Below are 48,747 nucleotides of genomic sequence, written 5' to 3'. Positions count from 1 at the left end.
AAAACAGTTAAATAAATTGACTGATGATGATCAGTTAAGCTAATTTAAAAACGGCTCTACAAAATGATAAATCAGGTGATCAAAGCTGATGAGAATCGGTGATCAAAGTCATGAGAATACGCAGGGATAAACTATGGCTACACATTTGGTTTCAGAAGTGCAGCATCTTGATAGAAACCCACCAGAAATTCACTACCTAATGTTGGAAGAAAGTGATAATAAATATTATTTTCGAGCAGGTGAAGTCATTGGCAGAGGTGTCGCAAGTGGAGGAGGAGAAGCTAAATTCGATATAAGCTCACTTTTGAAAATGAATGGTTATGAAACGTTTTTAAGAGATACTGATTGCGAATGGATGCACGAAATTCTAATAAACGAAAACACAACAGAAAACGAAAAATACTTAAAAGTATTAAATCGGTGCAAATTGAAAAATATTAATATTTAACAAATTGCTCCACTCCAAAAATGCAGCTGAGCAAGGCGTTGAGGCTTTTTGAGAACGATATGACATCCACTGCATTCAAAAAATTAGATGATTTCCTTAACAAGAGCGATCACGAATCAATGGATTGGTGTGATGGCGGGGAGTCCGAAATGGCTGAAAAGCTTATCGAAAAATTTGACGAGCAAGATTGGAAAACACTTAGCGAAGTATCGCAAAACAGAAGTCTTCAATGGCAGGGCTGCTTGGTCAGTATTTTATGTCCTCAGTACGGAGCAGTTGCTCAATATATTCTCGTTAAAATGACAGGTAGCAAAAATCCCGACATTGCGTTTGCAGCGATGTATGCGATCTCATTTTACTGCGGTATAAACGCAAATTCTGCAGGGCCTTTTATAGATGACTGTATTGTACATGAAGAGTTTAGAGCCAAGCTTAGATTGAACTCAGAGTTTTTGGCATCCATTCCCCAAGTAGGTAATTTGGTGGGGCGTAATTATGAACTGTTACAAAGCATTCTACGCGGCAAGCCATAACAAAGAGCTGCTAACAAGGCGTATGAGGTAGCATCTTGCTTTTTGCTACTTTTTGTTTGAATGACCGAAATGACGCATATGCGACTGTCAGATTTGATTGAATCCCACTAACCAAATCTGACAGTTCAAGGTAAGGTTTATTCATATAACGATTTTGAACATTACCTCTTAAACCCCAGCTGTGGTTTAAATTTGCTGGTTTATACACTCTCTAATTTCATTCAAGGTGGTTTCTTTTACTAATTTACCGTCTTGAAAAACAACCTCTAGCAGTCCTTGTGCTTCTTCTTGCTCGGTTACGTCATCAAACAAGGTGAGCTCGCCATTGACTCGCTCTATTTTTAAGAGCCCTTTTGCTGATTTTTTCTTTGCATCAGTTTTAGGATCTTTAAAAATAGCTAAGCGTTCACCAGCTTTGACTACGCTCGTTGCTTTTACTGCTGAGCCATGTGTATCGCGAGTCACATATTGGTAGCTGTAAGAGCCAATACCTAATACGACTTTTGATGCAAAGCCTTTATCCATCAGCCTTTGTAAAATTTGGCGTTGACGGGTTAGCGTTATAGCATCACCATAAATAGCGCCAATGTGTTCATCAAGTAGCTTGTAGCCTTTTGGTGTTGTGGTGCCACCAAATATATCCCATAAACATTCGATGAGCCCTTTTACTTCACATTCCATCAGTTCAATGGTGTTGTTATCTTCAAAGCCAAAATATTGGCCATTAAAACGGTATGCTTCAAAACCTTTTTGTAAGACTTCTTTTTCAGCTTCATCTTGAGTGGTGAATAGTTCACTGTAATCAGATACCGGTGAAACAGTATAGCCTGTGAGTACTTTAACCGGATCACCTGAGTCCGGGCGTATAACTAATGTGCCGTCGCGAGCCATTATTTCGTTTTTTAATTGTGGTAAGTAATCAGTTACTAACGTCCAAAAGTCCCAAGTATCTGATACAACGCTTAAAATTCCTTTTGGTGACTGCTCTTTCATTAAGTATTTGAAAAACTCAATTTCACCTTCCATGATCCATGAGCACGTAACCGAATGTTCTGTTGCATCAACAGAGCAACCTACAAGCTCGTTATCTACATTAGCGCCGTAATATTTTTCGGCAAATAAAACAGCAGGAATGGTGTCTGTGCCTACCAGTCCTGATGCTAAATGACCAAAACCACTCATAGCGGCAGCATGTTTGCCGAACATCCCTCTAAAGCTAAAGTCATGCCCTTGGAAAGGTACAAACTCCATAGGCATTGCTGTTTTTTTTGCAAATTCTTTAAATACTTTTAAATAGGCAACAGAGGTTGTGGTACTTGTTTGGATTGGCCAGTTTTCGCAGCTTAGTACCGTTTCAATCATATTGGTTAACCATTGAAAACCGGCTTTAGTATTGACGATTGTCATAGGCGGAACTAAATAAGGGACTAGCGTTCCCTCTGGTAATGCTTTTATTTTCAATGGTAAATAACCTAAGTCATGTAAGTCTTCTAAATACTTTACATCAACAGTATAACCAAGCATTGAGCTCATAATACGTTTGTGATTAGCAACTGCTGTTGCCTTATCCACTTTGAAAAACTCATTCCATTCTTCTAAAAGGTAGCTTTTAATAAAGTACTGTAGACCAACAAACGCCACTTTATCGTTATTTTCTATGTTACTAAGCTTTCCGCTTCTTGATGTGAAGTTTGCATATACTTCACTTACGTCAGGGTGATAGGCGCGGCTATGGAATTCTTTATAAACATCTTTTTGCATACTTGCAGCTATAATAGTCATGGTGTTTTCCTTACATCTCAATAATTTCTAAATTAATGTTGTTACTATGTTTAAATTCATTAGCTGGTTTAAACGAGTCAGTCGTGTAAATTTTGTCTATTAGTCCTTCAAAAACATCAAGCCCTTTTGAAAAAATACCGTGGGTAATAAAAAGAGAAACTTCAACTGCACCATTATTTTTTAGAACCTTCGCAAGCTCAATAAATGTTCTGCCACCATCGCAAATATCATCGGCAATCAGCACGCTTTTACCTTTAACATCGCCAATAATTTCTGTTTTGATTATTTCGCCTGTTTTTAAGTTTCTGACTTTTTGTGCTTGAATAACCTCAGGTACACCATTGAACTTTTCTGAAATTTTAATGGTCTTTTTGCTTGCGCCCGCATCAGGAGAAATAAGGGTCAGCTCTCCTTGTGACAAACGTTGGCTTAGCTCTTCGCAGCGGGCGAGTAGCGAAATTTGTTCAATATTGGTCACTTTATTTATTAAAGCTGGAGATACATCGCTATGGGCATCCCAAATAGTAACTTTTGAAAAGTTTAAGTTATTAATAAACTTTGCCATAACAGCAGCACCTAAAGCTTCTCCTTCAACGCATACTCTATCTTGGCGTGCATAAGGAAAGTAAGGAATAACAAGTTCAATAGGTGTGCTTTCATTTGTTAATCTTTTTAACGCATCGACAGCAATCATTAATCTAACCATGTTTGAAGAGTTGGTTAGCCGTTCAAAAATCTCTATTTTTTTAGAGTCTGAAAAATTAGCGGTATTAAATCTGACATGTTCTTCACCACCAGAAAAAGTGAAATTATCATAATCGATTAACGATTTACTTCCTGCTGAGTCATAGCTAAATACTTTCATTTTTTTGTCCTTTGAATGTTTGTGTCCTAACGACACAAATAAGTTATCAAATGTACTCATTACATTCAAGCTATTTTTTAAACTAAATTACTGAACTTATGATAGGTGTATGATTGTACTATAGGTTGAAATTGAGAAGTGTTTGATTTATTGTGTCATTAAGACATTAACTTAGCGTGAGCATATTGTGGCTAATCATTACGATATTACTGAATATAAAAACCCTTTATTTACAGTCGACAGTGTACTGTTCACAGTTAAAGAGGGCGCTTTAAAGGTTTTAATGGTAAAGCGTGCAAGCGAGCCTTTTGCTGGTAGATGGGGTCTCCCTGGCGGATTTGTAAATGTTGATATTGATGACAATGTTGGCATGACTGCGCTGCGTAAACTTAAAGAAAAAACCAGTGTTGCCCCTCAGTATTTAGAGCAATTACAAACGTATTCAGGAGTTAACCGAGATCCTAGAGGTTTTAGTGTTACTTTGGTTTATTTTGCATTAATTGCAGAGGCGCAAGTATCAACTCATATAGCAACTGTTGATGATGCAAAATGGATAGATCTAAATAAACTAACTGAATTACCTGTCGCTTTTGATCATAAGTTTATAATTGAACAAGCAAAAGAGCGGTTAAAACAGAAAGCGCTTTATTCAATGATCCCCGTATATTGTTTACCAGAGCACTTTACTGTTGGACAGTTTAAGTTAGTCATTGAAACTATTCTTGGTAAACCAGTACAGCGAAAGAGTATTATTAGGCGTATTGAAGCAGCTGATATGTTTGAAAAAGTCGATGAAAAAGTGAAGTCTGGTGGTCGCTTAGCGCAGCTATATAAAGTAAAACCTGATGTAGATATTGTGAACTTTGAACGTAACTTGAGTGTTTAATGTATAAGGTGAAGCGCTCCTAGACTCATTTATAAGAGCGCTAGTTTATTCCTGCTTATATGAGTATGTACTAGCTCAGACTAGATTATATTGAAGTATTTTAAAATCGAGTTAGACTGCACAACCATCTTGGCTATCAGTCCCCCCCGAAGAGTTTAAAACTAGGTATAAATCGGCAAGCTAGGTGTCTTGAGTTTCAAGGGAAGATCATTTACCTGATTTAATAGTGTAGTAAATCAAAGTCTTTCAGACAACATTGAAAGGTTATTCAATTCGGAGAAATAAAATGACAATGAAATTTAATATAGAGCATATAGCTTCTTACTACAAGTACCTTCAAGAAAGCAGTAACTATCCGAAGGATAGTCTTTATGAGCTTTTTCTAATTGGTAAACTCTACAGAGATAAAGACGTTGTAAAAGAAATTTCAGAAATCTTAGAAAAATACGCGGGTAAAGCTCAGTTAAAAGCTTTTAAAACCCGTAATAAGCTTCCTGAAAAATTAGATGATACCGGAAAACTCATCAGTACGCTTGTGCATTTTGCAGCTATAGATCCAGGTTTTCCTATTGGCAAGCTATATAATATGCTGGGGTATACACGTTTCTTTTTAAGTGAAGAAAGCGTTGCTAAAAAAATAAGTAAAGATCCTTCTATTATTTTACGACTCCAAGGCATAACGGGTTTGAACATAACGAATGTATTTGCAAGTGGTATTCCAGAAGAATTTGGAACACTAAGTGGGGTAAATACGCTTTACATTAAAGGGCCGTATACAGTACTCCCAGATTCTTTTAGTAACTTTAAGAATTTAGAAGTCATATCGCTAAAAACCCCTTGTTTACAAAAGGTGCCAGAATATTTTAGCCAATTAAAGCAACTTAAGGAGCTCACTATTGATCAGGCTAAAGGGGGCGAAACGGTAACCTTAGAAATGCCTACAGATTTGCAGCAACTTAGTAATCTTGAAACTTTAAAATTAAAAGGCTTAACCACTAAAAATATTGATCAATTAAAACTTCCGACTTCTATAAGAATATTGGAATTAGAAAATTTAGAAAATTTAAAAACCTTACCGGACCTTTCTTCCTTGAAAATATTAGAAGAAATAAAAGTTTTTGATTGCCCTAGTCTTACCAAAATTCCAGATAACATCCATCAATTAAAAACACTAAAAAAAGTACGGTTTAAGCGTCTGCCAAAAGTTAAAGAGATTGATGATACTTTAGTCTTTATGCCAGATATAGGTGTTATACAATTAGATGACTCGATAGACATTATAAATACTAATACTACTCTACAGGTTTCTAAATTGACGCTTTATCGGGAAGATTTCCTAGCTTATATGATAAAAAACCCTGAAAGCTTTCCGAATTTAAAGGAATTAGAAATCTACAGTATTAAGGAATTACCACAACTTGCTTCCGGTTTAGAAAGTTTACCAGCATTAGAAACTATTGCTTGTTTTGGGATGAATGATTGTGATTTTTTATTCGCCAATCTAGGAGCATGCCGTAAATTATCTACCCTCAAACTATGGAACTCTGAAATAGAAAAGCTATCTGAAACGCTAAAAAATATAGACCTGCTTGACTCTTTAGAAATTCAACGATGTCCTAATTTAGTCATTGAAAGTGATGTGCTTCCTCAAAAAATTAACAATCTCGACCTTTTAAACATTAAAGAGTTTATTCCAGGAGAAAGGTTAATACAAACTGAAAAAGCGTCTTTTCAATCGCTAAGCATCTCCAATATGAAGAATTTTTTTAGTAAAATCGTAGCCAAAAGCTTAAGTCTATATTTTCCTAAAGCAACGGCAGATCCTGAGATTGACTATTCTGCTTATTTTCCAAAGCCAGAATACTTAAAAAAACTACAGGTTATTTGGTCAACAGCGGCTATAAAAGATGTTTTAAAACACTGTCCGCAATTAGAAAAACTGTTTATAGAAAATCAAAACGAAAGCGAAGCTGCACTTAATGTGCACCCTGCTACTCAATTAAAAGGATTAAAATTAGACTATTATAAAGCGCAAAATGTAAAAGAATTGCTTCAGCAGATGCCTAATTTACAAGCGCTCTCAATAGAAAATAACCAAATTATAAAAGATTTCCCTGCTGTACAGCTTCCTCATTTAGAAAAGCTTGCCCTATCGCGTACAGAGCTATCGTCTTTAGCAGCTTTAGAGGCTCCCAAACTAAACGATCTAGAGATAACGTTATGCTACGCTTTTGATAAAAAGGCTTATGCTGGGCTTAATCAATTTACAGCTTTACAGCGCCTTCACTTAATGGGCGTAGGCGACGATATTAAAACCATACCAGAAAGTTTAACCAGCTTGGATCTTATTGATTTTAACCCGCATCATAAAATTGAGAAACTTCCGGATTACGTTAAAGAGTTTTCAAATTTGGAAACGCTCTATTTCGACGGTATACATTTTATCGATTTCCCTAAATGGGTTGCTGATTTACAACATCTACAGTATTTAGGGATTAATAATTGTACGTTTGAAAATGCTATTCCTGAATATTTTCAGAAACTAAAATTGAAAGAGGTGAAATACTTCATTTCTAAATTTAGTGGTAATAACATACCCTCTAAAACCTATCAAAATTTGATAACACCCAATTACACGAAACTCAAAAAAAAATTCAGTCATGAAAAGCTTTCATTCCTTTTTAGTGCCGACGACTACTAAGATAAGATGCAAAAAGAATTAACTTACTTAATATGCACAGCGTAACCGTCCGGTAATAGCCAAATTTAAAAACTGACGTTGCTACTGCGTGGTGTTCTTTTTCTAAGGAGAACACCAGAGCACAAAAGTGACACCCATCTTAACGCTTTGCGCATCTTTAGCTGCTTTATTTTCTTGCATTTATAAATCGTTTTTTTCAACAATGCGCGGGGGTATTTCTTGTATTTTACAACAACAAAAAACAACAAATATAAATCTCTTGATTTACATTTAGATACAGAGTTAGACTGAAAGTATCAAAAAAATCAAAGGGTTTTCTGTCTGCAACTCGCGGGTTTAGATCCTTTTAATAAGTTGTTATGTTCTTGGGGGACATTGATGATCATCAGGAAGGTGGAAGAGAAGGACCTTGAAGCTGTAAGTGCAATTTGCATGGACTCTTTTTTGCAGTCTGTTGCAAGCACATTGTCTGATGAGGGGATTACAACCTTTTCGAATATCGCTGCGCGCGATGCATTCCTCGATAGGATGAGAGGCGATAACTTGATGCTGGTTGCTGAGAACAACGAAAATGTCGAGGGCGTCATTGAGCTTAAGGAAGGTCGCCATGTTGCGATGCTTTTTATTCGGCCGGAATCACAGAAAAGTGGTATTGGAAGAAAGCTGCTTATATCCGCCTTGAATCATGCGAAGGTTGAAACTGTTACCGTTAGCGCGTCGCTATCTTCAGTGACCGCTTATGAAAATTATGGGTTTGAGCGTAGTGGCGAAATCGGCGAATCGGCAGGCTTGGTTTATCAGCCTATGGAGCTCAAACTTAACAAGCCAATGCACGCGTGATTGCGACGTTATGTGACGATAGGGCTCTATGGAAACTGAAGCAATGAAAGATAACATGGAAAAGGTTTTAACACACCTTGAAAGTTTTCTGTGTGACTCAGAAGAATCAATGTTCAGTAGTAAAACACCTGAAGAGCTACTTGTTGTCGTTTCAGCAAACCTTGCCTCTGTTAAGTCTACTGGGTATCTTTCTAGCCCAGAGCAAATGGTCAACATGTTCTTACCTACTGCCTCCTTGCAAGAAATTGCAATGGATAATGGCTGGGGTAGCCAATACGTTGAGCTAGCAGATCATTTCGAGCAGGCTCTAGAATCGTGCAGTTAAAAGCACATAACAGCTTAGATTATGGCTGTGCAATCGAAAAGGCTTAACAAAACGTTGCAATTGACTTCGTATTGTCACGAAATGTAGTTTCCAACACGTTAAGACCAAATTTATCTTAATTATCTCGATGCTTACGGTATTAAAAAGTAATATCTTCTAAATGGAATAAAATTTTGAGTAGTAAAAATGTACTTTCGTATTACCGCGATTGCTATAAAGAAGATAGCGCGGATTTAAACCTATGGGATTTGAGTAAATTAAAAAAACAAGACTGCTTTGTGCTTGAAGGAAGGGATGATGTAGGCTCAGGTTTTTTACCGCGAATGCCTATTCCTCAAGAGTTTGCTGAGCCAATAATAAAGCGTGTTGAGGTATATCAACGTGAACGTGTTTTGTTGTATGTGCGTTTTATATTAGTCGGCAAGCTTGAGATAAAAGGTGAGATAAAACAAGTTGTTTCACCTATCTTATTTAATGAAGCCGTGATAGAAAAAGATGATGATTATTACTTTTCGGTTATCGACTCTCAACCTGAAATTAATGAATCGCTCACCCAACTGTTAATGCCAGAAGCAGAACCTCTTGATGAAACTGCCGATATTCAATCAGCTTATTTTTGGACTTCATTATTAAAACAAAGCCCATTAGCGCTAAACGTATTTGAACTTTTAAATTATCCTGAGCTTGTTAATTATGCCAAAATAAAAAAAGCCTTAAAAAGTAAAAATTTGACACTTTTACCTGCCTCTATGCTGGTGTTTGTTGAACGTTCAAGCAGCAGTCGAGGGGTGATCCATGAGCTCGAAGAAATAATAGCCTCAAAGATGCTTTCGCCCCCTATAGATGCTTTAATTTCAAATGATTTGCCGCCGAACACGGCTAAGTCGTTAAAGTATGACTACTTACCAGGCTTATTGTCAGCACCACAAAAGAAAGTTATTTCGATTGCTGCTAATGCGCATTTAGGCTGTGTGTCAGGGCCGCCAGGTACAGGGAAAAGTTATACCATTGCCGCAGTTGCTGCAGAGCACATGGCGCGAGGTGAGTCAGTACTTATTGTCGCGAATAATGACCCGGCACTTGATGTGATTGCCGATAAATTGAATGAGAATTTTGCGTTAAGTGAAGTATCAATCAGGGCTGGGCAAAAAGAGTTTTTAAAAAATCTAAAAGCGTATATTGCAGACTTATTGTCTGGTTATTTAGCGGATGAGCAGGAAAAAGCCCCTGCTATTTTTGAATCAGAGCTAAAAGCACAAAATGTGTTACTTAATGATTTAGAGCAACGGTTTGATAAGTTTTGTCGCAAAGCGATAATCCGAGGTCAACGCCTTAAAAGGCTTGAAGATAAAGACATTCAATGGTTAAGCAATTTATATCTCAAGTGGGCTCAGCGCAGTATTAAAAAGCTTGCAAAACAGTGGTCTGCTTTAGATGAAATTAACGATCAACAAACAAAAAGAGAGCTGCTGGCTAGTCGTTATTTAACCGTGTTAAAGAATACTAATTTGCGAACGTTAGTTAACACTCAGCGTAAATCGCTGCAGGCGTTTAATCAGGCTATTCGCAGTCGTACTTCTAAAAGGCAGTTTGAGCTGTTTGATAATATAGAATACTCATCATTGCTAGCGGCGTTTCCTGTGTGGTTAGTGAGTTTGAATTCGCTGTATAGGGTATTACCCTTAAAGCCGCAAATGTTTGATTTAGTTATTATCGATGAAGCAACACAGTGCAATATTAGCAGTTGTTTACCAGCACTTTATCGTGCAAAACGAGCGCTTGTAGTTGGCGATACAAAGCAATTAAGGCATTACTCTTTTTTAGCAAAATCAAAAGAGGCTCAGCTTCGCACTAAGAATCAACTATCACTCTCGAGTGAGGGGGTTGTTAGTTATCGTGATAATTCAATTTTAGATTTGACATTAAATACACTCAATAGCGATCAGCAATTAGCCTTTTTAGATGAGCATTTTAGAAGTAAACCTGAGTTAATTCATTTTAGTAACCGCTATTTTTATCAATCAAAATTAAAAGTAATGCAGCATCGCCCTTGTACAAGCAGTGGGCATTTATTTATCCATCGCGTTAATGGTGAAAGAGATAAAAATGGCGTTAATCAGCTCGAAGCCAACGCTGTAATCGCGAGCATAAAACAGCAAATGAGTGATGATCGAGAAGCGGGTGTTTATCACAGTATCGGAATTGTTTCGCCATTTCGAAGCCAAGCAGATTTTATAGCAAAGCAAATAGACGCTAATTTTAGTGACGCTGAAATAATTAAACATAAGCTCAGAGCCGCCACTCCTTTTGGTTTTCAGGGGGAGGAACGCGATGTTATGTTGATCTCTTTTGCCGTCGATAATGATGCAAAACGTGCGGCAGTATATTTAAATAAAGCAGATGTTTTTAACGTGACTATAACGCGGGCAAGACAAGCACAGCATTTATTTTTATCCATTGATGAAACACAGTTACCAGAACATTATTTATTAAGACGTTACTTAGGCTCGGTAAGTGAGTTTGCAGCCGCTCATACGTGTTTGTCTGATGTCGATGATTTTCAACGCGATGTAATACAAGAGCTGATGAAATTGCAGATAGAAACATGGCCTGGGTATGCTGTTGCGGGGACCGAGGTTGATATTTTATGCCGCTATCATGGCCGCTACTTAGCTGTCGATCTGATTGGTTACCCTGGACCTTGGGCTGATTTCTTTGAACTGGATACCTATAAGCTATTTAGTCGTGCCAATATTGAAATGCTACCCATAAGCTATGGCTTATGGGTTGTCGATAGAGATACCTGTATGCAAGCAATTGTTAGTCGGTTGAAGATGAGTAACAACAAGACTTAATATTTATTTAGGCTTGTTGTGTACTGGCATCTTTAACTTCTTTAGTTTCGAACAAGTTTACTTCGGCACTTGATTGGCTGACGCTGTTTTTTTGTAAGGCAATATAGAGATCTGAATGCACGTAGATGCCGTCTTTACCGGATGTCATACCAGCAATTTCAAACCATGATAGTAATTGCCGCTTTCTGCCAGCAAGTTCTAATCGAATACCACGTTTTTTAAATATCACGTCTAAATCGGCGAGCATGGCCATGACACTTAAATCTAAATGGGTGAAGCAGGGGACTGCGTCGATAATAACGCATTGCGTGTCGTCTTTTTGCCGCGCATATTGTTCTAGCAAACGCCGTTTAAAGTAACCGGCATTAAAGTAAGTTAAAGGAGAATTAAAACGATAAATAAAGACTCCTTGTACTGACTTTGCTTTATCTGTGGCATCAAGGCTCCTAACAACGCCCTTAATATCAACACCTAATATATTGTCGGTAGGGCGCATTACGGTGCGAATAAACTGGAATAACCCCAATAGTACAGCGAGAGTGATGCCTGGTATTACGCCAATAAATAACACTGCGAATAAGGTGGCTAGCGCAAGGTAAAATGCTTGTTTGTCTTTACGCTTTAATAGCCAAATGGCTTTTAAGTCTAATAAATGGATTGAAGCAATAATAAGCACAACACCTAATGCTGCACTGGGAATAAATTCTAGGGGAGCGGTTAAAAATAGGGCGATAACAGCAATAATTCCCGCTGCGATAATCGACACTAATTGCGTTTTACCACCGGAATCATCGTTAACAGCTGTACGAGAGTCTGCACCACTGACAGCAAAACCTTGTGATAAAGCAGAGCCAATGTTCGCAATACCTAACGCTCTAAACTCTTTGTCAGCATCTATGTCGTAACCATTTTTAGCTGCAAAACTGCGAGCGGTTAGCATCATACTGACAAAGCTAACTATTGCTAAGTTAAGTGCAGGCACGACAAGTTCACGAATAATACCAATATCATAAATAGGGGTGTTAAACACTGGAAGGCCACCGGTTACAGTGCCAATTGTGTTGATATCAAACTGCTTTAAATTAAAAACCCACACTAATAGGGCACCAAATGCGATAGCAAACATAGATGCTGGCCAAGTCGGTTTTAGTCGCTTCATGGCAAAAAAAACACCGAGGGTAAACAGGGCCATTAATAGAGTAGGAATGTGGGTTTGTGATAAATAAGTAGGCACACCTCCTAATCGTTCAAGTAAATATCTGTCATCGAAGGTAAAACCGAATACTTTAGAAAATTGGCTGACAATAATCGTAATTGCAACACCGTTTAATAAGCCCATTAAAATAGGCTTGGATAAGAAGTCTGCTAATACCCCTAATTTAAATCGGCTAGCAATAAAGCACCAAAAGCCAGTCATCGCGGTCATAGTTACAACGAGTTGCCAGTGTTTAACACTGTCCCCAGCTGCAAGTGGTGTCACCACCGCAGCAATAACCGCACATGTTGCTGCATCTGGTCCGACAATCAATTGTTTGGAAGTACCAAACAAGGCATATAAAATCATAGGTAATATGCATGAATATAGCCCGACAGCGGCGTTAACCCCAGTAAGTTGTGCATACGCGATAGCAACAGGTAGAGCAACGGCGGCAACGGATAACGCAGCCCTCACATCATCAGCAAACCACTTTCGTTCATAATGAAGTAAAGTGTTTAAACCCGGCATAAAATCATACAAACGCGACAGCACTAAAGTTTCCTTATTTAATCGTAAGCACACTTGGATAGTAAATTTAATATACCAACAAGTATAGCTCAGGGTTGAGGATTTTTTAATAAATAGCAGATACTTAGACTTAGGACTACTTTTGGTTCAGTGTTAAGTCTGATGAAAAAGTTTAAGGATATGCGATATTAGCTGGTTGGTGTTACCACATCGCTAATATCATACTAGATGGTGGTTAAGATAAAACCAGCGCAGAGCAATGGCTTTATCTTAGAGTGTGTAAATGCTTATTAGAAACTTTTAGCGTGCAGAGTATTGGTGAGCCTTTAATACTTCAAGAGAGACTACTTGTAACGATTTTTCATGGGTGGCCTCAAGTATAACCGGCGGAGCTACGTTTTCAGCAACCGCATGGTGCCAGCGCACGGCACATAAACACCATTTATCACCAGCCTTTAGGCCTGCAAAATCGTACATTGGATTAGGCGTTATCAAGTCATTGCCTTGTGCTTTTGAAAACTGTAAAAATTCATCAGTCATGATGGCACATACACTGTGGTTACCAACATCAGATGCAGGGACATAGCAAAATCCTTCTCGAGTGTAGCCTGTATTCCCGCAGCACAAATGCAAGCGCGTACCTAATACATTTAATTGATTGCTCATAAAACTACCTTGTTATAATTTGTATTGTTTTACATTGAGTCTGCTTTCAGACTATGTGAAAACGTGGTGGATGAAAAGCTGAATATTGATAGATAGCATGGAGATCACAAATAACATAGCCATTAAAAATATTAAACGTCAGTTTATTAAACTAATGGCGAGGCCAAAATCAGTTCAATATTCATTTATAGTTGCTTGTTGTGTGATTATTGTGCAATTGTGTTTTTGTTGGCTAGCAATTTTTACGTTTACTGTACTAGTAAAAATTTATTATGGTAGCTTTGCGGCTACTATACGTTTGTCTTATATCCAGAATCTATATATATGTGAATATGGTATTTGAATAGCTTTTGATTTCAAATAAACACTTAATTGTAATTGGCAGTATAATTACAGTTTTTATAAGCTCTCGATGTATCAATACTATGGAGCTTTACATTGTTACACGTGAGGAAAAATGAGTAATCTAAGTCTGAAAAATAAGCTGTTGCTATTAGCTATTTTGCCGCTCACGCTGCTGTTAATTAGTTTAATGGCCAGCTCATATTATTTAGAGTATCAAAATCAGCAGCAAAATTTTGTATCGTTTAAAACAAAATTAATTGCTGACAAAGAAAGTTTATTAGCAACTGAGGTTGAGATAGGCCGCCAAATAATTAATTACGAACTAGCCAAGGGGACTAAAGAAGATGCAAAAAATGCATTGCGAGATCTCACTTTTGGTAAAGATGGTTACTTTTTTATCTATGATACAAAAGGCGTTAGTATTTTCCATGCGTTATTGGGTGATGCAATTGAAGGGCAAAATAAAATAGCCATGACCGATCCTAATGGTAAAAAAATAATTGTTGGGTTGCTTGAGCAAGCAAGACAAGGTGGCGGTGCTTTTTATTATGCTTTTCAAAAGCCTAATACAACGGGTTTAGTTGAAAAAATGGGCTATGCAGCGATGGTTCCTGGTACAGATTGGATGCTAGGAACGGGCGCTTATATGGATGATATTGAAGCTGAGCTAACAAAGTACCAAGCAACAATACAAGCTCATATGAATGAAAAAGTAACGACCCTGTTATTAATTGCATTATTTTGGGTGGTGTTGACGGTGTTTTTTGCCTTAATTGCGGCAAACAATATGGTAAAACCAATTCACAATATGGTGCAAAACTTAGATGATATTGCAAAAGGCGAAGGTGATCTGACTAAGCGCTTAGAAGTGCATAGTAACGATGAAATTGGTCAATTGGGTAATTCATTTAATGTGTTTGTTAGTAAACTACATAGCATTATCACCAATGTGGCAGATGTAACCCGTGATGTAAAAGATTCATCAAATGATATCAATACACAAACACAGTTAATTGAAAATCAGTTAGTAAACCATAATCATGAAACTGAGCTGGTAGCAACGGCGATCACCGAAATGTCAGCAACATCTCAGGAAGTCGCGCAAAATACCACACAAGTGGCGGTATCAACCCAGTCAGCCACGCAAGATGTTGCCAATGCTCAAAAATGTGTAGATGTTTCTTTAGAAGAAGTTTCAAATTTAATGAGTGAGATTAATCAAGCTGCTGAACAGGTTAATTCATTAAGTGAACAATCTAAAAAAATTAACAGTGTATTAAGTGTTATCGGTGGCATTGCTGAGCAAACTAACTTACTGGCCCTTAATGCGGCTATTGAAGCTGCAAGGGCTGGCGAGCAAGGCCGTGGTTTTGCGGTTGTAGCTGATGAAGTGAGAAGTTTAGCCAGTCGTACACAAGAGAGTACGTTAGAGATTAATGAAATGCTTAATGAGTTACATACGCTAGTCACGGCTGCGGTAAAGGCAATGTTGGCAAGTCAGCAAAGCTGTAATCGCTCAGTTGAGTCATCTCGCGCAATTTCTGAAAGTTTAGGAGCGGTAACCAGCTCGGTTACTACAATTAACGATATGAGCACACAAATAGCTACCGCTGCCACAGAGCAAAGTAGTGTAACTGAGGAAATTAACCGTAACGTTTTTGCGATTCAAGAAATCGTTAATGAGCTTACTCGTTCAATTAAAACAACCTCATCAGTCAGTCATCACTTAGCTGGTCGAGGGGAGAGTTTAGGCGATTTGGTAGGTCAGTTTAAGATCTAATATAAACAAAAAATAGCGGTATTATTGTTGAGCAGTAATAAATAAAGATCAGGCTTTAAATAGCCTGATCTTTGACTTTAAATATAAATGAATCAGTTTAAACTGAACACAAAACCGCTAGATTAGCTATTGAGTTTGCCCGTTGACGATTCTAAGTGTGCACGCACAAACCATTGAAACTGTTCTAAATCGGCAAGTTGGCTAATTAGCATATCCTCAGATACAGGATCGAGCTCTGATAGCTTGCCAATCGCACTTCGGTGATCGCCATTAATCCCATTGTATACTTTATCAAGCGCAACTAAATGATCTTTTACCAAGCCCTTACCAATTGCGTAATCTTGCCATGAACGACGATCAACTATCGATTTTGGAGTACCAACCGGAACTCCGCCCAGCGTAGCGATTCGCTCGGCGATGGTGTCGGTCATTGCTCTGATCACTTCAACCTGAGGGTCGAGCATTTCATGCACGCCAATAAAATTTGGGCCAACTACATTCCAATGAATATGTTTTAGAGTCAATTGTAAATCGATCAGTGCGACCATGCGGTTATCAAGTGCAGCAATGGTATTTTTTGCAGATTCTTCATTCATACCTGGGGCAGTAAATTCAGCGATTTTGTTTGTTTCGTTATTGTTACTCATTATTCCTCCTGATTTATAAGGAATGTTCACAGCGTCTAATAAAGTCTATGAACATGCGTTAGTTTATATAAAGCAATGGCTGTGCCGATAAAAATTATTTTTTAAGTTTCTGATATTTAATAATTTATATGTTTTTTGAAGTTGGGTGATGAAAGCATTTCTTTGAAATGCCATGAAAAATATGCACTTTTTTGTAAAATCTGCAAAATAAAAGATGCTGTTACGTGTTAGCGAATTACTTACTCTCAATAATAACTGTGATACAGAAGTGTATTATCATTGTTGATTAATCATCACTTACATATACTCAACCCATCTTGTTATTAAAGGAGAAGTGCATGTTGAGATTTTTTTCTATCGAGCAGGGGGTGATCAGAGAGTTAGAGCCTTCATCCGATACTTCTCTTGAAGCATCAATCAGAAATGCACACTGGATTGACACAATCAACCCAACGGAAGATGAGCGAAATACGCTCGCAAAAACGCTCAATATAACTTTTCCTGAGTCAGGGGATGTGCAAGAGATTGAAGCTTCATCGCGATGTTTTATCGACAATGAAGGCTTGCATGTGCACGCATTGTTTATGTCGCCCAATGAAGGACGTTTTAATACGGTAACAGTGGCCTGTTTACTTCAGGATAACTGTTTGCTGACCATTCGCGATGACGAGCTGGCTGACTTTCGATTGTTACGCTTAAGAGCACGTAAAGGTCAAGTAATGTGTGATACGCCAAAACAGTTATTGGTTACATTATTCGATCAAAAAGTCGAAAACCATGCTGATATGCTCGAGGATATGCATCATCAGTTAGAGAAGCTCAGTGCATATGTACTAGAAGAAGATGACTCTGATCTAGAAGAAGCGGTCAGTCGTATCGCGCGTTTAGAGGATGCGAATGGGAAAGTGCGTTTGTGTTTAATGGATACGCGGCGCAATATTTCGTTTTTAATACGTCGTTTAGGTGTACAAAATGAGGATCGCGAATCACTACGAGAAATTGTACTTGATATAGATACGCTAATGTCTCACTGTACCTTTTTGTTTGATAAGGTGAACTTTTTGATGGATTCAACACAAGGTTTTATTAACATTGAACAAAATCAAATTATCAAAACCTTCTCTATTGCTTCGGTGGTTTTTTTACCACCTACTGTAGTCGCCAGTGTATATGGGATGAACTTTAATATAATGCCTGAGCTGCAATGGGAATGGGGTTACCCATTTGCAATTGGCATTATGTTGCTATCGGGCTTTGCCCCTTATTTATTTTTTAAACACAAAGGCTGGCTGTAGTGTGTGCCAAGGACTACTTGGCATACACGATTACACGAGTTTATATTCATTTTATACGGATAGCGGTCTTATTATCACCTTGCATTAAGATAATAAAGCGGCCGCTAGGCGTACAAAGTCTGACGAGGTAAGTATACCCACGAGTTTATTTTTTTCAGTGATCACAGGCATGCAACCATGGCGGTTATCAACAAAAAACCGAGCAACATCTTGCAGTGGTTGGGTTGCTAGTACAGTGGCAAAATCGGTTGCCATAATAGTGTGTATTTTCGTTTGTTTTTCCTTTCGTTCAAGTGCGCTAGGGCTGTAATTAGCCATAATATTCATCACTTGGGCAATCATGATTTTTTGTGTCAACATACCCACTAGTTCGCCATTGTGATCAATTACCGGAATATGGCGGATATTTTTTTCCTTCATTAGATTATGTGCGTCGTGTAGGGTGTTTTCTGCACTTACGGCATATGGATCTGATGTCATTAAATCTGCAACTGTTTGGCTCATTTTGGCTCCTGTTAAATTACTAACCAGAACTTTGGTTAAAAAGGTTTACTAAAATAGCTACTGGAGACAGATTTATTATCCAGAGCTCATATTATTATTTATTCTAGCCTGGTTTTTTCTTATTGCACTTTATCAAGATCAAGGCTTTGTATTTTGTATAGAAATAGTTTTTAGCTTGGCCATCCATAGCCATTGAGGATAGATTTATTATCCGAAGCTCAGATTATTTATCTTTATGCGAAAAATTATCCCTGAGTGTACCAACCCAGCTTGAAAATTTATGCATCGCCGAGCTGCCTTTGCCCAGTAGCTCATGCATTTCTGCTTCAAAATGGATTTGTTCTTTACTACTTGGCTCTGGTAATGGCGGTAAAATATGAGCAAAGTAGGTTTTATCAAGCAGGCGGTGTAATAACCGCTCGCCAATAAAGGGCTTGCCGCTGTTGAGCGCTCTAGCTCCTTTAATTAGGTTACGAATATCATATTGGGTTGGGCTAATGTCGGGCACTTGTTTAGGGATATTAAGTAACTTATATACCCCAATACGTGCTGTACGAATAGAGGCTTCCATCGTGAATATAATATCGTTGTGGGTTTCAACAAATTGACCAATCAAACCTAAGTTTGTACAACCTTCAGGAACTGAGGTGGGTCTGTCACCAGCTGCACGAGTCATAAATTGAGCTGTGATATAAGGCATTAGCGCTGTACGTATCTTGGTATTGGCAATGATTTCATCAAGCTGCTGTTCAATGCCCAAATGGTAGCAAAGCTCCGTAATTATTTCTTCACCGCTACATTGTGGCATTGTTTTAACGATACGATTACCTTGTTTGTCCATTAATAAACCATAGACCCAAAGTACTAACGTATCATCGGGTTGATCTGGAAAATGAGGTTGGCGGTTACATGTTACACTCAATAGCCAGTTAGAGTCTGTAAAAGTAATAATGCCGCCAGTTACCGTGCGACCAGAGTAAGGATCGTTTACTGATAATGTCTTTAGCTTATCTATAAGTGGGGATGGCTTGCAAGTCAGTGTGGCTGACTCCCACATAGACTTATCAATATCGCCATAAAATTTTTCGGGTTTACCAAAAACAGCTGATTTCTTCGCGAGGTTTTTCCATAAATTCCACCCGCTATTTTCGCCGGGATCGTGTTTTTCACAGTTCAGCTCGGGCACATTTTGCATGTCACCATAAGCGGTATGCTCTGTCATTGAACCCGTTAGTGCATAAACTAAATCGTCTGGAGCAACGTTAATATGCTGTGCTTGACCTTTTATAGTGGCATGGATCCCCGTTACGGTTTTTTTATTACCGGTAAATGTTATATCCAGATCGTTTACACGGCTTGCAAATTGAAAATTCACGCCTTTGTCTCGTAATAAATTAGCAAGCGGTTTAATAAAGGTATCGTATTGATTATATTTCGGAAAAAGTAAAACAGACATGTCGGCAAAGCCATCAATAGAATCAAGAAAGCGATGCAAATACAGTTTAGTTTCTAACAAGCTATGACAATTTTTAAAGGCAAACATAGTACGAAATAAAAACCAAAAATTGCTTTGTAAAAAACCTTTGCTGAAATAGTCTTCAATGCTGAGATCGTCAAGCTCTTCTTTGCGCTTGAGCATTAAACGGATCAGCTCCCATTGCTGGGCTTTATTCAGGCCAAAGTCACTTGCATCGAGTATCTCACCGCATTTATTTATTAAACGGGCTTGTGAGTAATTAGCGTCGTTATCATTAATTAAACGGTACTCATCAAGCACAGAATAGCCTTCGGGCAGTTCAACAGCGGGAACGTCTTGAAACAGATCCCACAAGGTGTCGTAATTCCAGTTCATTTCACGGCCACCACGAATAATATAGCCGTCATCAGGGTTACCCGCGCCATCCATTGAACCGCCTTCAATATCCATTTCTTCCAAAATGGTAATATTTTCAGCGCTCATATGGCCATCACGGATAAGATAAAATGCCGCTGCTAGGCCACCAATACCTCCACCAATGATCCAAGCATTACGTTTTTCTATACCGGGTGTAGGCAGCGTTTTATGACGTGCATAAGGAGCAATAAAATCATGAGGGGGCAAGGTATTAAGTGGTTTATTGCCCCAAAAATCAGCCGTTGCGTCAGCTTCATGTTGGAAATTACTTGCTGCGGTTGCAGAAATATTAAACTTCGCTATTGCTTTATTCGTCATTAGCCATCCCTCTTCATGAATATAGATAAGTGTCAGTACTGTTTGCAAGTCTCTCCATAATTGCACGAGGCAAGCATAGTCATGTTGCAGTAGATCAAAGTTTTAGTTCGCGAGGGGGTTTATAAGTTAGCTGCTGGAAATTGATTTGTTATCCGAAATTGAGGTTAACAATGGCAACTTAACCAAGTTGCCATTGTTAAGGCGTTTATTTTTTTTATTACTCACAGCATACTAAAAAGTACCGAGGCGACTAACAATACAGCCATAAAAATATTGAATGCTCGTAGGCGCTTGCGATCTTTTAGCCATACTTGTAGCTTTTGTCCGACTAACGTCCATGAGCAGACACAGGGTAAATTAACTATACCGAAAATAAGACCTACAAGTACCACTGCACCAATTCCTTTGGATGGGGCATAAACACTCACTGCACTTAATGCCATAGTCCAGGCTTTCGGGTTAACCCATTGAAATAAAGATGCTTGTACAAAAGAAAAAGGTCTAGTATCGCTATTTTTAGCACCGATAGGAGTTTTATTACTGGCAATTTTATAAGCAAGATAAAGCAAATAAGCCATGCAAAGCACTTTTAATAGCTGGTAACTCCATGGAACAAAGTCAAATAATTGCATGACACCTAAACCAACCAATACGAGCATGATCACAAAGCCAATTGTTACGCCGAGTAAATGTGGCAATGAACGTTTAAAACCAAAGTTAGCGCCTGAGTTCATTAACATCAGGTTGTTAGGACCTGGGGTGATGGAAGATACAAGTGCAAATAATGCTAATGCTGATACCAATTCAATATTCATTTATAGTTGCTCAGTTGATAATGATTGTGCAATTATATTCTGTATGGCTCGCAATTTTTACGCTTATTAATCTATTCAAAATTTACTTTAGCAACTTAATATGAAAAAAGATCGAATTAACGACAGGATATTGCAAGAATTAAAGCGCAGTGGTCGAATTGCCAACGCTGAACTTGCTGATTTGGTTGGTTTATCCCCATCAGCATGCTTGCGCCGTGTACAAGAGTTAGAAAAAGCAGGTGTGATCAAAGGCTATCGAGCAGTTATTAATAATCAAGCGTTTGGACTTGGTTTTGTCGCGTATGTGGGGGTGGGTTTAAATGAGCACTCTACGAAATCACAACGAGCTTTTGAACAAGCACTTGAGTTTATTGATGAAGTTAAAGAGTGCCATAATGTCACAGGAGCATTTGAATATTTACTTAGAGTAGAAACCGCTGATATTAAGTCTTATAAAGCATTCCATGCTGATGTTTTAGGATCAATCCCACAGGTACGAACGATCACTTCGCATGTAGTGATGGACTCACCAAAAGATGAGCGGGCGTAAAGTAGTTGGATAATCTATCTTATTAATAGTTGAGGTTAATAGAGCCTTGCTCGCAAAGCTCAAAATTAAGGCGAATTAATTAAATATTATCTTTCATAGTAGTTGCATGCGCCTTTAGTTGAATAACCATTTGGGCTTGCTTTATACCATCCAGATCCAGGGCTGGCTTGAGCACACATCCTATAACCATTTACTTTACTTGCATATACATACCATGGATCAGTAGCGGCAGATGCATTAGATGCTATTGCTGTAAATATAAAAGTTGCAAGCAATAAAGTGGTGTTAATTAATTTCATATCATCATCCTTATTTATAATTTAATATATTGATTTTAAATGAGTATTAAATTAAAAACCAATGGTGTACCGATATTAGCACTGTATATTGTTTGCGTAAAGGGTTCTTTAAAAGCATATGTTATGAAAAATTTAGGTGTAGGGAATTTGCACATAAAGGGATTTTCATTTTAATAAGTATGCTGGCGTTATTTATGTTGCTTCGATTTAACATTAGGACATATTAAGGTAAGTTTTTGATAAACTTGTAGCCACATAGAAGTCACAGACAATAGTCAGCTTTTTATGTGAAGAAGAGCCATTTTATTGTTAGAATGGCTCTTCTTTAGTTAAGAACTATAGTAACTATCATCGCTGATACGCAATGCCATACAATCGCTGTGGCCGTTTATAATCATGCTTTTATCAACGCGTACGCCAGCACCAGCGTATTTACCTGCTGCGGTAAAACTACATATTTGCACAAAGTAGTCAGCTACTTTAGGAAGGGCAAATAACTGCTGGTATATTTGCTCTTGAGAGGCAAAGTGACCCGTTGTTTTTTCTATTACGTGTTGTTGTTCATCAACGAGTTGAATATTTGCACCGCATCGACCAACAATCGGTTTAACGACATAGCCTGTTTGCAATAGCTCATCATTTAAATCAAATGCAGTATTGAGTAAAAACGGATGATTTGGAAATAAACTCCACAGTACTGGCAAAATTGCTTTATTACTGGGTATTAATGTCCATAGCGGCTCAAAAACCATCACATTTTTACGAAGTAATACATCGACCAAGCGTGGGGTTTTACCAGATTGCCAGTGCGGCTCAAAATCATCGCTTTGGGATTGATCTGCCTCACACTCTAGTCTTATTTGATCAAGAGCGGTTTCCCATGACCATGTTTTCCAAACGTAACTGAGTTTTTCGCCATCTGCATCAACAATATTACCCGCTGCGTCCCAGTGTAAATCAGTCAAACCAATGATTACTTTGCACTCAAAACCAGCGGCTTCAATGGCTTCTTTCATAAACAATGCATGGTAATGTTCTTCTGGCTCATCATCTTGCAATATATGGACAAGGCCGTTTACTTCACTTTTTCGCCATGCCCTTACTAAATCTTTAAATAAATCATGGCCGGCATCAATACCCGTTTTAACACCAAAGTGTTTGGCCCATTTACCTTGTACTTTGCCACTTTCCATATAGCACGATGCTGAATCGCAGTTGTATTCATAGACTTTCAAGACTGCGGGAGTTAATGCAAAATCAAATCGACTGGTGATCAGTTGATTTAAGCGATTATCCCATGATTGGCGAATCTTATTGAGCACCGCATCGGGTAAATTAAACTTTTTTAATAGCTCAGGATGCTGCAGTACATAGTCTGTTGCATGCATAAACAAGCCATGTAATTCATTGGTAGCATGTTCAATAGTTTGTTGAGCGGTTTTTGAAATTGTAAAATAATGATGTTGATCAGCATTAACTGAAGTCAATTTATGCCCTTGCATCATCTCTACGTAGGCTGCTTCATCGTCATTGGCAATGTTAAGCCATGACTTAGTGGCTTGCCCATAATCAGTGGCATATTGGGCTTTTATGGCAAACAGATCAGTGCTTATTTCAGGCGTCGGTTCACTAAATTCGCTGTGCTCAGTTTGTGTCATCCAGCCTAAAATAGTGGCGTCACTGTAAGATCACTCAATCCAGTAGTCACCTTCTTTTGTGACTTTCGCTTTGAGTTCGCGACACCACTGTTGATCTTGCGGCCATAGCTGATGGGCCACGTTTTGTTCAGCAAGACGAATTTTATCCTGATGTACTTCAACCACCACCGCAACATGGCCAGTTTCTTCAAATTCACCGCCTTCTTCCCAAATGAGTAAACTTCCTACCACTGGGTGGTGTTTTGCACCATTACGAAATGCTTGTAAAGGCAACCTGGTTTGATTGTTTATGTCACGCACTGAGCGTAGCTCAAAAATATCGTAAGCCATTGCAACATCATCAAAAATATAGCCATGATTGAGATACATCCAGCGTCGCGCAAATTCAACACATTGCCATTTATAGCCCATGTAAATACCATCGAGGTAACTACGATAGGCGCTACGGTTAGGATAAATTGTTTCGTCAGCTGTATCGTAATCAGACGAATAAACAGCAACATTACCAGGCGCATAACCTAATAATTCACCAAACTGACTGACAGGAACGCGGGATTTGATAGACAAAGTAATTCAAAATTAAGGAGTGATAATTTGCAGACTATAGGAGTGAATAAGGCCGATAGCAAGATAATAAATATAATCTTTCAGGCATTTTATATGTTGCTGCTAGATGCGTTAACCAACCGTTATTGCGTATTACAAAGAGCTCATTAATCACTTAATTATCATTTAGTTGATTTACGTCTTTATTGTCCCCATATTAACTAAAAACAGTCATTAAAGGGAAGTTATGCGTCATTATCCATTATATAAAATTGATGAAAAATGTTTACGTCGCTTAGGTCAGGGAGTTTTAAAAACTTATAATTTAAATAAAATTATAGGTTTAGATACTGAAAAAGCAATCGCTAAAGAGTGTGAAGACTTACTTGCGCTGAATGAAGATTGTAATGCAGAGCATTTTGCCGAGCTTCGTCAAAGGCGGGCAATTAGTGACAGCGTGCCAGATGATGATCTATACGCGCAAGTTGTAGAAGCTGATGATGGTAGCTTATTTATAGTCAGTGTTTGTCGTAATGATGATGACGAGACTATGTTTGAAGTGTTTAGTGAGCATCCGTTATCAGAACCATTACTTGCACAGCTGGTCCGCTATATTAGTAAGGTATTTTGCTGGTGTACGCCTAGATATATTTGTATATGGCCAGCACCAGGATCAATACCAGCCAAACAACTGCTAAGTTTGGCCGGTAGCCGCGCTGTTGATTCATTGTTAGCAGCACAAGATCCTAAACTGACTGTTGATGAATTACTCTGTGCAGATATTGCATTGCAGCCGTTTGAACTTGATAAAGATTGGCCTTGGTATGAGCGTGACTATACTCAGTTTTTAATGCAGCATCCTGAAATGGCAACAATAGTACCAATTAGCGAAAAAGACGATATCAGCGAAGCTATTGCAGCCGGATTGTGCAGCGCGGCGTTTTATAGAGGTAAGCCACTGGGTATGATAATGGCTGAGTCGAGCGATGAGCTAGGGTTTAACGGTTTACTAATCAGTGATATTTTTATTACTGGGCAATTTAGAGGACAGGGCTTTGCATCCCCAATGCAGCGTTTATATTATCAACAGCATATGCAAGATTTTGAATTTTTCTTTGGCTACATTCATGCTGATAATAAACCTTCGTATAGCAATGCACTTAAACAAGGACGAGAGTTGCTGCGCCAAGAAGTGTACCTTCCTGCGCATTTATTCTTATAGTTGTTTTGCTATTAATTTCAAAAAAATTAATCAGCTAGAGTAAAAACTTGGTGTTGTCTTGTGGCAATATAGTGGTAATTAAGCTAGCCTTTTTATGGTTATTAGTTTTATTAAGTATGATATGAAGCCTAAACGTTTGACTCGTTATTTGCCGCTTAATTCATTAGTTATGTGCTTGGCAGCTTTGCCAAGTTTTTCATATAGTAATGAGCAAGATACTAACCTATTTGAGATCCCGCTTGAGAGCTTACTTAACATTGAAGTTGTGAGCCCTTCACAAACCGTAAAAAAGATAAGCCAAGCGCCGAATATTATTAGCTCAGTTAACGCCACTCAAATTGCAAGTATGGGCGCGCGAACGCTATCAGATATATTGAAAATGTTGCCTGGCGTACAAATACTATCGCGGCGAAATGGCCGAGACATGGTGTGGATCCGAGGCATTCCATCAGGTCGAAACAGCAAAGTAATGTTAACTATCGATGGCGTACCTCAGCGGGAAGGTTTAATTGGAGGCTGGTCTCCTGATGAACAGATACAAATAAATAATATTGAGCGAATAGAAGTTATCCGCGGACCAGAATCTGCATTATATGGTGGTGATGCATATTCAGGTTTGATTTCTATTTTTACGAAAGCAAAAGCGCCTGAACGAACTCGCATCTCAGCAGGGGGTGGCAGTTACGACCGTCAATCAGCTACTATCAATACGGGGAAAGAGTTTGCGGGCGGAACATTTGTTTTGTCAGGGCGACTCTTAGATAGCAAAGGCTATCCTCAACAATATGACCGCAACGGTTTTGCATCAACGCATGATAATAATGTTGATGCTAAAAGTCTGGGAGTGTCTTTACGCAATGAACAGTGGCAATTTGCTATAAATTATGATGATTACACGACAGAGTATCCTCATTATTCGTCAAATCAATATAAATCTCAACGCTATCAAACACTCAGTGCGCACATTCAAAATAAACTTAGCTTTGATAAATTATCGATAGAAAATCAATTGTATACCTACAAGGTGAAGCGCTACTTTGAGCGCACGATTACCGATCTGCAGGGCAATATTGATTTTTATTCTGACTCAGACTTGGATTCCACATCAAATGGTGTGCGCAGTCAGTGGAGTTACGCGTTTAATCCAAATCACCATGCTATTTTGGGGCTGACCTTTCAACAACGTCAAGTTGGTGAATATCATGAGACGATAAAAAAACAAAACGCGGTAGAAGTTAATGAGTATGAATCAAGGGTGATTCGAGATGGTGACTTAACACCATCAAGCCATAACCGAGCTATTTACTTTCAACAAGAATCACTATTTTTTGAGCAACGCTTAGGATTGACGGTTGGTGTGCGGGTTGATGACTACCCTGAGTTCAGCTCAGAAACTTCTCCGCGGATTGCTGTGACTTATCAAGGTAATGAACAGTGGTCTGGTAAATTGATATGGGGAACGGCTTTTCGAGCGCCTACTTTTTTACAGCAATATGAAGTGCGCAGTGACAATAATATATCAGGAAATCCAAATCTAAATCCTGAACAAATAGAGACATTTGAAGGTGAGTGGGTTTATCATTTTTCAGCTAATAATAATATTACTCTGCGCGGGTTTAGCAGTTACTTGAGTGAGTTTATTCAGTCTGTAAATGGTAAGCCTTACGAAAATAGCAGTGAGCAATTACACGTTCCTGGATATGAAGTTGAGTGGAATAATCAATATTATGCAGATTGGTCTCACTTTAACCGCATTAGTACTTCATTTAATTATACCCGAGTTAATTCAGAGCAAGCGTCATTGGCAAAAGATACATTAAATTGGCTGCTGTTTATGGAGGATGAGCAATTTTCATTTTATGCGGGAATTAATTACCTTAGTCGGCGTAACCAAAGCCTAAGCTATCATACCAGTGTAAAAGTGCCAGAAATTGCACAACGAGATAATAAAGGTAGCTACTGGACTTTGGATGCTCACTTGAGTTATCGCCCTAGTAAGCAAAGTGCGTGGCAATGGACTATTGGTGTAAAAAATATGTTTGATAAACAGCATTATAACCCTACCTATGCGCCAGATAGCTACTATGACGTAAGGAAAGAGCCACAAAGTTATGAAATGAGTGTGGCATTGTCATTTTAATAGGATGACCTGCTAGGTTATTTAAAACAGTTAATGCAAAGCGGGTTATCAAGGTGCTTTTTAAATTCAATGTTTGCTGATAGCCATGTTGAAGGCTAACTTGCTTGTATGGTCCTGGGCAACACTTGTCCTGCGAATAGATATAAATATTGACTTCATCCAATATAGAATATTGCAATATCTCTCCTAAATATGCACAACTTTAGGTCTAAAAATAAATCCTAACAGAGGTAATAGTTAACTTTAGAGCGAAGTTTTTTAATTTGTTGAAATAGTTTTCCTCTTTCGTCGGTCTTTGCATGTGGGCACTAATAATAATCATTTCAAGAGGTCGTGAGTAGGATGACTAAAGTTAAACGCAGTAGGTTGGGTATGCCAGCGATACTTTATCGAGGTAGCTTATTACTAGGGTCGATGGCTGTTTTTGCAACGGCGACACTTTATTTTGCAGGCGCATTTAATCGTGATGCAGTAACAGCACAAAAATTTGTTGATTTGCAGCAAGGTGACACACCACATGCCGGTTTTCGTCGTGCGCATGCTAAGGGTATGTGTATAACGGGTAATTTTGAATCAACAGGGGCACTATCTTCTTACTCGGTCGCAGAGGTGTTTAAAAAGGGCAGTACGCCATTTTATGGGCGTTTCTCAATTGCAGGTAATAATCCAACCGCGCCAGATTTAAAAGCACCGGTGCGCAGTCTAGCATTTGCAGTAAACAGTGGCACAGTCGATGAATGGCGTGTTGCTATGAATACGCCTCCTGTAATGGCAGTTGCTACACCTGAGGCATTTTTTCAGCAATTGCAGGCATTATCACCGGATCCTATAACAAAACAACGAGACCCAGAAAAAATAACAGCGTTCTTTAAAGCACATCCAGAAAGTAAAGCATTTAATGATTGGAAAGCTGACTATGTGCCTGCCAATAGTTTTGCCGCTGAACGTTATCATAGTATCAATGCGTTTTATTTACATAATGAGCTAGGTGATAAACAAGCTGTGCGTTGGGTTGCGCGTCCGCACAAAGCGACAAATAATGCTGCGCTGCTCGATACGTCATCGGCCAACGCACTTCAACAAGAGTTGGCATCACGTTTAGATCAAAACGCTGTTAAATTTGATTTAATTTTTACCTTAGCGGCGTCTAATGATGATGAAAATAATCCAACCATACCGTGGCCCTCAGATAGACAGACGATAAATGCTGGCACATTATCAATCGTTTCTTGGCACAACCAAGAAAACGCAGCCTGTGGCGACGCAAACTTTGATCCGTTGGTGTTACCGCAGGGTATGAGTGCGACAGCCGATCCGATTTTACGTGCGCGTGGTGCCGCGTATGCGCAGTCCTATCGTCGTCGTGCAAAAGAAACATTGTTAGGTGCTAAAGTTAGCGCAACAAACGGAGGTGAATAATGTCAGCAAATAAGGGTTACTCAGCAGGCAGTCGGTTATTACACTGGGTGATGGCGCTGATGTTAATATCGATGCTATTTTTAGGGTTATCAATGGTACAAAGCTTGGCCGTTTGGCAGGTTGAGGCTGTTACCTTACATAAATCTACTGGTATTTTAGCGCTCATTTTAGTTGTGCTGAGATTAATAAATAAAGTGCGCAGTTGCACGCCTACTTTACCCACTGAGTTACCTAGGTTGCAGCGGTTTGCAGCTCATATCACTCACTTTGGGCTTTATTGCGCGATGATACTGATGCCGCTATCTGGCTGGTTAATGCAAAATGCGGACGGGCGTGTGGTGCAGTTTTTTGGGTTATTTCAGTTACCTAATTTGCTTGACGCTGATATTAAATACTTTGCATTTTTCCGAGAAATGCATGGCATTGTAGCTTGGTTGTTTTTAGCAATGATTTTTATGCACATCAGTGCCGCGCTTTATCATGGTTTAATCAAACGTGATGGCGTTATGAGCGCAATGCTGACAGGCAAAAAGTAGCTGTAATAAAGCTCACTTAGGTATTCATTCCAAGAAAAAGGCCAGTTTTACTGGCCTTTATGCATTTTAGTTTATTCATAGCTGCGGGCTTTTTTGGTTTTAATTACGGCAATATAGCCGTGCCAGCTGGCATAGCTAAGTAGTGGCATAATCACTATAAAACCAGTAGCACCAGTGACAAAACCAAGGGCTACGAGTATAAAAATACATGCAGACCAAACAATCATCGCTGAAAAGTTGGTTTTAACGGCATTCATTGAAGACATAACCGCGGTCATTATATCGACCCGTCTTTCCATCATAATTTGTGGAGTAAATGCTGAAATAGCAAATACAGTAACCAGCAAAATTCCGCCGATAATGGTACCTAAAGTTAAAAAAGCGGAGAGTTCTTCAAATGTAGGATTAGCATGACTGGGGTAAAGTGCATGAACTATCGCTGCCAGTCGCATCCATATAATCATTATTACCATCAGTAAAATTGCAAATCCCCATTCACCGACCGGATTTCTGAACATTGATTTTAGAGAATGGCTAAGTGTTGGTGTGTGGCCTTTTTCTAGCTCCCAAGCAACATCATAGAGACCGACCGCAAATACTGGGCCGATCAGAGCAAATGCGACACTGGCTGGTAAAACAACTAAGTAGCTGTCAGTGAACACCGCGAAATAGACAATTGCCAGCGGGATCAGAGTGAAAACAATCCCATAAATCAAGCTTAAAATAGGGGCGCTGGCCATATCTTTAAAGGCCAGTGCCAGCCAATGAAATGCTGCAAAAGTGCTGACCTTATTGCACTCTAAACAGCGCGCAAATTCGGAGTGTTTATCTATTGTGTTTGTTGACGGCATAAGGAACTTCCTCTAAAGGCTACTCTTAAGGTTTAGAACATTTGGCCGCTATTTACAAATTTTCAATTAAGCTTTTTATGCCTCATAAGTGGGGGAGTATCCTATTTAATGGGATATCAATTTTGACTTTGTTGAATGAGTAAAAGTAATTCTGCGGTTGCGCTGGCATCAGCGAGTGCTCGGTGATGGCTTATTAGGTTTAAGTCAAAATGCGCACTGAGGTTACCTAAAGAGTATGATTTTAAACCAGCAAACGCTTTGCGAGATTCAACCACAGTACATAATTTGGGCATTTTAAAGTGGATACCTGCCATTTCACATTCTTTACGAATAAAGCCGTAATCAAAGTTTACATTGTGAGCCACAAAAATAGTGCCTTTTAGTTTATTAAGTAAAGTCTCAGCTATTTCAGTAAAGCGTGGTGCAGTTGCTACCATTGCGTCATTAATACCTGTTAAAGACACTATAAACTTAGGAATGCGCATTTGCGGGTTGATAAGTGTTGACCAAGTATCAATTACTTTGCCGTGTTGCATTTTGACTATGCCAATTTCGGTGATCCGATTGCCGCCTTTTAAACTACCAGTGGTTTCAATGTCGACCACGCTGTAAATACGATTGGGATCATTAACCCATTTTACGGCCGCAATGTGTACATTGAATCCAGTACTTTTTAGGCAATCAATCGTTGTTAGCTGATTTCGTCTTAATTTATCACCTGGGGCTTTTACTTCTTCAAAATGGAGTTTATTAGCATTTAGCACCATCAAATCAGGGTAGCCATCTTTAAGCTGCATAAAGCGCATGGTCATATTCTTTAAGTGACTTTTTAGCGCTGCTAATGAGCTATTTAAAATCAGCACTTCTAATGGTCGTAATAGCTCGCTATGCCAGCGAAACAGCCCATTAGCTTGCTCAAAATAACGGGCGGCACTTTTACAAACGTGTTTTAGTAAATCATCCGGTGTTTGCCAGTTTGCTAGTAGTGCTTCAATTTGTTGGTGTTGGGTATGATAAAAGCAGTCGGTTCTCAATGATTGTGGAAACATATCAAACTCATTGCAAGGTGGAGTGGGAGTATCTATATAAAGCTCGCGCCAAAAAACTAAACCAAAAAGGCTCTGCCAAAGCGTATTTTCGGTATAAAAAACGGTTAACCCTTGTTGAGTGTAGTGTTCTGTAACACCTTGCTCTACATCGTTTCGATAAACTTCGTCAATTTCAATAACACATTGCGTATCGGCGAGCATTGCACTTAAGCGAGAGCGAGTTTGCTTGTTAAATTTACGCATTAAAAAGTCATCAGCAAAATACAGTAAATCATCAGTGAGCGGATCTTCGATGATGGTTTCAAGCTGGATTTTTACCCACTCTTTATTACCTTGGCGGTATTGCTCGCGTATTTGTAATTCAGTTGCTTCAGCGCTATTTTCACAGGCATTTAAAAGTGTAAAACACAGCTCAATATTATATTTTTTTAGTTGTTGGTGAAGTCGTAAAAGGAGCTTGTTTTTAAGGTTGACTGCTAATGTACCTTCGGCCGGTTGATTAATAAGCTCAATAGCTAAAGCTTGATATTCGTCATCACTTTGCGCGCTTTTAAATGCCATGCGATAACGATTTAGCGCGTAGTTAGATTGCGCCTCTTCACGTGTATCAAAGCGAGCTAAACTTACTGTATGGTTTTCTCGTGTGGTTCTTAGGCCCAAATCACGCAGTACAAAGCTATTTTGATGGTTAATATCACCAGTGCTTAAGCGGCCTATGTATAGAAATTCAAAGTATTCATACACAGCAAAGCGGTTATTAATAACAAACTGGTTATAAAGGCAGGTTAAATGTTCCGGCTTAGTAGCAAAAAAATCGCAAGTCTGTGCTACTAATTGCGCTTTAGTAACGCTTTTTTTAATACTAGGTTGGATATCGAAAGGCGCAAGTAGTGCTAGCAATGCGGGTTTAGTTAGATGTGCGAGTACGTGTTGATAGTCAGTGTAATTTGGATGACTAATGAGCTGTGCTGTTTTTAGCTCTTCGAGTGCCAGTGCAGGGCTGTCTATTTCATTATAATTAAGTGTGGTGATTGCTACGAGTAAAGGTTTACGAGAATAAATGCGTGCCAGCATGCACTGGCCTTGCTCAGTAAGTCGGTTTGCTTTATTAATGAAATCGACGTGTTTTTGCTCTAATAAGTGTCTGCATTGAGTGTCGATAAATGTTATTAGCTCTTTAAAGTGGGCTAAATAATATTTTTCGGGTAATTCTTTTTTCATAACACACACCGTAACTGTATAAAAAAACAGTATCTAGCATTTGCTTTAAGTAATCAAGAGTCGGTTAGTTGTTTTAGAATATCAGCCATAACTTGATTGTTATATTGATGGACGATGCGTTGACTCTTAAAAAGCTGTGGTAATTCAATTAACAAAACGACGATGATTAAAAATACGCCAAAGCTATAAATAGTGAGTATGCCAATTAGCATCAGCGTTAAATTCACCGCACCACGTTGAAATCTACCTAAGTAAAAGTGGTGTAAACCTGCGGCAAAAAACCAATTCAGTACCGCATAAGTATCAGGGTCTTTAACGAGACGCTTTTCTTGCTGGTAAAATAGTTTACGCTGTTCAGGGGACAATGCATTTACTTCTGAACGAAGCTGCTCTTCTTGAGCATTTAGTTGTTCTGATGTCATGGCATTAATAAGCCTTAAGGAAGTGGATCGGATTTTACGGTTACACAGTCGGGGTTATTGCAACGCCGTATTCTTTTTACGCCAATAAACAGACCTTTCACTAGCCCATATTTAGTAATTGCTTGATGAGTAAACTCTGAGCAGGAAGGACTGAAATTACAACTAATATTAAAATGTGCCTTAGCGCCGCCATTTTTTTGATAGCGGCGAATTGCACTAAGCGTCATTGCTTTAAGCACGGTTTCTGCCTAACGTTAAGATCACAGCTTCGCGTGACCAAAATAGCAAAAAACGTTTGCTTTCGATAACCTGAAATACCAGTTGCCAGCCATTTTGTGCTTCATCATTAAGTGTTGCTTCTAGCCTTTTAAGTGGTAACCCGCTCGAACCTAGCAGCAATGTGCCACAGCCACCTTCAACAACATGCAATACTTTATATTCATTAAAATTAGACATCGAGTTTCCTATAGTTTGTTTTTTTTGATAGATAATTCTGTGATTTTAAAAGTGACACCTGAGACTAACCAGATATGATTTTCAACCTAATATAGCTGATTTTTGTATCATTTACTTAAAAAACAGCTGTTTTTCAATTTTTTTCGCAACTTTTTTCTAAGCCGATTTATCAACGCTAGTACAGTTACTTAGGGTCACTTAGCTCTCTTCATTTTAGCCTATTCACAGTTTGTCAACCTTGAATTATCAGTTCCATTACTTTAATCTTTATTTTTATTGAACGTTCAATTAATAAAAATATGCCTAAAGTTGGAATGGAACCTGTCCGTCGTCAGCAGCTAATTGACGCTACTATTAGTTCGGTTGCTGAATTTGGCTTACAAGCAACAACCATTAATAGTATCAGTAAAAAAGCAGGATTATCGTCGGGCATTATTAGTCATTATTTTGGTGGTAAGCAGGGCTTGATAGAAGCCACTGTGCGTTATTTATTAACCAATCTAAAACACGAGCTGATCAAACAAGTAACGCCAACAACGACCCCTGAGCAAAGGTTAATGCTGATAATAGAAGCTAACTTTGCCAGATTACAACAGCGCAGCGATACCACTAAAACTTGGTTAAGCTTTTGGGCGCAATCGATGCACGATGTTCAGTTGCATCGCTTACAGAACGTAAATAGCCGACGACTTCTTAGTAATTTAGTCAGCTCATTTAAACAATTGATGGGTGATGATGAAGCCAAACTTGCAGCGCAATTATGTGCGGCAATGATCGATGGCTTATGGTTAAGAGCGGTACTAAGTAAGTCTGATCAAGATCAATTTGCACATTGTGAACAGCTAGCAAAAAACTTTGTATGTTCACTTATCAAACAGTATGGAGCTTAATGTGACAACACCTGTTTATCAAAACTTTATCAATGGTCACTTTTTAAAAAATCAAAGTGGCGAAACATTTGCAGTTAAAAACCCAGCAACAGATGACGTAATTTATTATGTAGAAGTGGCAGATGCGTTTATTCAAAATGCGGCTATTCAAAGTGCTAAACAAGGATTTGCTGCATGGTCAACTATGAGTCCGATTGAACGTAGTCGTATCTTACTAAAAGCGGTTGCATTATTGCGCGAGCGTAATGATTTACTTGCAAAAATAGAAGTGCTAGATACCGGTAAACCATGGCAAGAAGCCGAGTGTGTTGATGTGCAAACTGGCGCTGATGTAATCGAGTATTTTGCAGGGCTAGCACCTGCCCAAGTTGGCCAGCAGCAAATGGTTGGCGAAGATTTTTATTATACCCGTAAAGAGCCATTAGGGATTTGTGCCGGAATCGGTGCGTGGAACTACCCGCTGCAAATCGCTTGTTGGAAATCAGGCCCAGCTTTGGCTGCCGGAAATGCATTTATTTTTAAACCTTCTGAAGAAACGCCACTTGGCGCAATTAAGCTTGCCGAAATATTCATCGAAGCGGGTGTACCTGCAGGCGTGTTCAACGTGGTGCAAGGTGCAGCAGAAGTTGGCCAGTGGTTAACACAATCAGCTGATATTGAGAAAGTATCGTTTACCGGCGAAGTAGGCACAGGTAAAAAAGTAGTTGCTAGTGCTGCGGGTTCATTAAAAGATGTCACCATGGAACTTGGTGGTAAATCACCACTGCTAGTATTTGATGATGCCGATATTTCACAGGCAGTAAGTGCTGCAATGTTAGGTAATTTTTATACGCAAGGTGAAATTTGCACTAACTGCACCCGTATTTATGTTCACAAAAATGTTTATCAGCAATTTATTGATGAGCTTAAAACACGCACTGAAGAAAATATTATAGCGGGCGATCCACTCGATCCTAACGTTAACTTTGGCGCATTAATTTCCAAAAAGCATCAACAATTAGTGATGAGCTATATCGATAAAGGCATCAGCGAAGGTGCAACGTTATTAACGGGTGGTAAAACGCTTAGCCCAGCCTCTGCACCAAACGGTTACTTTGTTGCACCAACGGTATTTATTGATTGCACTGATGATATGACGATCGTCAAAGAAGAAATCTTTGGTCCCGTAATGAGCGTATTAACGTTTGATGACGAAGATGATGTAATTCACCGTGCTAACGATACTCACTTAGGCCTTGCTGCAGGCGTGTTTACCAAAGATATTAAGCGCGCACACCGTGTTATTCATCAGCTGCAAGCAGGCATTTGTTGGATCAACAGCTACGGCAATTCGCCAGCAGAAATGCCTGTGGGCGGTTATAAGCAGTCAGGTATCGGTCGTGAAAATGGTATTGAAACACTTGATCATTACACCCAAACTAAATCGATTTATGTCGGTATGACTAATATAGAGAGCCCATTTTAATGACTGCACTAACGTATGATTACATCATAGTGGGTGCAGGGTCGGCAGGCTGTGTACTGGCTAATCGTTTATCCGAAGATAGCAGCAACCGCGTTTTATTATTAGAGACTGGCGGCAGCGATAAAAGCATTTTTATTAAAATGCCTACCGCGCTATCAATTCCGATGAATTCAGATAAATACGCGTGGCAGTTTCATAGTGAAGCTGAACCGTATCTAGATGATCGTCAAATGCACTGCCCGCGTGGCAAAGTGTTAGGTGGCTCATCATCTATTAATGGCATGGTGTATGTACGTGGCCATGCTAAAGACTTTGATGAATGGCAACAACATGGTGCACAAGGGTGGGATTATCAATCCTGTTTACCGTATTTTCAAAAAGCAGAATCATTCTATTTAGGTAAAAACGACTATCGTGGTGATCGTGGCCCTTTGGGTGTGAACAACGGTAATGAAATGGCGAACCCGCTTTATAAAGCCTTTATCAAAGCGGGCCAGCAAGCCGGATATGCAGCCACTGACGATTATAACGCAGCGCAGCAAGAGGGTTTTGGTCCAATGCACATGACCGTTAAAGACGGTGTGCGCAGCTCTGCAAGTCGTGAATATTTAGACCCAGTGAAGTCACGTAAAAACTTAGTTATTGTTACTGGTGCGTTGGCTGAAAAGGTGTTGCTTGAAGGCAAAAAAGCCGTTGGCGTGCAGTACAAAGTTAATGGCGATATTGTTAAGGCAAAGGCCAGTAAAGACGTTATTTTAAGTGCCGGTCCGATTGGTTCGCCGCATGTCTTGCAACTTTCGGGTATTGGCGACAGCGAAATACTTAAAGCCGCAGGTATCGAGGTTAAGCACCATTTACCTGGAGTTGGGCAAAACCTGCAAGATCACTTGGAGTTTTATTTCCAGTATAAGTGTAAGCAGCCAATTACCTTAAACGGCAAGCTTGGCCTTATTTCAAAGGGCCTTATTGGCGCGCGTTGGTTATTAAACCGCAGTGGCCTTGGGGCGACTAATCATTTTGAATCTTGTGCATTTATTCGCTCAAAACCGGGGGTTGAGTGGCCTGATATTCAATATCACTTTTTACCTGCGGCAATTCGTTATGACGGTAAAAGTGCTTTTGATGGCCATGGTTTTCAAGTCCATGTAGGGCATAACAAGCCTAAAAGCCGCGGTGCAGTAACGATTAAATCGGCTGATCCAACGGTTGCACCTAAGATCCAATTTAACTATTTACAGCATCAAGATGATATTGAAGGGTTTAGAGCCTGTGTGCGTTTAACGCGTGAAATCATTGAGCAAAGTGCGTTTGATGATTACCGCGATGGCGAAATCCAACCAGGTAAAGAGATTCAAACTGATGAACAAATAGATGCTTTTGTACGTCAGGCAGTTGAGAGTGCTTACCATCCTTCATGTTCATGCAAAATGGGTGAAGATGAACTGGCAGTAGTAAACTCAAACACTCAAGTACATGGCATTGAGGGACTGCATGTGGTGGATTCATCAATCTTCCCAACGGTTCCTAACGGAAATTTAAATGCGCCAACCATTATGGTGGCAGAAAAAGCGGCTGATCTAATTTTAGGTAGGCCACCACTTAGTAAATCGCAAGCAAAGGTTGCTGTTGAATCTCAATGGCAAACTGTGCAGCGTAGTTCGGAGATCTAATAAAGTCACCTGCAGCATACTTTGTGCTGTGGGGCTTGCAGTGGCGCGCATCATAAGTTGTTTGTGGTGCGTTAATGCGAGACTAAAAACACGGAGACATAATGATGTATTTTCATTTATTTTGGGGAGGGAATTATGACCTTATGGCTTAGCGCAGGCATTATTTTCACCCTACTAGCAATTGTTGCAATTTTAGTAAAATGGGGCAATGTAAAGTGTGTTGGCGTCACACCGGTAAGAACATTTACCTTTATCGCCATCTTATTCACATCAGGCTTAGATGTTGGCTTGATCATGTTTCCACTCACTGAGTTTGCAGGTTATGCAGACATAAAAGCAAGCCCAGAGTACGCGTTTGCCAATCCACTAGCTATCGAGTTTGGTTATTGGGGCTTTCTGATCTGGGGATTCTATTTCCTTACGTGCTTTTATTTCTGTGTAATAGAACCTAAAGTGAAATTTTTCGAAATTCCTTGGGTTAAATTAATCAATAATGTAGTTATTATTGGTACTTGTGCCTTCACCGCTTTCTTATTGCTCTCTAACCTACCTTGGTATTTACCTAGTCTAGGTGATGGTGAGTCGATTATTCCGTCATTTTATTTAATTGTATTCGTAGCTATTTGCTTTGCGGTGTATTCAAGCACCGATATTAAATATGTACGTTTTCTAAGTATTTCAACTACCTGGTTATTTATAGCGCTAATTGGTTTTATGTGGTTTGGCGCATTTATGGGCGAAAATGGCCAAGTGTCAGATTTTACAAATAATTTAACGTTAATTGGTAGTTACTTTGGCAATATTAATCAGTTTGTACTGCCACTCAATGATTACCATGAGTTTTATTTATTTTGGTGGTTTGCGTGGAGTATTATGATTGGTCAATTCACATCGCGTTTTGTCGGTGGATTAAAAACCTATCAAGTATTGGGGGCAATGTTAATTTTCCCTTCAATCCCAATCGCAATTTGGTTTGGCGTGCTTTATCAGTATCACGAAGCAGGTATTGCTACGCAAGGGATCAAAAATATTGCAATGGTATTTGTTGGCGTAGTGTTTGTGATCAACTCGCTTGATTCACTGATCCGTTTATACACCGACAATATGGGTATGACGGTTAAACGTTTAGGTAAATTTAAATATATTGCGCTAAATGTTGTCGCTCTTTCATTATTAACCCTATTATTTAAGCAGAACTTTCTACAAATCCAGTGGGTCGGGGTGTTAGTGATTGGTTTGTTCTTTGCGTGTGCAGCCTATATTGCCTATAGCAAAGTTAAAACTGTGAGTAACATTGATAGTTCGCCGAAAGACAACAAAATTGACTACACAAAAATTGAATCAGCTAGCTAGATATTAGCTTATACAGTAGCGAAGGAATTAACATGACAACACAAAAAACATTATTAGCAGTCGCATTACCGTTTGCACTTTTTTCAACCTCAGTATTGGCTGATTGGTCAGCAACCGTAACCGGCGCATCAGATTATACCTTTAATGGTGTGAGCCAAACGCAAAACGACCCAGCGCTACAAGGTAGCCTTGATTATTCATTTGGCGAGTCAGGCATGTATGCTGGCACGTGGGCGTCAAACGTTGACTTTGGTGACGACACAAATATTGAATGGGATGCTTACTTCGGTCGCTATGCGCAGTTAAATGAAGCGCTCAGTATTGATTACGGCCTTGCGTATTACAGTTACCATGGGCAAAGCAACTCAAGCGATGGTAACTACTTTGAAGCTTACACTAAATTTGGTTACGCAAGTGAGTTAGGGCAAACAGAGCTTAACTTCTGGTATAGCTGGGATTATTTTGGTACCGGCGCAGGTCATGTGATTTCTATGGTTGCACACACCATTGAACTTGCACCTAATCACGCACTGCGTGCCAGCTTTGATATTTCAAATTCACTCGATGGCGATAAGTTTGCATGGGATACCGATGGTAAATCGTATAACCACTATCGTCTTGCTTATCAAACAAGTTTAGCGGGTTTTGACATTGAGGTAGCGGGCGAGAACACCAGCCTAGATATTGATACTGCAGATGAGCGTATTGTATTGTCGATAGGCCGTACATTCTCACTATAATTACAGTGCTAGGCAATACTTTTTACATGCGCGGCATAAAGCCGCGCATTATATCTATAAGTCATAGATGATTCGTTATCATTTGTTACATAGAAAATAAACTATGTATTGATTAATTGGTGAAACATATAAGGCCATTGTTAAACCGTAAATTTAGCTATTCGTTGTTGCGCTTATCAGTGTTACGCAGCGAGATTTATAATGTCTCGCTGTACTCAGTCATGATCTGTTCAACCCAGTTAGCGATACGCTCATCACTGTGTTCGTATTGGCTGTCTTCATCAAGGGCTAAACCAACGAAGTGTTTGCCATCTTCGGTGAGTGCCTTAGAGGCTTCAAACTCATACGTGCTGTCGTTCGGCCACAATCCTAATAAAGTATATTGTTGGCTACTTATTTCATCATGTAACATACCAAGTGCATCTTGAAACCATTGACCATAACCTTGTTGATCGCCCATGCCAAATAAAGCGATGGTTTTGCCATTGAGATCAACATCTTTAATGTCGTCCCAAATCGACTCCCAATCTTCTTGTAACTCGCCAAAATCCCATGTGGAGATACCAAAGATGATAAAGTCGTAATTTTCTGCATTTTTTAATGGTTCATCTTTGATGTTATGCAGGCTGACAATGTCTTGACCGATAATATCGCGAATTTTTTCTGCTGCTATTTCTGTATAGCATGTGGTAGAACCATAAAATAAACCAATTTGCATCGTATTTATCACTGTGTATTTGCCTGATATGATAGGCTGAAGTTTACCGTAAGGTATTATTAATTGATACCTTGATAACTATGAGAATAACTGTGACCACGTTACCTGATCATGAGTCATTAGACTCAGCCATTACAGATCACGACGAACTACTCGGTAATAGCGATTATCTTGAATCTTTTTTAGATAACCTCTATTTAGAACAACACGTAAGCGATAACACTTTATCTGCGTATCGCAGCGACTTGGATAAATTTTGCCACTTTTTAAAAGGTCAAGATTTGCTCACCGTGAGTGGCCAAGATATTGAAAGCTATTTAGCGCATCGTGTTGATTTAGGTTTAAAGCCTCGCAGTACGGCGCGCAGTATTAGCGCGTTAAAGCGCTTTTACCAATACTTTGTACGTGAAAAACACATTACTGATTCGCCAATGGTAAATATTGCTCAGCCTAAAGCGGGCCTATCATTGCCGAAAACGTTGTCAGAAAATGAAGTAGAAGCACTTTTGGCGGCGCCTAATGTTGAAGAGCCGATGGGCTTGCGAGACAAAGCTATGTTAGAGCTATTATATGCAACGGGTTTACGGGTTAGCGAGTTAGTTGGGTTGCGTATTGAACAAATTAATTTGCGCCAAGCAGTGGTGTTTGTTAAAGGTAAAGGTAATAAAGAGCGTTTGGTGCCGCTTGGCGAAGAGGCTATGTATTGGCTCGAGCAATTTTTAAAAGTGGGGCGCGCGCAAATGATCAAACATGCCACTGATTTTGTGTTTCCGTCAAAGCGTGGAGTCGGTATGACTCGACAAACTTTTTGGCATCGTATTAAACACTATGCTATTTTGGCAGCAGTTGAATCGCCTTTATCGCCCCATACGTTGCGCCATGCGTTCGCAACACACTTACTAAATCATGGTGCTGACCTAAGGGTTGTACAGATGATGTTAGGGCATAGTGATTTATCAACCACACAAATTTATACCCATGTAGCTAATGAACGGTTAAAATTGGTACATCAACAACATCATCCGCGCGCTTAGTGAGAATTTTTTCGTACTTCGGCGGTCTGAGTAGTTAAGAATTATCAGGATATAAGAGAACATTATGAAAAAGTTAGTATTAGCCGGTGCGATATTAGGCACCAGTATAAGTGCGTTTGCCAATGGCGTTGCAGCCATTCCTGATGCCAACGATCCAATCGTGACTAAGTTTGCAGAGCTAGGTGTTACTGTTAAGCAAATTAGCCCAAGCCCAGTGGCTGGTTTAAAAGAGTTGATCACTGATAAAGGCGTGCTGTATGCAAGCGCAGATGGTCAATACTTAATGCAAGGCACCTTGATTGATTTAAATAACCGTAACAATCTAACCGAGCAAGCGCTTAATGGCGTTCGTAAAGAAGGCCTAGCGCAATACGAAGACTCAATGATTGTTTACAAAGCTAAAAATGAGAAACATAGCATAACTGTGTTTACTGATATTAGCTGTGGTTATTGCCGTAAGTTACACCGCGAGCTTGATGATTTACTTGAAGCGGGTATTACCGTTAAGTATTTAGCGTTTCCACGTGGTGGTTTACAAGGCTCAGGCTATGCAGATCTAATGAATGTTTGGTGTGCTAAAGATCAACAAGAAGCAATGACAGCAGCAAAATCGGGCGCTGATACAAAAGTAATGGCCGGTTGTCATGCCCCAGTTGCAGAACATTATCAGCTTGGCCAAAGTTTTGGCATTAGCGGTACACCAGCAATTATTTTAGAAGATGGTACGATGATCCCAGGTTATCAGCCTGCGGCCGCATTAGCTGCTGCGTTAGACGCTAATAAATCGTCATAGTATTATGCTTTTTATAAAAAGGCCGTTAAGGCCTTTTTTTGTCTTTATTCCTTAATCTAAAAGTACCGCGCCTGCATGAAAAAATTAATTGTTGCTCGTGATCATCATGATGATTCACACCTGCCAAGCCATTTGCACCCTGTTATTAAACAAATTTATGCCAGCCGCCAAGTTAATCATGCCGATGAGCTAAATAATAGCGCAGCCACTTTGCATGACTTCAAATTATTTAAAGACATAGATAAAGCCACCGCTTTACTTCAACATGCTCTGCGAGCGCAAAGTAAAGTGCTGATCGTGGGTGATTTTGATGCCGATGGCGCAACCAGCACCGCTACCTTAATGCAAGGCTTAGCGATGTTTGGTTTTGCTCATTTAGACTATTTAGTGCCAGACAGATTCAGCTTAGGCTATGGTTTAAGTCCCGCGTTGGCCGAGCAAATAGTCACTATGGCACCAGATCTAGTGATTACTGTTGATAATGGTATTTCCTGTATTGCTGGCATCGCAATTGTAAAAGCCGCGGGCATTAAAGTGCTGGTTACCGATCACCACTTGCAAGGCGAACAACTACCCAATGCTGACGCTATCGTTAACCCTAATCGCCATGATTGTGAGTTTCCATCAAAATCAATCGCAGGAGTCGGGGTTGCATTTTATTTATTGATTGCGCTTAGAAGTGCATTGCGTGATGTTGGTCATTTTGCGCAGCAACCACCGCCTAACTTAGCCGATCTGCTTGATATTGTAGCGCTAGGTACGGTTGCTGATGTGGTGGCACTGGATGCCAATAATCGCACCTTAGTTCACCAAGGTCTAGCGCGAATTCGTAGCGGCAAAACACGCCCAGGTATTACAGCGCTGATTGAGGTCGCTAATCGTAACGCAGCGCGTTTAAGCGCCAGTGATTTTGGTTTTTCGCTTGCACCACGCTTAAATGCCGCTGGGCGTTTAGATGATATGAGTTTAGGCATAGCTTGCTTACTGGCCACTGATATCAATCAAGCGCGACGCATAGCCGCTGAGCTGGATAGTTTAAACCATGAGCGTCGAGAGATAGAGCAGGGCATGCAACTTGAAGCACAAGCCGTGCTAGATAAGCTCGCTTTTAGCGATGAACAAACACCTGATGCTATCTGTTTATATCAAGAAGACTGGCATCAAGGTGTGATCGGTATTTTAGCGGGACGTTTAAAAGAGAAATACCACCGCCCAACAGTAATTTTTGCTGGTGGCGACAACGGTGAAATAAAGGGCTCTTGCCGCTCGATTGAAGGCTTGCACATGCGTGACTTGCTTGAGCGCTTAAATACCTTGCATCCACATTTGATCAGTAAATTTGGTGGTCATGCTATGGCGGCCGGTCTGAGTATTAATGAGCAGCACTTTAGTGAGTTTAAACGTGAGTTTGAGCAGGCGGTAAGTGGGCAGCTAAGTGAAGAGCATAAACGCTGTATTATCTTAACCGATGGCGAGCTTGCTGATGACTGCTTTAGCATGGAGTTTGCAAATGTACTCAAACAAGCAGGGCCATGGGGGCAGCAATTTCCAGAACCCGTGTTTGAACACACTTTTGAACTCGTACAGCAGCGCATTGTTGGTGAAAAGCACTTAAAGCTGGTATTAAAACACCGTTCAGGGCGTTTGGTTGATGCTATTGCCTTCGGTATTGATGTGCGCGAGTGGCCTGATACTGAAGCGCGCTTGGTGAAATTGGCCTATCAGCTCGATATCAATGAGTTTAGAGGTAAATTTTCATTACAGTTAATTGTCCGTGAGCTGCAAAAAGTAGCTTAAAAAATATCTATTATCGATGCATAAAGTACTAATAAAACGCACGGTTTTTTGTTAAAATCGGGCGTTTTATTATTTAAAGCGAAATTTAAATAATTATTAGCATAATTTTACCTGGCGATTAGCCGCGTAAACCAGCCATTTTGGAGTAATGTACATGTTTGAAGTGAATCCTGTGATTAATCAAATCAAGGAAATTCGCGAACGTACTGAACTGCTTCGGGGGTACCTTTGACTACGCTCTTAAACAAGAACGTTTAGAAGAAGTTAACGCCGAACTTGAAGATTCAGCCGTATGGAATGAGCCCGAGCGAGCACAAGCACTAGGTCGTGAAAAGTCAGCATTAGAAGCGGTTGTTGAAACTATCGATAATCTAGTAACTGGTACTGACGATGTTGAAGGGTTGCTTGAACTTGCAGTTGAAGCAGAAGATGAAGAGACCTTCAATGAAGCACAAAGCGAACTGACAGACCTAAACGAACAGCTTGAAGGTTTAGAATTTCGTCGCATGTTCTCTGGCGCACATGACGCAAATGATGCTTACCTTGATTTACAATCAGGCTCAGGCGGTACAGAAGCTCAAGACTGGTGTAACATGTTATTACGCATGTATTTACGCTGGGGTGAAGCCAAAGGCTTTAAAGTTGAACTGGTAGAGGCCACTGACGGTGATGTTGCCGGTATTAAAGGCGCAACCGTGCGCTTTGTTGGTGAATACGCGTATGGCTGGTTACGTACAGAAACTGGGGTTCATCGTTTAGTACGTAAAAGCCCATTTGATTCAAGTGGCCGTCGTCATACCTCGTTTGCTTCTGCATTTGTTTATCCAGAAGTTGACGATAATATTGAGATTGATATTAATCCGGCTGATTTACGTATCGACGTATACCGTGCATCAGGCGCGGGTGGTCAGCACGTAAATACCACAGAATCTGCGGTACGTATTACCCACGTACCGACAAATACGGTAGTGCAGTGTCAGAACGAACGCTCTCAACATAAAAATAAAGCACAAGCGATGAAGCAGTTAAAAGCGAAGTTATTTGAGCTTGAGCTACAGCAGCAAAATGCTGAAAAGCAAACCCAAGAAGATGCCAAATCTGACATCGGCTGGGGCAGTCAAATACGTTCATACGTACTTGATGATGCGCGCATTAAAGATTTACGTACCGGCGTTGAAAACCGTAATACCCAATCGGTACTTGACGGCAATTTAGATAAATTTATTGAAGCCAGCTTAAAATCTGGCCTATAACCACCAAGCTAAAAAAGAGCTAAAAAATGACTGATCAAATCCAAGACGAAAATAAGTTAATCGCTGAGCGTCGTGGCAAATTAGACGCTATTCGCGCCAATTGCCCTGCTAACGGTCATCCAAATCAATTCCGTCGTGAGCATTACACGGCAGACTTACAGGCCGAGTTTGGTGATAAGAGTAAAGAAGAATTAGTAGAGCTTAACCACGTTGTGTCTATCGCGGGTCGTATCCTAGCTAAACGCGGACCATTCTTTGTAATTCAAGACATGAAAGGTCGTGTGCAAGCGTATGCATCAAAAGATGTCCAAAAAGATCTGAAAGAAAAATACGGTCAATTAGACACTGGCGATATTATTGGTGTTAAAGGCGCGCTTAATAAATCAGGCAAAGGCGATTTATACGTAGAAATGACAGAGTATCAATTACTGACTAAGTCACTACGTCCACTTCCTGAAAAATTCCATGGCTTATCTGATCAAGAAACTAAATACCGCCAACGTTATGTTGATTTGATCACTAATGAAGCAACCCGTGAAACGTTCCGTATTCGTTCACAAGTAGTTGAAGGTATTCGTCGCTTCTTAGCAGATCGTGACTTTATGGAAGTTGAAACGCCAATGCTACAGGTTATCCCTGGTGGTGCATCTGCGCGTCCATTCGTGACTCATCACAATGCCCTTGATATCGATATGTACTTACGTATTGCACCAGAGCTTTACTTAAAACGTTTAGTAGTAGGTGGTTTTGACCGTGTATTTGAAATTAACCGTAACTTCCGTAACGAAGGGTTATCAACGCGTCACAACCCAGAATTCACTATGATCGAATTCTACCAAGCCTACGCTGATTACATTGACCTGATGAACATCACCGAAGACATGTTGCGTACTGTTGCGACTAACGTATTGGGTAGCCCAATCGTTGTTAATACGACTAAAAACGAGAACGGCGAAGTGGTTGACTCAGTAGAGTATGACTTTGGCCAACCGTTTACCCGTTTAAGTATGGCGGATGCGATTTTAAAATATAATCCTGAGTTTAATGCTGCAGTATTCAATGATCCAGAAAATCACTTTGACGAATTAAAAGCGTACGCAAAGCAAGTGCACGTTAAAATTCCTGAAAATTGTGTGTGGGGCCCAGGTAAGTTCTTATGTGAAATATTTGAAGAAACAGCAGAGCACATGCTTATTCAACCTACTTTCATCACCGGTTACCCGTGGGAAGTATCACCACTTGCTCGTCGTAACGATGAAAACCCATTTGTTACTGACCGTTTTGAATTCTTTGTTGGTGGCCGTGAGCTTGCAAATGGTTTCTCTGAGCTTAATGATGCACAAGATCAAGCTGAGCGCTTTACTCGCCAAGTGGAAGAAAAAGACGCCGGCGATGATGAAGCAATGCACTACGACGAAGATTACATTCGCGCGCTAGAGTATGGCCTTCCGCCTACGGCAGGTGAGGGGATTGGTATCGACCGTTTAGTGATGCTATTTACTGACTCATCAACAATTAAAGATGTTATCTTGTTCCCGCATATGCGCCCACAAGCTGACTAATGCTATGTTAGATTAAGTTGATATTATAAACGCCGCTTTAATAGCGGCGTTTTTGTGTCTGTAGCGGGTCCCGTCAATGGAAATTATACTGGCAATAATAAAATTTTAATTTTAACGTATTGAATTATGTGAAAATAAAAATTAATTATATAAAATCATCAAAATGAACGAGCATTATTTCTAAATTTAGCTAAACTATTGACTGAAAAAACAGCATAAAGCATGGTTTTTTAAACTCGCGTCAATCTAAAGGGCTTATATAAACGGATTTTATATGAAAGATAATAAACCTGATTCACCCTCTGAAGTACTCAGTATTGAATTACAAAGAGAAACCTATTATCGAGCATGTATTGCTGAATTTCAGCAATTAGGCTACCAAGATCAATATCTCGAACAATTAACTGACGAATTAGTGCCTGTTCTCGGTGTATCCGCTGATATTAAAACCTCTTAATTTGATTAACGATTAAACAAAGTTGACTCTTTTTTGGCTGTTATGGGTGTTCTCTAACCATACAGTTACTTTAAACAAGAAAAGTGTTTGACATATTTTCTGAAATCTTTATTATACGCCCCACAAGACGGAGAGGTGGCCGAGTGGCCGAAGGCGCTCCCCTGCTAAGGGAGTATAGGGTTTGTAGCTCTATCGAGGGTTCGAATCCCTCCTTCTCCGCCATTTATTTTATAAATGGTTATCTTGTAAAGTAAAGAATGGGCGCATAGCTCAGCTGGATAGAGTACTCGGCTACGAACCGAGCGGTCGGAGGTTCGAATCCTCCTGCGCCCACCATCCTTTACACACTCTGCTTAGAGTTTAAATAAGCAAGTAAAAGTGATTGGTTTAGTAAACCAAGCGGTCGGAGGTTCACTCTTTGAAGATACGTCCTGCGCCCACCATCATTTACTTATTAGTAAGAAACTCGAATTAGAGTATAAAAAAGTGGGCGCATAGCTCAGCTGGATAGAGTACTCGGCTACGAACCGAGCGGTCGGAGGTTCGAATCCTCCTGCGCCCACCACTTTTATTTACTACTGAGAGTTATATTAGTTATTGCATACTAATATGTCAGAGAAGACATTAAAATCGAAATAGAATGTGGGCGCATAGCTCAGCTGGATAGAGTACTCGGCTACGAACCGAGCGGTCGGAGGTTCGAATCCTCCTGCGCCCACCACTTTCTATTAGTGTTAATTTATAAAGAGCCCGACACATGGTCGGTTTTTTTATCTTTAAAATCCGTAATAAGCTTTGTTATTAATTAGCTTAATGCGTCAGTCAAAGTAAGACTTTAAAATCAAAATAGAATGTGGGCGCATAGCTCAGCTGGATAGAGTACTCGGCTACGAACCGAGCGGTCGGAGGTTCGAATCCTCCTGCGCCCACCACTTTCTATTTAAAGGTAACCGACGAGAGTCGGTTTTTTTATGCCTGAAATTTGCTGTAGGCTCGGGTTTATCCCGCACTTTTTAAAGTTGAAACCACCAACCGAGCGGTCAGAGGTTCACTCTTTGAAGATACGTCCTGCGCTCACCACTTTCTATTACTATTAAAGTTAATAGAAGGTAACCGACGAGAGTCGGTTTTTTATGCCTGAAATTTGCTGTAGGCTCGGGTTTATCCCGCGCTTTTTAAAGTTGAAACCACCAACCGATCGGTCGAAGGTTCACTCTTTGAAGATACGTCCTGCGCTCACCACTTTCTATTACTATTAAAGTTAATAGAAGGTAACCGACGAGAGTCGGTTTTTTATGCCTGAATTTTGCTGTAGGCTCGGGTTTATCCCGCGCTTTTTAAAGTTGAAACCACCAACCGATCGGTCGAAGGTTCACTCTTTGAAGATACGTCCTGCGCTCACCACTTTCTATTACTATTAA

At 39.7% G+C, this 48,747-nt stretch carries 40 protein-coding genes, 5 tRNA genes and 1 pseudogene; 30 read left to right on the top strand and 16 right to left on the bottom strand.

Features of this window, described 5'->3' with window-relative positions; translation table 11 throughout:
* The first annotated feature begins 133 nt into the window (after positions 1-133).
* Both H5232_RS10310 and H5232_RS10305 read left to right on the top strand, forming a co-directional pair.
* Positions 134-448, top strand: coding sequence for a hypothetical protein (locus H5232_RS10310; protein ID WP_182717985.1), 315 nt, complete (start codon positions 134-136; stop codon positions 446-448).
* A gap of 59 nt (positions 449-507) precedes the next feature.
* Positions 508-981: a hypothetical protein gene (locus H5232_RS10305; protein WP_182717986.1), complete on the top strand. Its 474-nt coding sequence runs from the start codon at positions 508-510 to the stop codon at positions 979-981.
* 186 nt (positions 982-1,167) lie between these two features.
* Here H5232_RS10305 and H5232_RS10300 read toward each other — a convergent pair whose 3' ends face one another.
* Positions 1,168-2,763, bottom strand: coding sequence for a nicotinate phosphoribosyltransferase (locus H5232_RS10300; RefSeq protein ID WP_182740138.1), 1,596 nt, complete (start codon positions 2,761-2,763; stop codon positions 1,168-1,170).
* A gap of 10 nt (positions 2,764-2,773) precedes the next feature.
* Positions 2,774-3,628, bottom strand: a complete 855-nt coding sequence (prs, locus tag H5232_RS10295) for a ribose-phosphate diphosphokinase (protein WP_182740137.1) — start codon at positions 3,626-3,628, stop codon at positions 2,774-2,776.
* Between the two features lie 187 nt (positions 3,629-3,815).
* Between prs and H5232_RS10290 the strand changes: the two genes are divergently transcribed.
* The 5 genes from H5232_RS10290 to H5232_RS10270 all read left to right on the top strand — a co-directional run bounded on the left by H5232_RS10290 (position 3,816) and on the right by H5232_RS10270 (position 11,235).
* Positions 3,816-4,514, top strand: coding sequence for an NrtR DNA-binding winged helix domain-containing protein (locus H5232_RS10290; RefSeq protein WP_149981773.1), 699 nt, complete (start codon positions 3,816-3,818; stop codon positions 4,512-4,514).
* Between the two features lie 286 nt (positions 4,515-4,800).
* Complete coding sequence (locus H5232_RS10285) at positions 4,801-7,215, top strand: hypothetical protein (RefSeq protein ID WP_182830839.1); 2,415 nt, start codon at positions 4,801-4,803, stop codon at positions 7,213-7,215.
* 378 nt (positions 7,216-7,593) lie between these two features.
* Entirely contained in the window at positions 7,594-8,055 is a 462-nt protein-coding gene (locus H5232_RS10280) for a GNAT family N-acetyltransferase (protein ID WP_182717989.1), read from the top strand.
* Between the two features lie 28 nt (positions 8,056-8,083).
* Entirely contained in the window at positions 8,084-8,380 is a 297-nt protein-coding gene (locus H5232_RS10275; protein ID WP_182717990.1) for a hypothetical protein, read from the top strand.
* Between the two features lie 173 nt (positions 8,381-8,553).
* Positions 8,554-11,235, top strand: coding sequence for a DEAD/DEAH box helicase (locus tag H5232_RS10270; protein ID WP_220491299.1), 2,682 nt, complete (start codon positions 8,554-8,556; stop codon positions 11,233-11,235).
* A gap of 7 nt (positions 11,236-11,242) precedes the next feature.
* Here the strand turns inward: H5232_RS10270 and H5232_RS10265 are convergent, their stop codons facing one another.
* Both H5232_RS10265 and H5232_RS10260 read right to left on the bottom strand, forming a co-directional pair.
* Positions 11,243-12,985, bottom strand: coding sequence for a SulP family inorganic anion transporter (locus H5232_RS10265; RefSeq protein WP_182740135.1), 1,743 nt, complete (start codon positions 12,983-12,985; stop codon positions 11,243-11,245).
* 276 nt (positions 12,986-13,261) lie between these two features.
* Positions 13,262-13,627 (bottom strand): DUF2237 family protein, encoded by a 366-nt coding sequence (locus tag H5232_RS10260; RefSeq protein ID WP_149981770.1) that lies wholly within the window; start codon positions 13,625-13,627, stop codon positions 13,262-13,264.
* Between the two features lie 457 nt (positions 13,628-14,084).
* Between H5232_RS10260 and H5232_RS10255 the strand changes: the two genes are divergently transcribed.
* A complete protein-coding gene (locus H5232_RS10255) occupies positions 14,085-15,752 on the top strand; it encodes a methyl-accepting chemotaxis protein (protein ID WP_182760978.1) in 1,668 nt (555 codons plus the stop codon).
* A gap of 122 nt (positions 15,753-15,874) precedes the next feature.
* Here H5232_RS10255 and dps read toward each other — a convergent pair whose 3' ends face one another.
* Positions 15,875-16,399, bottom strand: a complete 525-nt coding sequence (dps, locus tag H5232_RS10250) for a DNA starvation/stationary phase protection protein Dps (RefSeq protein WP_182830838.1) — start codon at positions 16,397-16,399, stop codon at positions 15,875-15,877.
* Positions 16,400-16,737: 338 nt separating this feature from the next.
* Between dps and corA the strand changes: the two genes are divergently transcribed.
* A complete protein-coding gene (gene corA, locus H5232_RS10245) occupies positions 16,738-17,694 on the top strand; it encodes a magnesium/cobalt transporter CorA (RefSeq protein ID WP_182717992.1) in 957 nt (318 codons plus the stop codon).
* A gap of 84 nt (positions 17,695-17,778) precedes the next feature.
* Here the strand turns inward: corA and H5232_RS10240 are convergent, their stop codons facing one another.
* The 3 genes from H5232_RS10240 to H5232_RS10230 all read right to left on the bottom strand — a co-directional run bounded on the left by H5232_RS10240 (position 17,779) and on the right by H5232_RS10230 (position 21,225).
* On the bottom strand, positions 17,779-18,198 hold the full coding sequence (locus tag H5232_RS10240; protein ID WP_149981766.1) for an HPP family protein: 420 nt from the start codon (positions 18,196-18,198) through the stop codon (positions 17,779-17,781).
* A 223-nt stretch (positions 18,199-18,421) separates the two neighbouring features.
* On the bottom strand, positions 18,422-20,410 hold the full coding sequence (locus H5232_RS10235; RefSeq protein ID WP_182717993.1) for an oleate hydratase: 1,989 nt from the start codon (positions 20,408-20,410) through the stop codon (positions 18,422-18,424).
* A 221-nt stretch (positions 20,411-20,631) separates the two neighbouring features.
* Entirely contained in the window at positions 20,632-21,225 is a 594-nt protein-coding gene (locus H5232_RS10230) for a LysE family translocator (protein WP_182760979.1), read from the bottom strand.
* A 100-nt stretch (positions 21,226-21,325) separates the two neighbouring features.
* On the opposite strand from H5232_RS10230, the gene H5232_RS10225 reads away from it, so the two are divergent.
* Complete coding sequence (locus tag H5232_RS10225; protein ID WP_149981764.1) at positions 21,326-21,775, top strand: Lrp/AsnC family transcriptional regulator; 450 nt, start codon at positions 21,326-21,328, stop codon at positions 21,773-21,775.
* An 86-nt stretch (positions 21,776-21,861) separates the two neighbouring features.
* Here the strand turns inward: H5232_RS10225 and H5232_RS10220 are convergent, their stop codons facing one another.
* The gene (locus H5232_RS10220; protein WP_149981763.1) at positions 21,862-22,074 is read right to left on the bottom strand and encodes a hypothetical protein; all 213 of its coding nucleotides are present in this window, start codon (positions 22,072-22,074) and stop codon (positions 21,862-21,864) included.
* Positions 22,075-22,403: 329 nt separating this feature from the next.
* Positions 22,404-24,293 (bottom strand): annotated as a pseudogene (gene gss / locus H5232_RS10215) (bifunctional glutathionylspermidine amidase/synthase).
* A gap of 232 nt (positions 24,294-24,525) precedes the next feature.
* Between gss and H5232_RS10210 the strand changes: the two are divergent.
* The 4 genes from H5232_RS10210 to H5232_RS10195 all read left to right on the top strand — a co-directional run bounded on the left by H5232_RS10210 (position 24,526) and on the right by H5232_RS10195 (position 29,595).
* The gene (locus tag H5232_RS10210) at positions 24,526-25,500 is read left to right on the top strand and encodes a hypothetical protein (protein WP_182830837.1); all 975 of its coding nucleotides are present in this window, start codon (positions 24,526-24,528) and stop codon (positions 25,498-25,500) included.
* Positions 25,501-25,621: 121 nt separating this feature from the next.
* Positions 25,622-27,640 carry a TonB-dependent siderophore receptor gene (locus H5232_RS10205; RefSeq protein WP_182830836.1) on the top strand — a complete coding sequence of 673 codons (2,019 nt, stop codon included), beginning with the start codon at positions 25,622-25,624 and terminating at the stop codon, positions 27,638-27,640.
* A gap of 342 nt (positions 27,641-27,982) precedes the next feature.
* On the top strand, positions 27,983-29,059 hold the full coding sequence (locus H5232_RS10200; protein WP_259400125.1) for a catalase family peroxidase: 1,077 nt from the start codon (positions 27,983-27,985) through the stop codon (positions 29,057-29,059).
* Positions 29,059-29,595, top strand: a complete 537-nt coding sequence (locus H5232_RS10195) for a cytochrome b (protein ID WP_182717998.1) — start codon at positions 29,059-29,061, stop codon at positions 29,593-29,595. The genes H5232_RS10200 and H5232_RS10195 overlap by 1 nt, the downstream gene beginning before the upstream one ends.
* Before the next feature lie 71 nt (positions 29,596-29,666).
* Here the strand turns inward: H5232_RS10195 and H5232_RS10190 are convergent, their stop codons facing one another.
* From H5232_RS10190 to H5232_RS10170, 5 genes are all read right to left on the bottom strand, one after another.
* A complete protein-coding gene (locus tag H5232_RS10190; RefSeq protein WP_182717999.1) occupies positions 29,667-30,446 on the bottom strand; it encodes a DUF2189 domain-containing protein in 780 nt (259 codons plus the stop codon).
* A gap of 116 nt (positions 30,447-30,562) precedes the next feature.
* Positions 30,563-32,716 carry an exonuclease domain-containing protein gene (locus H5232_RS10185; RefSeq protein WP_182718000.1) on the bottom strand — a complete coding sequence of 718 codons (2,154 nt, stop codon included), beginning with the start codon at positions 32,714-32,716 and terminating at the stop codon, positions 30,563-30,565.
* Positions 32,717-32,769: 53 nt separating this feature from the next.
* Complete coding sequence (locus tag H5232_RS10180) at positions 32,770-33,138, bottom strand: TM2 domain-containing protein (RefSeq protein ID WP_182718001.1); 369 nt, start codon at positions 33,136-33,138, stop codon at positions 32,770-32,772.
* 14 nt (positions 33,139-33,152) lie between these two features.
* Positions 33,153-33,365: a membrane protein insertion efficiency factor YidD gene (gene yidD / locus H5232_RS10175; protein ID WP_220491300.1), complete on the bottom strand. Its 213-nt coding sequence runs from the start codon at positions 33,363-33,365 to the stop codon at positions 33,153-33,155.
* A 4-nt stretch (positions 33,366-33,369) separates the two neighbouring features.
* Positions 33,370-33,594 (bottom strand): DUF4177 domain-containing protein, encoded by a 225-nt coding sequence (locus H5232_RS10170; RefSeq protein WP_145240804.1) that lies wholly within the window; start codon positions 33,592-33,594, stop codon positions 33,370-33,372.
* A gap of 299 nt (positions 33,595-33,893) precedes the next feature.
* On the opposite strand from H5232_RS10170, the gene betI reads away from it, so the two are divergent.
* From betI to H5232_RS10145, 5 genes are all read left to right on the top strand, one after another.
* Positions 33,894-34,484 (top strand): transcriptional regulator BetI, encoded by a 591-nt coding sequence (betI, locus tag H5232_RS10165; RefSeq protein ID WP_145240806.1) that lies wholly within the window; start codon positions 33,894-33,896, stop codon positions 34,482-34,484.
* Between the two features lies 1 nt (position 34,485).
* Positions 34,486-35,949, top strand: coding sequence for a betaine-aldehyde dehydrogenase (gene betB / locus H5232_RS10160; RefSeq protein WP_145240808.1), 1,464 nt, complete (start codon positions 34,486-34,488; stop codon positions 35,947-35,949).
* Positions 35,949-37,619: a choline dehydrogenase gene (betA, locus tag H5232_RS10155; RefSeq protein ID WP_182830835.1), complete on the top strand. Its 1,671-nt coding sequence runs from the start codon at positions 35,949-35,951 to the stop codon at positions 37,617-37,619. Before betB ends, betA begins: the two co-directional genes overlap by 1 nt.
* A 135-nt stretch (positions 37,620-37,754) precedes the next feature.
* Positions 37,755-38,972: a BCCT family transporter gene (locus H5232_RS10150; RefSeq protein ID WP_182830834.1), complete on the top strand. Its 1,218-nt coding sequence runs from the start codon at positions 37,755-37,757 to the stop codon at positions 38,970-38,972.
* A gap of 32 nt (positions 38,973-39,004) precedes the next feature.
* Positions 39,005-39,712 (top strand): TorF family putative porin, encoded by a 708-nt coding sequence (locus tag H5232_RS10145; protein WP_145240814.1) that lies wholly within the window; start codon positions 39,005-39,007, stop codon positions 39,710-39,712.
* 196 nt (positions 39,713-39,908) lie between these two features.
* Here the strand turns inward: H5232_RS10145 and fldB are convergent, their stop codons facing one another.
* Entirely contained in the window at positions 39,909-40,430 is a 522-nt protein-coding gene (gene fldB / locus H5232_RS10140; protein ID WP_149981789.1) for a flavodoxin FldB, read from the bottom strand.
* Between the two features lie 80 nt (positions 40,431-40,510).
* On the opposite strand from fldB, the gene xerD reads away from it, so the two are divergent.
* The 11 genes from xerD (at position 40,511) to H5232_RS10085 (ending at position 48,258) form a co-directional block, all read left to right on the top strand.
* Positions 40,511-41,464, top strand: coding sequence for a site-specific tyrosine recombinase XerD (gene xerD, locus H5232_RS10135; RefSeq protein ID WP_220491296.1), 954 nt, complete (start codon positions 40,511-40,513; stop codon positions 41,462-41,464).
* 64 nt (positions 41,465-41,528) lie between these two features.
* Positions 41,529-42,257 (top strand): bifunctional protein-disulfide isomerase/oxidoreductase DsbC, encoded by a 729-nt coding sequence (dsbC, locus tag H5232_RS10130; protein WP_145240834.1) that lies wholly within the window; start codon positions 41,529-41,531, stop codon positions 42,255-42,257.
* Positions 42,258-42,332: 75 nt separating this feature from the next.
* Positions 42,333-44,054, top strand: coding sequence for a single-stranded-DNA-specific exonuclease RecJ (gene recJ, locus H5232_RS10125; protein ID WP_145240836.1), 1,722 nt, complete (start codon positions 42,333-42,335; stop codon positions 44,052-44,054).
* A gap of 154 nt (positions 44,055-44,208) precedes the next feature.
* Positions 44,209-45,307 (top strand): peptide chain release factor 2 gene (gene prfB / locus H5232_RS10120; RefSeq protein WP_145240838.1). Its coding sequence is split into 2 segments (ribosomal slippage): positions 44,209-44,283 and positions 44,285-45,307, totalling 1,098 coding nucleotides; the frame shifts between segments, so codons are not numbered across the junction.
* A gap of 26 nt (positions 45,308-45,333) precedes the next feature.
* Positions 45,334-46,869 carry a lysine--tRNA ligase gene (gene lysS, locus H5232_RS10115; protein ID WP_145240841.1) on the top strand — a complete coding sequence of 512 codons (1,536 nt, stop codon included), beginning with the start codon at positions 45,334-45,336 and terminating at the stop codon, positions 46,867-46,869.
* A gap of 274 nt (positions 46,870-47,143) precedes the next feature.
* Entirely contained in the window at positions 47,144-47,326 is a 183-nt protein-coding gene (locus H5232_RS10110; RefSeq protein WP_145240843.1) for a hypothetical protein, read from the top strand.
* A 129-nt stretch (positions 47,327-47,455) separates the two neighbouring features.
* Positions 47,456-47,548: transfer RNA gene (locus H5232_RS10105), tRNA-Ser, on the top strand.
* A gap of 37 nt (positions 47,549-47,585) precedes the next feature.
* Positions 47,586-47,662: transfer RNA gene (locus H5232_RS10100), tRNA-Arg, on the top strand.
* Positions 47,663-47,814: 152 nt separating this feature from the next.
* Positions 47,815-47,891, top strand: a tRNA-Arg gene (locus tag H5232_RS10095).
* Between the two features lie 79 nt (positions 47,892-47,970).
* Positions 47,971-48,047, top strand: a tRNA-Arg gene (locus tag H5232_RS10090).
* Between the two features lie 134 nt (positions 48,048-48,181).
* Positions 48,182-48,258 (top strand) — tRNA-Arg (locus H5232_RS10085).
* Positions 48,259-48,747 lie beyond the last annotated feature (489 nt).

It is taken from the genome of Pseudoalteromonas sp. SG41-5, from assembly GCF_014164495.1.
Lineage (GTDB): Bacteria > Pseudomonadota > Gammaproteobacteria > Enterobacterales > Alteromonadaceae > Pseudoalteromonas > Pseudoalteromonas rhizosphaerae.
This window is presented reverse-complemented; position numbering and strand designations above follow the sequence as displayed.

What these genes read in the sequence shown, in the direction of transcription:
- H5232_RS10285 (WP_182830839.1), top strand. Translation starts at nt 4,801, where the DNA reads ATGACAATGAAATTTAATATAGAGCATATAGCTTCTTACTACAAGTAC.
- H5232_RS10230 (WP_182760979.1), bottom strand. Translation starts at nt 21,225, where the DNA reads ATGAATATTGAATTGGTATCAGCATTAGCATTATTTGCACTTGTATCT.
- H5232_RS10145 (WP_145240814.1), top strand. Translation starts at nt 39,005, where the DNA reads ATGACAACACAAAAAACATTATTAGCAGTCGCATTACCGTTTGCACTT.
- H5232_RS10200 (WP_259400125.1), top strand. Translation starts at nt 27,983, where the DNA reads ATGACTAAAGTTAAACGCAGTAGGTTGGGTATGCCAGCGATACTTTAT.
- H5232_RS10150 (WP_182830834.1), top strand. Translation starts at nt 37,755, where the DNA reads ATGACCTTATGGCTTAGCGCAGGCATTATTTTCACCCTACTAGCAATT.
- H5232_RS10260 (WP_149981770.1), bottom strand. Translation starts at nt 13,627, where the DNA reads ATGAGCAATCAATTAAATGTATTAGGTACGCGCTTGCATTTGTGCTGC.
- dps (WP_182830838.1), bottom strand. Translation starts at nt 16,399, where the DNA reads ATGAGTAACAATAACGAAACAAACAAAATCGCTGAATTTACTGCCCCA.
- H5232_RS10235 (WP_182717993.1), bottom strand. Translation starts at nt 20,410, where the DNA reads ATGACGAATAAAGCAATAGCGAAGTTTAATATTTCTGCAACCGCAGCA.
- yidD (WP_220491300.1), bottom strand. Translation starts at nt 33,365, where the DNA reads ATGACGCTTAGTGCAATTCGCCGCTATCAAAAAAATGGCGGCGCTAAG.
- H5232_RS10170 (WP_145240804.1), bottom strand. Translation starts at nt 33,594, where the DNA reads ATGTCTAATTTTAATGAATATAAAGTATTGCATGTTGTTGAAGGTGGC.
- H5232_RS10300 (WP_182740138.1), bottom strand. Translation starts at nt 2,763, where the DNA reads ATGACTATTATAGCTGCAAGTATGCAAAAAGATGTTTATAAAGAATTC.
- H5232_RS10190 (WP_182717999.1), bottom strand. Translation starts at nt 30,446, where the DNA reads ATGCCGTCAACAAACACAATAGATAAACACTCCGAATTTGCGCGCTGT.
- H5232_RS10110 (WP_145240843.1), top strand. Translation starts at nt 47,144, where the DNA reads ATGAAAGATAATAAACCTGATTCACCCTCTGAAGTACTCAGTATTGAA.
- H5232_RS10180 (WP_182718001.1), bottom strand. Translation starts at nt 33,138, where the DNA reads ATGACATCAGAACAACTAAATGCTCAAGAAGAGCAGCTTCGTTCAGAA.
- H5232_RS10310 (WP_182717985.1), top strand. Translation starts at nt 134, where the DNA reads ATGGCTACACATTTGGTTTCAGAAGTGCAGCATCTTGATAGAAACCCA.
- xerD (WP_220491296.1), top strand. Translation starts at nt 40,511, where the DNA reads ATGAGAATAACTGTGACCACGTTACCTGATCATGAGTCATTAGACTCA.
- H5232_RS10280 (WP_182717989.1), top strand. Translation starts at nt 7,594, where the DNA reads ATGATCATCAGGAAGGTGGAAGAGAAGGACCTTGAAGCTGTAAGTGCA.
- H5232_RS10205 (WP_182830836.1), top strand. Translation starts at nt 25,622, where the DNA reads ATGAAGCCTAAACGTTTGACTCGTTATTTGCCGCTTAATTCATTAGTT.
- betI (WP_145240806.1), top strand. Translation starts at nt 33,894, where the DNA reads ATGCCTAAAGTTGGAATGGAACCTGTCCGTCGTCAGCAGCTAATTGAC.
- recJ (WP_145240836.1), top strand. Translation starts at nt 42,333, where the DNA reads ATGAAAAAATTAATTGTTGCTCGTGATCATCATGATGATTCACACCTG.
- H5232_RS10220 (WP_149981763.1), bottom strand. Translation starts at nt 22,074, where the DNA reads ATGAAATTAATTAACACCACTTTATTGCTTGCAACTTTTATATTTACA.
- prs (WP_182740137.1), bottom strand. Translation starts at nt 3,628, where the DNA reads ATGAAAGTATTTAGCTATGACTCAGCAGGAAGTAAATCGTTAATCGAT.
- H5232_RS10185 (WP_182718000.1), bottom strand. Translation starts at nt 32,716, where the DNA reads ATGAAAAAAGAATTACCCGAAAAATATTATTTAGCCCACTTTAAAGAG.
- H5232_RS10275 (WP_182717990.1), top strand. Translation starts at nt 8,084, where the DNA reads ATGGAAACTGAAGCAATGAAAGATAACATGGAAAAGGTTTTAACACAC.
- H5232_RS10240 (WP_149981766.1), bottom strand. Translation starts at nt 18,198, where the DNA reads ATGAGCCAAACAGTTGCAGATTTAATGACATCAGATCCATATGCCGTA.
- dsbC (WP_145240834.1), top strand. Translation starts at nt 41,529, where the DNA reads ATGAAAAAGTTAGTATTAGCCGGTGCGATATTAGGCACCAGTATAAGT.
- H5232_RS10225 (WP_149981764.1), top strand. Translation starts at nt 21,326, where the DNA reads ATGAAAAAAGATCGAATTAACGACAGGATATTGCAAGAATTAAAGCGC.
- H5232_RS10210 (WP_182830837.1), top strand. Translation starts at nt 24,526, where the DNA reads ATGCGTCATTATCCATTATATAAAATTGATGAAAAATGTTTACGTCGC.
- H5232_RS10305 (WP_182717986.1), top strand. Translation starts at nt 508, where the DNA reads ATGACATCCACTGCATTCAAAAAATTAGATGATTTCCTTAACAAGAGC.
- H5232_RS10195 (WP_182717998.1), top strand. Translation starts at nt 29,059, where the DNA reads ATGTCAGCAAATAAGGGTTACTCAGCAGGCAGTCGGTTATTACACTGG.
- corA (WP_182717992.1), top strand. Translation starts at nt 16,738, where the DNA reads ATGTTGAGATTTTTTTCTATCGAGCAGGGGGTGATCAGAGAGTTAGAG.
- H5232_RS10255 (WP_182760978.1), top strand. Translation starts at nt 14,085, where the DNA reads ATGAGTAATCTAAGTCTGAAAAATAAGCTGTTGCTATTAGCTATTTTG.
- lysS (WP_145240841.1), top strand. Translation starts at nt 45,334, where the DNA reads ATGACTGATCAAATCCAAGACGAAAATAAGTTAATCGCTGAGCGTCGT.
- betA (WP_182830835.1), top strand. Translation starts at nt 35,949, where the DNA reads ATGACTGCACTAACGTATGATTACATCATAGTGGGTGCAGGGTCGGCA.
- fldB (WP_149981789.1), bottom strand. Translation starts at nt 40,430, where the DNA reads ATGCAAATTGGTTTATTTTATGGTTCTACCACATGCTATACAGAAATA.